Source organism: Paenibacillus nuruki (assembly GCF_001721045.1).
GTDB lineage: Bacteria > Bacillota > Bacilli > Paenibacillales > Paenibacillaceae > Saccharibacillus > Saccharibacillus nuruki.
Window position 1 is genome coordinate 57,672 of sequence record NZ_MDER01000028.1, and the last position, 48,182, is coordinate 105,853.

A 48,182-nucleotide genomic window follows, 5' to 3' on the forward strand; every position below is an offset into this window, starting at 1 on the left:
AATGTCTGCACCATTAGGTAAATTTGCAGTTCTCGGTAATCATGATTATTTAAACGATGTACTGCTTGTTTCGGAGATGATGGAACAAGGCGGATTCACCATGTTAACCAACGAAAATATACAGATTAAGCGGCCAGATGGAACGCTTGCTATTATTGGTCTGGATGATCAGTTATTAGGAAAGCCGAATGTGAACAAAGCAACATCAGATCTTGCTGAAGATGCTTGTCGCATTTTATTGATGCATGAACCGGATTATGCGGATAAGATTCCGATTAACTTTGGTTTTCATTTACAATTATCAGGTCATAGTCACGGCGGGCAGATTCGATTACCGTGGTTCGGCGCTGTGATTACTCCTCGTGGTTCACGTAAATATATTATGGGTTGGTATCAAGCAGGGCCACAGCGTCAGCTACCACTCTATGTTAATCGAGGCATCGGAACGTCTCAAGTCCCTATTCGATTGATGTGTCGACCGGAATTAACGATATTTACGCTTAGACGAGCAGATCAATAAAAAAATAAGCAGTTGCAGTTATATGCGAAGTGCTGAAAGAAAGATATTTTGCAAGCAAAAATCACGATAGATTGAACTACATGATGGATTGAAGTAGAAGAAGTCGCGCTTATCATGCCAAGCGCTAGGAGGAATGAAGGATGGAACGTATTGCTTTGGTGTCTGATATTCATGGTAATTATCCAGCATGGCAGGCGGTATTAGCGGATATTGATCAAAGAGGGATTAAGCGTATTTTTTGTCTTGGCGATCTAGTGGGTAAAGGACCTGATGCTGTCAAAATTACGGATGAAGTTGCGCAACGTTGTGAAGTGATTATTCGTGGCAATTGGGAAGAGCTTGTTGCTCGGATGAGCGGTGATGATGAATTATTTGGCTGGCAAGCTCAGCAATTGGGACCGGAGCGAGTCAAGTATTTGGAAGAATTACCATTTCGCCATGAATTTTTACTAAGTGGACGATGGGTATCGCTAGTCCATGCATCGCCTGAAAATGTATTTCATCGTGTACAACCATGGGATGATCTAGAACGCCGTTTAGGTATGTTTGCACCTGTGGTGAATCCAACGACGCAAGAATCCATTATTCCCGATATCGTAGGCTATGGAGATATCCATAATGCATATATGCAACATCTAGAAGGTCGACTATTATTTAATACAGGGAGTGTAGGGAATCCACTAGATATACCCGCAGCTTCTTATGCGATTCTAGAAGGGGAATATTTATCGGAAGAGATAGCTCCTTATTCGTTACAATTTGCTCGTGTGCCGTATGATATCGAACAAGCGGTACAAGATGCCCGTGATGCGAATATTCCAGCACTGGATTACTATATCAAAGAACTACGCACCGGCGTATACCGTGCGATGCAGCAAGACTAACTATAGGAGGAATGGCGATGTTGAGTAAACAGGATTTGAAAAAGGGCTTTCCTGATCTGTATACAGATCGACTCAAATTACGCCGTCTAACTGCACAGGATGTGGAGATCTGGTGGGAATGTGCCAGTGATCCACAAGTGATGAAATATTTGTACGGAGCGAAAGAGAGTAAGGAATATCAGTCATTACAGCCAGACCGTCTGGGGCGCAGAGTCGAAGAAGCTTTTCGCAGTCTCAGCTCGATGCATTTTGCAATCACATCCAAAGACGATGGTACTTTATACGGCGTGTGTTCTTTTCAACGATGGGATGAACGGGCAGCACGGGCAGAGATCGGCTTTGCTCTTTGTCGTAGTCATTGGGGAAGAGGATATGCTGCTGAAGCGTCCAGTCGCATGGTTGATTTTGGCTTTGAAGATATGGGTCTATCGCATATTGTGGGGCGTTGTCATGCAGATAATGCACTCTCTCAACGGGTGCTTGAGAAAAATGGAATGCGTCCGCAACAACCATCTTCTAATGCAGGGATTCAGAGCTACTGGGAAGAGATGGGCATTATGATTTATTCTATCGCTCATACGGAATACTTGTTACGCAAAGAACGTGCCGCTTCTCATACACACAGTCAGGAAAGAAGCGGAGGCGCTTCCTCTTCATGAACGGACAACAGTGGTTCACCCGTCCGCTTGGTATTTGGAGCAGTTCACTGATCGCTACCATTTTGTGGGGGAGTGCACTGCCTTTTATCAAGTTAAGCTATGCTCATCTGGGGATACAAAGTCATGATATTTTTGCGCAATGGTTATTTGCAGGATATCGCTTTACACTGGCAGGGCTATTGTTGATAGTATTAGCCAAAATCTTAAATCCCAAAGGGCAACCGATTCCTCATATTCCGGCTAAGCGATTAATCAGCCTGTCAATGTTTCAGACATTATTACAGTATATTTTTGTATATGCAGCACTTGGCTTGGGATCAGGCATGACGATGTCGATTATTGCTGGCTCTGTATCGCTATTTCAAATGTTATCGATTCGTTGGATTGATCAGACCGAACGATTATCGATGCGCAAATGGTTCGGGTTGTTGCTAGGATTTACAGGGATTGCGGTCATGGGCTTTGGGCAAAGTGGAGGCAATGTACATTTTGGTTTTGGACTGGGTGAACTGCTGATGCTATTGTCTGCTCTGACAGGAGGCTGGGGGAATGTGCTAGCACGCCGTGAAGCAGGGATTGAACCTGTACTGAGTCTTACCGGTCGTCAGATGTTCTGGGGCGGTCTAGGCTTGGTTGTCATCGGTTCCTTAACAGGACATCCTTTTCCTTTCCACTGGGATCTAGCGGCTGTAGGGATGCTTCTATACCTTGTCGTACTCTCTGCTGGAGCATTCGCTCTCTGGAATACAGTGATGAAATACAATAAAGTAGGCAAAGTATCGATGTATCTATTTTTAACGCCATTGTTTGGAGTAGTCTTATCGGCTCTCTGGTTAGATGAAAAGTTATCAATCTGGGCGGCGCTTGCTCTAATTTTAGTAGCAAGTGGTATTATATTGGTCAATCGAGAACGTATTGTACATAAAGAGTAAGATTTTGTTATACAACTGCAATCGTGTTGCAACTCAATCTCAATAGAGAAAAGGTAAGATTGTTCTCAAGACCCCCTTTTTGAATATATGATGGACCTGCGTGAGTGCAGGTCTCTTTTTTTGCGCTTTTATATTATTATCCCGCCGAATAAAAGCAAAAACTAAAGAAATACATAACAAAAACTCCAATCTTTATACTGGATATACTACTTGTACGGCTAAGCGGCATATAGCAAAAGATTGGAGTAAGTTGAAAATCTATCGGACATGTACAGTTATCATTTAATATCTATACATTCCCTGTTTAAAAAAAGATGATCAAAAATGGCTATAAAAATGAATTGAAAATATTTAAAGCGCTACAGCATGACGTTGCTTTTGCTTATAATAAACCCATTCAGTAAAGCCAATCTCACGCAATTTTTGAGCGACTTTATCAATATCATCACCGACACGCTGAGGGATATGCGAATCAGAGCCAAATGAAATATCGACGCCAAAATGATGAGCACGTTCTAGAATTTCATCAACAGGATGCCAGAGTCCACAGACTTTGATCTTCCCGGAGGTATTCACTTCAATCGCTACACCGCATTCGGCAATCACTTGTAATGTACGGTCGATCGCTTGTGGAGCTTCAATTTGAGTAAAGTCAGGATAATTGCTTTTCATTGCATCGATATGTCCAAGAATCTGGAACATGCCACTACGTGCAGATTCAGCAATCATACGGAAGTATTCTTCTTTGGTCGCAATCTGATCGGCGGAATTCATGCCTTTCCAACGAGAACGATCGAAAATGCTATAACCACTACTATAATGAACCGAACCGATAATATAATCAAAAGGATACTGAGACAAAATGTCTTGATATAATTTGGCGTAATCAGGGAAATAATCGGATTCGATTCCTAATAAAACATCAATTTTGCCTTCGTATTCTTTTTTGAGATCCAATACTTCTTGTACATAATGTTGAAGCTCGCTTTTGCCCATAGCAGTCTGCGGGAAAGCTTGTTCTTTGTCACTGCCGAAAAAAGGGGTATGATCTGAAATTCCGATCACCTGAATATCCGCAGCAATCGCAGCTTCAATATAATCACGGATATCGCCATCCGCATGTCCACAACGATAATGGTGGGTATGAAGATCAAATTTCATAAAAATCGCTCCTTATGCGCTTGGCAGTATAAGCGCAATTTCGTATAGTGAATCAAAAATGATATTTGCAAAGCAAAATATCTTACTCTGTACTGATAAATTGATCGGCTGGCATGCCTTTGAGATCATCTAGAAATTGACGCATGGCTGAGTTCAAATATCGACCTGATTTATAAATTAGACCTACAGGATGACTTACCTCGAATTCTGGCATTGGAATCATCACCAGTGTACCATGACGCAATTCACTGGTAATCGACTGTCTAGAGATAATCGCGACACCAAGATCAATCTCAACCATCCGTTTTACTTCTTCACTACTAGACAGCTCCATTACAATCTGAGGTTCAATCCCATGTTCTTTGAATACTTCATCTACAAATCGGCGACCTACCGTATCTGGAGATAACATAATAAGAGGTAACTGTTGTAGATCTTGAATATGTGCTTTTTTGGTACGAGCTAAAGGATGCTGTGGAGAAACGACTAACTCAAACATATCATAATACAAAATCGAAGTATTCAAATTCGGATTGCGTTCGATCAGGTAGCTGATACCTACATCAACCAGACCATTTTCCACACTATGATAGACCTGGGAAGAAGACATCGAATGAATCATCGTCTGAATCAGTGGAAATTGATCCTGGAAATATGAAAGCACTCTCGGTAAAATTTGAATTGCAATCGAAGTTGGAGTGCCAAGCGTAATCCGCCCTTGCGGAGTCTCATCCAAGTCGGATAACCGCTGTTTTAATTGTTCAACAATCGCTAACATCTGTTCAGCATGCTCTAAAAAAACAACACCCTGATCGGTTAATGTAACCGGTTGGTTACGATCGACCAGTACCGTTTTGAATTCATCTTCCAGACTTTTGATCTGAGCAGATACCGCAGGTTGAGTCAGATTAAGTAGTTCTCCTGCTTTACGGAAGCTCATTGTCCTCGAAATGGTCAATAAGGTTTCCAATTGACTGATATTCATGAGTTCCTCCTTATGTATGCCAAATTGTTAAATACTTGCCTAACTGATGAAGTATTCAACAATCGATACCTATTTTAAATTATAGGGGATTACACAAAAAGCATCAATGTACTAAGAAATGTTTAAAATCTATTCATATAAAATGTACATAAATCAGTGCTTGCGACCGATAATAGATAAAGACAGTTAAAAAGACCTAAGATCCATAAAAAAAGAGCAACAAATTTACTAGAAAATGTCGATTCATAAGATTATTAGTAGTGGATTTACAAAAAAACTTAAAAAATGGAATATACAGCAATGATTCTAGATGATTTGAACTAGGTTATAAGGTATAATATCCATTAACATCATAGGTCAAAAGTTGTATTTAAATATGAACCCAATTGTAAAGGGGAGTAAACGAATTATGAAAGCGGAAGTAATCAATCCATTTTTGGAAGCTGCTCGACTCGTCATTGGACAAGTAGTACAAGTGGCTCCTTCTACAGGAAGCCTTGGTATCAAGGATATGGAACTAGTAGACGGTTATATTTGGATTCAAATCGGAATGACCGGGCAAATGAGTGGTGATATTATGTTCGGAATTGAAGAAGCTGTAGCGTTACGTATGGTTTCAGCAATGATGGGCGGCTTTGTCATTACAGAAATGGATGAGATGAGCCAAAGTGCTATTTCAGAGTTAGGTAATATGATTAGTGGTAATGCAAGTACCATTTTGTCTAATCAAGGCGTTACAGTAGACATTACACCTCCAAAGGTAATGAAGACTAGTGCCATGACTGGATTTGTGTCCACCAAAGCATTAACAATTCCTTTGTTAATGGATGGAATCGGAGAACTCGATATTCAAGTAATGATCTCTTAATCGGGAAGCTATTCAAGTACGATCTCTTATCTTTACAAGAGAATCAAAAAACCTCTTTGACCATAGTCACTATGGTTAAAGAGGTTTTTTGGTATGGTAGTATAAAAAGGTGTAACAACGGATAACATAGGCTATATGGCGTTAAGAGCTCACTTTTTTACCTTCACCACTCAATATTTTCAAAATATCATTCTCATATGCCAAAATATAATGGAGCTTATAAGAACTGTAGACAGTACCAGAATCTTTGCGCTCTTCGGCGGTGATCTCTACAGTGACTTTCACCTGGTCTCCGTCTTTGGTGGCAATAATCGAATCAATAGAGACAGCCCCTGTATTGATATATCCTTGCCGAAAATCAGCATAAGATAGATTACTTTGCCAGCGACTGCCGAGTAAAGAGTAGGCAGTTACATAATCTTGCATACTTAGACTTTCATAAAAGTAACTGACTATATACTGCGCTTCATCTTGGACAGAAGGCATCTCATCATCGACATTTTCAGAAGATGCAGAAGTAGTTGGTACATCTTTCATTGGGGTTTTAGACCAGTTTTGTACAGTTTTTTGGATCTCGGCTACTGGAATACTAAATCCAATCGTATTGGATTCACTTGCCATCGCTGAGTTGATACCCAGCACTTCACCGGTGTCTGCATGAATCAGTGGACCTCCGCTATTACCGGGAGCGATAGGTGCAGAGATTTGATACAGATTGGTATACACATAAGGATCGATCGTAAAGTCACGTCCAACTCCGCTAATAATGCCTGTAGTAATCGTATTTTGTAAGCCAAGCGGGCTACCCAGTGCCAGTACATTATCGCCTACATCCGCCGAACCTTTTTGAGCTAACTTTAAAGGTTCAGTGCCTACCAGTTCTGGTACACGAACCACTGCAATATCCGTATCTGTTCCGATACCAATCACTTTGCCTGTTAGGGTGCGAGCATCTGCTGTTTTGACTTTAACATTCAGCGCCCCTGCCACGACATGCGCATTAGTAATAACATCTCCCTGATCGTTATACAGAAATCCTGATCCTAGTGATCCATCTTCCAATTCAATCATCACTACTTTTTTCTGAGTCTTAAAAATAACATCTTTCAGTGTCGAAGTGCCTGTGTTTGTTTGACTGGCTGTTTGGGCAGTCTTACTCGCTAACAAAGGCTTGTTCGGTAATTGAGTAGGCACTGTACGATTGATATACGAGAAGGAACCTATACCTGCTGCTATAATCACGACACTGGCAATACTGCTAAATATCCATCCTTTATTCATATAGGCTCCTCCTTATTCCAGATACCATGTTATATTATCAATCTGTACAGTTACTTCTTCATACCAATCATATTCATAAGCACTGTAAGATCCGGTTGCACCGGGTTCTAAATCGTAAGGTTCTACTGACGCTGAAGAAGAGAATAGATAATTGCCTGCCGCATCATAACCGGAATAATAGACAGTGATTGAATAGATCGGTTTGGTGGCTACATTTTTAACTTCGCCATAGATTTCAATATCACCGTATTCGTTCAGTTGTGTATCTACATTCAATAATTCTACGCCGGCTGTTCGGTTTTTTAAATCTTCTTCTTCGGCTTGTTGAATCGCTCGTTCAATACGCTGTTTTTCAGCCAGTTCAAAAGCTTCTTTTTCAGAAGTGATACGTTTTTGTAAAGATAACAATTTTTCGTCTTTGCTAGAATATTGTAGCCCTGCTTTGACGGCTGCTGTCGCTTGACTAAAATCATTCTGTTGGAGAAGTTTTTCAGCATTTTTCATGCTGATCGTGATGATTTTGTTAATAATCAGTTGATGTACTTCTTTGGCTTCTTGATTGTTCAGTCGATCCACTTCGTCTAGCTTGTATGCCAGCGCATCAATCGTATCTAATTGATCCAATTCTTTTTTCACTTTGAGGACAGCTAACAAATCTTGATTGCGATTAGCTAGTGTTTTTTCTTGCTCAAATATAGATTCTTTACGAGTATCTAAGGCTTTTTGCAAAGTGATTAATGATTTCTCAGCAGGTTGAAGTTGATTTTGCTTAAGGTTAGAAGAGACCGTTTCCAATTTAGTATGAATACGATTCGCTGTCTCAATCATAGTCTGATCTTTTGTTAATACAGCATAGGTGGGTCGTAATGTAGTCGCTTGCGTGATTTTGGCAAGAGCTGGTTCATATTGCCCTTTCAATGCAAGCTGACTGGCTTCTTGATGCAATTGAGTGACTTGTACATTGATATCTTGTTGATGTTGATACCACCAAAATAAAGTGCCTGCAATCCCCAGCAAAAGTACAGTCGGTATAATCCATGTAAGATGACGGGCTGGAGAAGTAGACCGATAGGGTGGTGATCCTGATGGTGGTACAGATACAGTCGATGATGCAGGTTCTGCGCGATGAATCGGTTTATTAGCAATAGGAAGAGTAGGTTCGGAATCGGTATGATTTGAAGATTGATCAGAACGAAGTTGATCTAAATAATCGACAGGAGTCTGCTCTTTATCTATCTCCTGCTCACTCGGTACTGTGGATTCGGATTGCGTCTGAAGCTTGGCTCCGCATTGACTGCAAAAAACAGCATGATCCGGCTGATTTGCCCCACAATGATTACAATACATATATAACCCCTCCTCAGCGCTTGGCAGTATAAGCGCGACTTCTTCTAGTACAGTCAAAAATGATTTTGCCAAGCAAAATATCTTACATTCAGCGCTTGGCAGTATAAGCGCGACTTCTTCTAGTACAGTCAAAAATGATTTTTGCCAAGCAAAATATCTTACCTTCCAGCGCTTGGCAGTATTATCACAACATCTTCCATCACTAAGATAATCGCCAAATAACTGACTAAAATATAACATGTTTTCTTGATGTTTAGGAAATAATTTCCTATAAGTAAATCAATAGATCTTTAGATGATTTGGCAGTTCAGACGGATCAAAGTATAATGAAAAAGAATTTTGTAAAGTCTTACCATCAAGACATGCAGGAGGAGGAACATGGCAAAGCAAGCGAACAATTCGATACCTGTACTGATCTACCGTTATCAAGGGCCCAAAAGAAATATAGGATTTCATTTATCCCCCTTTAACAAGGAAGAAAATCAAACAGAGATTTCATTCAAAGATATGTTGTTTATATATAATGAAGATTTTAATTATATTCGTCCGTTATTGGACAAACGATTTCCACTGATACATCCATACACGATGGAAACGATGAATCAATTCGATCCATGTTGGGATAATCCTATTGGTAAAGAAATATGGATGGATATCTTAGCAGAATTGCAACAACAGAATGTAGAAGAGGAAGAACTACAGCTTTTTTTGCAACAATTTCATACATGGATTAGTGAACGGTTACAGTCAGCAGAGGGTATAGAGGTTACTGGTAATTTATAGATTTCGGGTTGGTGATAAAAGGGAGGAATGCAGTATGTTTACTGCGACAATATGGTAAAACTTGCGAATAAAGTTGTTCTTATCACAGGTGCTTCTAGCGGGCTAGGTGCAGGAGTTGCTTCATTATTAGTCGAAAAAGGAGCGATTCCGATTCTGACAGCACGTTCTGAAGATAAGCTTCAGACGTTATCCAGACAATTGAAAGGTGAGCATCAGATTATTCGAATGGATGTTCAGCAAGATGAGGATGTGAAGCGTGTAGTCGCACAAGTCATTAAGCAATACGGTAAGATCGATATTTTGCTTAATAACGCTGGCTACGGACAATTCAAAACGATAGCTGAAATGCCGATCGAAGATTACCAAACGATGATCGATGTCAATTATCTAGGTATTGTACGTTGTACACAAGCGGTGCTTCCTCATATGTTAGCCGCAGGTACAGGACAGATTGTGAATATCGCTTCACTGGCGGGTAAATTCCCGACAGCCAAATCGACCTCGTATACAGCAACTAAGCATGCGGTGTTCGGATTTACCAATGCTTTGCGACAAGAATTAAGAGAAACAAAGATCAAAATTTCGTCTATTAATCCAGGGCCGATTGCGACAGCCTTTTTTGATCGTGCAGATCCTTCAGGGGATTATGTCAAAAATGTGAGCCAATTTATGATGACAACAGATAAAGTTTCTCGGGATATTGTGAAAGTGATGGAAAAGCGCAAAGAAGAACTGGATTTACCACGAATAGCGATTCCTGCTATGCGTATATACGGACTTTTCCCACGATTTATTGATCGGTTAACATATCGTTTGTTTGATCGAAAATAAAGGCATTCTACACTAAAAAGAGTGATCCAGCCGGTTCGCATAGAACCGGTTTTTGGTGCGTTATGATTATATTTGGTGTCCTCTCTGTTTTCGCATATAATAGTAGAGTGTTGTACTCTGTCTGTTTACAATGTTTTAGAATATAAACAAGTGTTGAATAGTTTGTACTTATGAAATGATTCAAGGGCTTGAAAGGATGAAATGTATGGAATCAAATGTGAATTTTCTCGGACTAGGCATCCATGAATGGTTGAACGATGTGCTGGAACGTTATGGAATTACGGAGCCGTCTCCAGTACAAGCAGAGGCTATTCCTCATTTGCTTGAAGGAAAAGATGCTATCGCTCAATCGCAAACAGGTAGTGGTAAAACACTGGCTTATTTGTTACCTGTGTTACAACAGGTCGATCCAGAGCGCAAGCAATTACAAGCGATGATCTTAGCGCCTACGCAAGAATTAGCAATGCAGATCGTACGTGAAAGTGAACGTTATGGAGCAGAACATGGCATTATGACACTGGGTCTGATCGGTGGAGCAGCAATGAAGCGCCAGATCGAGAAGCTCAAACGTCATCCGCAAATCGTTGTCGGTACACCTGGACGGATTAGTGAATTGATCAATCTACGTAAGTTGAAAATGCACCTTGTGAACACACTGATTGTCGATGAAGTCGATCAAGTGATTGGACTTGGTGGTGGCGGAGATGTGAAGAAAATTATCCGCAGTACACGCAAAGATCGTCAACTGGTGTTTTTATCCGCTACAGTGAACGAAGAGATTTTGACACTAGCGAATCGTGAAATGAATGACTTGCTCGAAATCGGTATTGAACCAGATACACGTACATCCGCAGGGATTGAACATGTGTATTTTGTAGCTGAAGAACGAGATAAGTTAGAAATTCTACGACGTGTATTACGCCATTACAATTCTCCACGTTCACTGGTATTCGTGAACGATACCAATGATATTGCAGAAGTGGAAGCGAAGCTGAACCATCTGGGTCTATCTGCGCGCGTATTGTATGGAGATGCGAACAAGGTAACTCGTAGTACGGTATTGTCTCAATTTAGAGAAGGCAAAATCAAAGTGCTTGTCGCTTCAGATGTAGCAGCGCGAGGATTGGATATTGAAGGCTTGAATCTGGTCGTTAGTCTTGATCCTGCGTTTGACACTGATCATTATGTACATCGTAGTGGACGTACAGGACGTATGGGTAAACAAGGGGTAGCGGCTTCGATTATTACCGAACGTGAACGGTTTATTATGCGTAAATTTGCCGATGCCCTTCATATTGATCTGCAAGAGCATGTATTAAAAGGTGGAGCTGTACTGACACTGGAGCAACAACAAGAACGTGAAGAATCGTATCGTGCTTCGCGTGCAGAAGCGGCGGCAGCTCGTTCTGTTCGCCCTACGTCTACACCAGCGGTCAAAAAAGAAACCAAATCTGCTGAACCTCGTTCATCGGTGGAATCTCCTGTGACGACAGAATCGAATATGAATAGCAGTACACCAACAGCTCGCCCGGCAGAGCGTTCACCTAAACCGAGAACAGCGCCACCTGCGGCTAAAGTGAATCCGAAAACAGATAAAAAGAAACGCAAACCAAAAGTAGATACCAAAAGTAAAGGTGCACCGAAATGGTTAAAAGAAAAACGGGCTGCATCCCAAGACGAAAAGTGAGGTAACAATAATGGAACAGGTAGCTATACTTAACGTGGATCACCTGAGTGGTGGATACAGTCGTGGTAAGCCTGTCCTGCATGATATCAGCTTTGAAGTCGGTCGCGGTGAGATGATTGGACTGATTGGTCTGAATGGTGCAGGAAAAAGCACAACCATGAAGCATATTTTGGGATTGATGACGCCGCAACAAGGTGAGATTCGGATTCAAGGATCTACACTGGCAAAAGAAACCGAGCAGTACCGTGCTTCTCTTGCTTTTGTACCAGAATCTCCGCAATTGTACGAAGAAATGACGGTGCGTGAACATCTTGAATTTACCGCTCGTGCGTATAATGTGAGCCAAGCGGATTATGAAGAACGTTCCGCTCATTTGATCAAGTTGTTTAATATGGGAGACAAAGAAGATAGTCTGTCGATGCATTTGTCTAAAGGGATGAAGCAGAAAGTCATGATTATGTGTGCTTTTGTAGCGGCTCCGCCATTGTATGTGATTGATGAACCTTTTCTAGGACTTGATCCGCTGGGGATTCGTTCATTGCTTGATTTTATGGTACAGACCAAAGAAAGTGGATCATCGATCTTGCTGAGTTCACATATTTTGTCCACTATCGAAAATTATTGTGATCGATTTATTGTGTTGCACAAAGGAAAAGTGATTATTCAAGGGACATTAGAGCAGATTCGTGAGCAGACGGGTCAGCAGAACGTACCACTCGAACAGATTTTCTATGATCTGGTTCAGGATGGACTGTAATTATGAATGATCTGCTCAAGTTACGTCAGCAGAGGCAACAAGCTTTTTGGGGAGAAGTGCTTCCTTATTTACGCTATGTGATGCAAAGCGGACTCGCAATCGTCACTTTTTTTCTGCTCATTGTATTTGCAGCATGGTATACCACGTTTTTGCAAAATGTACCTCAAGGTCTGCCTGTACACTGGATATTACTGATTTTATTTACACCATTAGCGATTTACGGTAGTGTGCGTACGTATATGCGGACAGCAGATATTGTCTTTATGTTGCCACTCGAAGTGCGAATGCGTGAATACTTTGCTCCAGCATGGCGTAGTAGTGTGATCGGGAAAATGATCTGGTTGTTGATTCTAGCACTGGTCGCGTTTCCGTTCTACGTCCGAGCAGACATGAATGCCAAGTCGTTAAGTTTACTTGTGATTGTGCTAATTATTGCCAAATTGCTCGGTAGTTATGGAAGCTGGCAAGAATTGCGTATGAATACAGCGGCTGCTCGTGTTGGTTATCGTCTATTACGTTATGTATTGATTATCGGATTATTGGCGGCATTTCTCTGGTTGCCACTAATGACTGCACTGATCGCAGTTGTCGTGATCGCTCTCGTCTATATCGCGCTATTGCGTATTCCTGGCAAAGCATCGGTACCCTGGGAACGATTGATTGCGACTGAAAAAAATCATGCCGCAGGTGTGATGCGTCTACTTGGTTGGTTTGTCGATGTACCGAACGGGGAGCGTAAAGTCAGCCATCGTCGCTGGTTATCTTTTGTCGGGAATCGAGTACCCTGGGTGCCAGCCAAATCATTCCGTTTTCTCGTTTCCAAAACATTAGTGCGCGGAGAATTATTACCGATCTTAATCCGCTTTGTGATTATCGGTGTGGTATTTGTTTTGATCACTCGTGAATCGTGGTTCGGGATTGTTGTCTATCTGCTATTTATTCTATTAGCAGGTATGCAGATGACCAGTTTGCGTAAGCAACATACCGATACACTCTGGTTGTCGATCTATCCGATTCCACCTGAATCGCAACGTCTGGAAACGGTGAAATTGATCACACAGACACAAGTATGGATCACGCTTCTACTCTGGTTACCACTTGCAAGTGCAGGTGATCCGATGCGTATGATTCTTACATTTATCGCAGGCTTAGTGGCTGTCTGGCTTTATCGCCGTTCACTAAATCGCAAATGGCTTAAAGATATCGAAGCTGAAGCCGAATTTGATTAACGTCGAGTGGTTCGCACCCTAAGCACAACTTCTTCTGACATAATCAAAAAGTGATTTTTGTCAGGAAAAATATCTTATGTCGAACTTTCTTCCACGATTATTAATAATCATCTAATGATATGATTTCTATCTAAAACCTGTTGTTCGATCTGCTACTCTTCATGTGGTGGATCAGGAGCAACAGGTTTTTTTGCAATGAATGTCAATTTAATTATCCAGAATTGTAAATTCCAGAAAAAAACAGTATATTCAATAAAGCCTATCATGTATCGAACGGGTAAAATTGCTGACTACAGGTGGTGTACTATGATCCCAAAAATCAACGAAGTGGATATTGATAATTTACAAACATTGGTCGAAAAAATAAGCGAAGTGATGGATACCCCTGTAACGATAGAAGATGCAGAACATCGCCTGCTGGCATATAGTTCTCATGATCCTAATTCTGATCCTGCACGCATCGCTACGATCGTGGGTCGCAAAGTGCCGGCAGATGTGGTGCAAGCCTTGTACGAATCAGGAGCTATGCAACAACTACTAGACACATGGGAACCGGTACATGTGCAGGGTATGAGTCAGGTGGGTCTCAATAATCGAATGGCAATCGCAATCCGACACTATGATGAAGTGATCGGTTATATCTGGTTGCTTGAAAATAACGGTTCGTTTACCCCCGAGCAAATCCATCAATTAAAATATAGTGCTAACCTCGCCGCATCCAAAATGATTCAAATGCAAAAGCGTAAACAAAGTATCGACTTTTTCAATCGTTTATTAAAAGGTCGGTTACTTCAGAACAAGAAGCTCTCATCCAAGCCCGTGAAGTCGGTATTCAAATGCCTGCGTATTCATACATTCTTATGATCGAACAAGAGGATGGCGCGCCAATAAACGATTGGTTAGAAAAAGCATCTCAAGCCGCTAACGAACATGCTGTACGCATTGTTCTTCACGTACGAGAACAACATCGATTGATTCTATTATGTAGTACAGCCAAAACAGCTCCTTCAGTTCTTGCTGTCGAAAAAACGATTATTCCGTTAGTAGATCGTCTCTATACCTTACTGCCACATTCTTCTATTGAGTATGGAGCAGGTAGTGTGGTGCAATCATTGCTAGAGATTAGTCGTAGTTATAACGAAGCACAGCATCTATTGATGTTACACCGCCGATTACCTGAGACATCTTCGATCTTATATTATCCGCAGGCAGGGTTTTACCGTTATCTGTATGCAATGAAGCAAGAAGCCGAGCAATTTCCAGCGTATACTTCGCCACTGGATACGCTAGCCGCTTATGATCAAGAGCATCATAGTCACTTACTGCATACATTAGCTGTATTTCTAGATCACAATAGTGATGCCAAATTAGCCGCACAACAATTGCATGTGCATACCAACACCTTGAATTATCGACTTAAACGAATCGCTGAAGTAGGCAAGATCGATCTGAACAGTATGGCGCAAAAAGTAACTTTATATTTGGAAATCAAGCTTTTGCTATTAGAAGAATCTCAATAAGGGTATATATGTAGTATAAAGATTGTCTTATCATGTAAAATTCCTGATCAATTTTTTAGTATTATTGCTTATTGAAAATGATCGGGTTAGATTATATAACATATAAGATAATCTTTTGTATTTTTACACAAACTAAAACCTTCAAATTTGGGGAATTAGACGATTACATGACATTTTATCTATCCTATAATGATGAGGTAGAGCAAGCACGTACCTTAAAGGAGGAACTGGCATGAGAATTGGAGTCCCGAAAGAAATTAAAAATAACGAGAATCGGGTAGCCATCACCCCTGCGGGTGTAGCGACATTGAGCGGAGCAGGGCACGAGGTCTATATTCAATCTGGAGCAGGCACAGGTAGTGGATTTACCGATAGTGTCTACGAACAAGCAGGAGCACAGATGCTGGACGAAGCTTCTCAAGTGTGGGCTACCGCAGATATGGTGTTAAAGGTGAAAGAACCGTTACCCTCCGAATATGGTTATTTTCGTGAAGGCTTAATTCTATTCACGTATCTCCATCTTGCCGCAGAACCGAAGCTGGCTGCTGCTCTAATTGAGCACAAAGTGATCGGGATTGCTTATGAGACGGTAGAAGTGAACCGGACCTTACCATTGCTCACGCCAATGAGTGAAGTAGCTGGACGTATGGCAAGTCAGATCGGTGCACAGTTCCTTGAAAGTCCTCATGGAGGAAAAGGTATCTTGCTCAGTGGTGTACCGGGTGTGAAAAAAGGAAAAGTGACGATTATCGGTGGTGGAGTGGTCGGAACCAATGCCGCCAAAATGGCTATTGGCTTGGGAGCCGATGTCACGATTATGGACTTGAACCCAGACCGATTGCGTCAACTGGAAGATATCTTTGGCTCGTCGATCCAGACGTTAATCTCCAACCCGTACAATATTGCAGAAGCGGTAGCCGCTTCGGATCTAGTGATCGGAGCCGTGCTGATCCCCGGAGCCAAAGCACCGAAATTAGTGACTGAAGCGATGGTACAATCCATGTCGCCTAGCTCTGTGATTGTTGACGTAGCGATCGATCAGGGGGGAATTGTTGAGACGATTGACCGGATTACGACGCATAACGAACCAACCTATATGAAGCATGGCGTGGTACACTATGCAGTAGCCAATATGCCGGGTGCTGTGCCTAGAACATCGACGATGGCACTAACGAATGCAACGTTACCTTATGTTGTACAGATTGCGAATCAAGGATTGAGAGTAGCCTTGGAAAGTAATCCTGCTTTGAAATTAGGAGTGAACACAGCAGCGGGACGTATGACGTATGCGGCGGTGGCGAGAGATCTGGGATATACGCATGTGGATGTGAATGAAGCGTTGGTAGAGACTTTTGCGGCGTTGAGTTGAGGGTTGGATAAATCAAAAAGAGTTACTGCGAGGGAGAGGCGGTAGCTCTTTTTTTGGTTAGCTAGCTACTTTAGTTTGTTTGTAGATACCTAACTTCTATACAACAATACATATTTATATGTTCCATTTGCGAAAAAGAAAAGAAGAGTATATTGAATTATACATTTGTAGAATCCTAAGTTAACACTCCAAGCAGATAAGACCAGTCTTTAGGCTCAGTCACAATTTCAAAAAGTAAACCAACTATTACTACGCCAATCCCCGCAAATACATTGACTTTTTTCTCACTGATTTTTGTTTTCTCAAATACAAATATTAGTGCTACCATAAATAACATATAAGATACATTTTTAGCACTATCATTCCAGACAAGACCTACATAATGGGACAAGAATAAGGCTATCCCCAAAGATAAAACGATTAATGGAATACGCATTTTCATTAATAAATACCTCCTTCAATTGGGATATATCTAGTTATAGTATTTAAAGTCATCTTAAACTAAATGTATGCGATTTTTGCATAAATAAATAGGCTTGCTCACTCTGTAGTATATGATGATTATAAGGTATTCAGCCAATCCTATTGAATATATCCTCAACTACAGAAAGGATACAAAATTATGAGCAGTCTGTTAGAAAGTATCTACTACGGCAACTTACGTCCCGGTGAAAAAGCTGTATCTCAGAGCGCAGAATATACACAGATCAGTGAGCAAATATCAGCAAAAATGGCAGAGTGGAAAGTGAAGCTTTCTCCAGAAGAATGGCTAGAACTGGAAACCATGTGGGAATTGTATTACCAGTTAAATAGTATGGATCGTGCAGGTTCATTTACATATGGATTTCGATTAGGTGGAGAATTGATGATAGAGGTGTTAAAAGGAGAACGTTAAGGTCAGTACAGATTAAATAATAGTAGAGGAGTATGTATATTCTTTATATAGAATTACATATTTTCTAAGCATCTGGTGCAAGTTGCTAGATGCCTTTTTTATTGTCCGAACACCATATATATAAAATTTAAAATAAAGATTGACAGTAATCGTTTTCAAAATCTATAGTTATCAAACAGTCGTTTAAAACGATTGTTTAAATGTACAAAATAAAGTGAACGGTAGACATAGCCGATACAGGGGGAAATATGAAATCTATTTTTGCAGCATTTATGAAATTACCTACAACCAAAGTAGGGATTGCCACAGCGATTTTGTTTCAGCTTATTTTTACAATTGTATGGATGACAGGCTATCACGGGATAACAGATCGGTTGGATCAATTGAAGGTAGCTGTTGTTAATGAAGATACAGTGTACGGGGAGCAGTTGATTACCAATCTACAATCTTCACTACCTGTTGGCGTGCAGACAGGAATGACGTTAGCTGAAGCTCAGCAACAATTGCAACAACGTGATGTACAGATGATTATTGAGATTCCAGCTGATTTTTCATCAACTGTACAATCTCAGACTCCTGCGCAATTGCATTATTTTATCAATGAATCCAATCCAATTATGATCAAAAATATGATGACTTCGATTGCGGACAAAGTGACAGCCACTGTTAATCGAGCGGCTGTTGAAAGTGGGCTTAAAGGTGTATTTGCTGGACAACTTGCCGATGATCAAGCACAAACAGTGGCAACGATGATGTCTCAGCGTGTTGTGTCGGATATTCAATCGGTTAATCCTGTACAAGGTATGAACAACCAGATGGTTCCAATGATGATGATCCTAGCTTCCTATGTAGGGGCAATGATTATGGGACAGAATTTTCAAATTTCATCCAAAGCACTGGCAAGTCGGTTTGGACGTTGGTCACGCATGTCGGTTCGTTTGTTAGTTACCGCAGGTGCTTCGATTGTGGTATCACTGGTAGGTACTTCTCTCGTCGCCTTGTTCGGTGGGCAATTGGGGCATGGATTTATGGCGTTATGGGGTTTCCAAGCGCTATTCTTATTAACATTTATGCTGGTTGCACAGATGTTTTTATTTGTATTTGATATGGCGGGTATGCTATTTAATATTTTGATTTTGTCCGTACAATTGGTGTCTTCGGGAGCGATGATGCCGCGCGAATTACTACCTGACTTTTACCAGTGGATCGGGTCTGCTTTTCCAGCGACCTATGCTGTACAAGGATTAATGAATCTATTATTCGGTGGCACCGGTGTAGGCAAAGATTGTCTGGCACTTATACTTATTATGGTCTTTGCTCTTATTGTGATTGCTATTGCAACGTCATTACGCAAAGATAAGATGCCTGTCTCACCATTGGTAGCGGTCGCCGAATCTTGATGGTATTATAGAGAGAATATGAGCTGGAAATCGTTAACATTGCAGAGTGTTATTGCAAATGGATTTATTTTCGGCTTTAAGGAATTAGAGGCAGGGAAGTGAACGTGGTGGATAAAGGTGAAGACCATGTTAAAATGCGAATTTTACAAGCAACCAAAAAATTAGCAGCAACTAAAGGATTTGAAGCGACTTCGGTACGAGAAATCTGCAAAGAAGCAAATGCGAATATCTCTCTAGTGTCCTACTATTATGGTGGGAAAGAGCCTTTATTCGAAGCGATGTTGCAGGAATTTATCCCGATTCCTGTATTTTCAGAACAGCTTCGCCATGAAGAAATGAATCCGATTCAAGGTATGAAGCGATTGATTGAACAGATGTATCGCTTTTGTAAATCTGATCCTGAGATTTCGGATATTGTACATCAGGAATTTACGTTACATTCGGAGCGGATCGATATCATTCAAAAGTATACTCTTCCGGTATGGTTGTTACTTCGCCATTACCTAGAAGCAGGTCGGGAACAAGGTGTATTCCATTTTCATTCGCTAGATCATACCTTTTTGCAGGTAATGGGCAGTATTTTATTTGGCAGTAATGAAGCCAAGTCATTAACGATAGTAACATTATTAGATATTCAGCTTGTAGAACAAGGCGATCCGCTAGAAGAACTGATTGTTTATATTCTGCGTGGATTAGGTTGTACGGTTGAACAGATCGATAATAAGTAAGTTGCCAAATGTGAAAAAACTCAAGTTGTTGTGTGACTGAGGCTGTTATTTTTAAAGTTATTCTATAGTGAAGCCAGAATTTATTTTATCTTTGGATACCACGAAGATAAGATCATATTCTGGCTTTTTCTTTCTGAACTAAATGTTACATAAAATAACATAAAGAGCTATTTAAGCTTTATTTATAAAGGTATTAAATGATTATGTACAATAAGCTCACATTGATAAAAGGGTAGCGAGGTCTTATAAAATAATAACTTTTTAATTCATAAATCAGTTAAAAAGAATAAAATAAGTATTGATAACCTAAAATTTCACAGTATAATAAGCATAAATCAGTTAATAATCAATATTAATTATATTATTTGGGATAAGAAGAAATAAATTCTAATTGAATAATATAATGGATATCGTTATACTGATGTAAGAAATAAGCAACATAGTTAATTTAATATGTTACTAAAGTTAACATTATTAAAGGGGGATTATGATGAGAAGCAAGTGGAGTGGGTTGATGGTCGCAGCATTGATTACAGGATTACTAGCAGGGTGTGGAAATGGAGCAACAAGTTCTTCGGGTTCAGCTGGTGATTCGACTGCAAGCACAGGTGATAAAGTGATCAAAATTGCTACGCAATCCCCATTGTCCGGTGGTAGCTCTATCCAAGGCGAAGCGATTAAGCTTGGCGCTCAGATGTCGATGGAAGATCACAAAGAAGAGTTTACCAAATTAGGATACTCACTTGAATTGGTTCCTTATGATGATCAAGGTGATCCTAAAAAAGGGGTAGCCAATGCTGAATTGATCGGTGCAGATCAACAAGTGCTAGGCGTTATTGGACATTTGAACTCCGGTGTATCTATCCCTTCTTCGGTTGTCTACGAAAAATACAACATTCCGATGATCTCCCCTGCAAGTACCGCTACAGAACTTACAGATCGCAAACTCAAAGTGGTGAACCGTGTTGTGGCACGTGATGATTTTCAAGGCCCTGCGGCAGCTGAGTATGCTGTCAAAACAGTAGGTGCCAAAAACATTTTTATTATACAGGACAAAACAGCTTACGGTCAGGGATTGGCGGAAGCTTTTCGTGATGCGGCTCAAGCGCAAGGAGCAACTATTTCTGGTTATGAAGGAATCACCGTCGGTGAAAAAGATTTCAATGGTGTACTTAATATTGCGGCTACCCAAAAGCCCGATTTTATATTTTTCGGTGGATTGTATGCAGAAGCAGGTCTATTGATTAAGCAAGCACGAGATAAAGGGATTATGGCTCCTATTATGGGCGGAGATGCGCTGGATTCTTCAGGATTAGTGGATATTGCTGGCACAGATGTTAAAGGGGCATTGTACAGTTCAGTAGCAGGAGATATTAGTAAATTGCCAGATGGACAAGAATGGACAGCACGTTATAAAGAAGCTTTTGGTAAAAATCCAGAAGGGTACTCTGTCTATGCTTATGATTCGATGACGGTCATGTTAGATGCAATCAAAACAGCGATGGGTTCAGGAACAGAAGCACCTGCTCGTGATGCGGTACGAGATGCTGTGCGTGCGACCAAAGATTTTGAAGGTGTCGCAACTAAAGTGAGCTTTGATGATATTGGGGACAATGCGTATGCGAAAGTCTTTATTTACAAATTCGCAGATGCCACGTATCCAGGGTCACTGGAAGCAGAGATTGCTCAACCTGCCAAATAAAAACTTTGATGTACACCAAAAGCCAAAAGGTATGTGCTGTGATATACACATCTTTTGGCTTTTGTTTTAGAGAATTTTTGCAAAATCATCCTATAGCTAAATGACGATGAACGTATGAAGGGAGTAACTGAATGTTCTCAAGTATTTTGCAAACTTTACCTCAAGTATTGATTGATGGTCTGGCGCTAGGCGCAATCTATGCGGTTGTAGCACTCGGTTATACGATGGTATACGGTATTCTCGAATTAATTAACTTTGCGCATGGTGAGATTTTTATGACCGGAGCATTTGTAGAGACAGCGGTGCTTTTTATTTTTCAAGGAGCAGGATGGTTAACCGACATGCCGGCATGGTTATCGTATGTACTGATTATTCTGATTGCTATGCTGGTCACCGGTGCGCTTGGTGTCGGGATCGAAAGGGTAGCTTATCGACCGTTACGCAAAGCGCCCAAGTTAATCTTATTGATCTCTGCATTTGGTGTCTCATTCGTTTTGCAAGATGTGATTCGATTTATTGCTGAACTCAAAACAGGTAACTATATTATCAGCACTCCGCAATTATTTGATCAACGTTATCAATTACCTCTTTCTTCGATATCCAGCTGGTTTACCGATGCTTCCGTCAAAGCGAATACTTTGTTTATTTTTGCTATTGCGATTGTATTAATGATTGGGCTTGATATTTTTGTAAATCGTACCAAATGGGGCGGAGCGATGCGTGCAGTTGCGCAAGATCGAGAAACAGCTTCGCTGATGTCTATCAATGTGAATAAAGTGATTGTATTAACCTTTTTTATCGGTTCTGCTCTGGGTGGATCAACAGGGGTATTATTTGCACAACAATATGGAACGATTGATCCGTATATCGGCTTTATTTTAGGGCTCAAAGCATTTACAGCCGCTGTGCTGGGAGGTATCGGAAATATTCGCGGTGCGATGTTCGGCGGGATTGTGCTGGGTGTACTTGAAATGTTTGCTTCATCGAATCTGGGCATTTTGACAGGTGGTAACTTTGGAGCAGAGTACAAAGATGTTTTTGCCTTTATGATTCTGATCATCGTATTGATTTTCAAACCGGAGGGTATATTCGGCAAAGCAATCAAAGAGAAAGTGTAGGTGACACCGATGGGAAAGATACAAACGATGTTGCAAGCGAATAAACTTGCACAAGGATTACTATTAGCCGCATTTATACTTGTAACCGCAGGCGCTGTCTATCTGATCGATCGTTCGGTCACTGCCTTTCTTTTGATGCTGGCTTCGCTGTTGCTGTTGTACTATACGTCTTTTAGTAACGGGATGAAATGGAGTATTGCTGTTTTTTTATTGGTTATTGTAATTCCATTTGCCACTTCAGGCGGCACCTCACGTGAATCGTATATGGAAGTGGCGACCCAGTGCGGTATCTATGTAGCGATGGCACTCGGGCTGAATATTGTAGTAGGATTTGCAGGATTGTTGGATATGGGATTTATTGCTTTTTTCGCTGTAGGGGCTTATACATACGGCATTTTTGCGACAGGGCAAGCCAATAATTTTATCTCGGGTGAACTCTTTCCGTTATCCGGTGGAAGCTTCTGGATTTTTATTCTTATTGGTGGCTTTATTGCAGGGATCTTCGGCATATTGCTCGGTCTGCCTGTGCTACGTGTCAAAGGTGATTATTTAGCGATTGTGACACTGGGCTTCGGGGAGATCATTCGTATTATTTTTAACAATTTAGAAAAGCCGGTCAATATTACAAATGGCGCCATGGGCTTGTCTTCGATTCAACCGCCTGATTTGTTTGGCTTTCAATTCACCTTTCCGCATCAATTTTATTTTATTGTGATCGGGATATTGTTGATTGTGATCTTTGCTGTAAGGCGATTAGAACATTCACGTCTTGGCCGTTCATGGAAAGCAGTACGTGAAAATGAAATTGCTGCTCAGTCGATGGGGATTCCGCTCATCCGTACCAAGTTGATGGCTTTTGCAATTGGAGCTTCTTTTTCAGGGATGATGGGTGTGGTATTCGCAGCGAAGCAGACCTTTATTGATCCGACCAGCTTTACATTAATTGAGTCGATTACGATTCTAGTGATGGTCGTATTGGGCGGAATGGGGAGTGTGCCCGGGGTGATCTTAGGAGCAAGTCTAGTGACGATTCTGAATTTGCAGGTATTGACTGAATTTACAAGCTGGCTTAATCAATTGTCTCAGCAAGGGATTTTTGAAGTGCCGAATGCGTTATCTCCTTCTAAAATGCAACGCTTTATTTTCGGTATGATCTTGATTCTGGTGGCTGTTTTCCGTCCTCATGGATTGATTGCTGCTAGAAATCGCAAACTTCCTCCAGAAGCGGTCAAAGATCCGTCACCACCGTTATCCAAGCCAGAGGTACAACCTGATTAAAGGCGATCGGACTAAGGGGAATAGCGAATCAATCGGGCAATATTCAATTAGAAAGGAGCATATGAATGAGTGATCACCAAGAACATAATGTGTTGAAAGTGACTAATCTGATGAAGCGCTTTGGTGGATTGACAGCTGTAAACGGAGTGAATTTTGATTTTCCTAAAGGGCAGATTTCAGCAGTAATCGGTCCCAATGGCGCAGGGAAAACCACTTTTTTCAATATGATTACAGGCATATATGTACCGGACAAAGGTAATATTGAACTGGATGGAGAATCGATTGTGAATATTAAGCCTGATCGGATTACCAGTCGTGGGATTGCACGCACTTTTCAAAATATTCGCTTGTTCGGGAGTATGACGGTTCTTGAAAATGTGCAGGTCGGTATGCATATTCATCTCAAAACAGGGATTGTCGGCACATTGTTAAATTTACCTCGTGTCCGTCATGAAGAACATGATGCTCAACGTGAAGCTTATCGATTATTAGAATACGTAGGTCTTGCTGAGTGGTATAACGAAGAAGCAAGCAGTCTATCGTATGGAGCACAGCGGCGCTTAGAAATTGCCCGCGCGCTTGCCGCTAAGCCCAAAGTATTACTGTTAGATGAACCCGCCGCAGGCATGAATCCTCGTGAGACATCTGAATTGACTGGATTGATTCGCCGAATACAGCAAGAACTCAATATTTCAATTATTTTGATTGAGCATGATATGAAATTAGTGATGGAATTATCTCATCATATTCTTGTACTGGATCATGGAGAAAAGATTGCTGAAGGTGGACCAGAAGATATTCGTTCTAATCCGAAAGTGATCGAAGCGTATCTCGGTAAAAGTGCGGTCGAGGAGGAGATACAGATATGAGTCTGGTGGAATTGAACAATGTACAAGCTTTTTACGGTGGAATCGAAGCACTCAAAGGAATCAATCTAGAAGTCAAAGCAGGCGAAATCGTAACATTGATCGGTTCTAATGGTGCAGGCAAATCTACGACACTCAAATCAATCTGCGGTCAAGTACAGACTAAAGGTGAAATCTGGTTCGATGGCCAAAAGATTACCTCGCTTGAACCGCATGTGATTGCACAAAGTGGGATTGCTCATGTACCGGAAGGACGACGTATTTTTCCACGTTTAACTGTGAAAGAGAATTTGGAAATGGGTGCTTTTTCAGTCAAAAGTAAAAAGCTAATCAAAGAGCGAATTGAAAAGTCATTTGTTTATTTTCCGAGGCTCAAAGAGCGTTATCATCAGACTGGCGGAACAATGAGTGGTGGAGAACAGCAGATGCTTGCGATTGCTAGAGGACTAATGATGAATCCCAAAATTCTACTCTTGGATGAACCTTCGATGGGACTGGCTCCCGTATTGGTAGATCAGATTTTTGAGATTATTCAGGAGTTGAATAGTACAGGAATGACGATTCTACTGGTAGAGCAAAATGCGTATCAAGCGCTACAGATTGCGCATCGGGGATATGTGATTCAGACAGGGGAGATTATTTTGCAGGATGATGCGAAGGTACTTCTGACGAATAATCAGGTGAGGGAAGCTTATTTGGCATAAGTTCATTGGTTTTGAACATAGTTGAATATAACCGCTACAGAAAATACGTTGTTCTTATTGTCACTGATGGTAGTCTTTATGGATACAAAGTAAAAAAAGCTCTTGTCGTGTAGTGATCTCGACAGGAGCTTTTTGCTTATAAATAAGAAAAGTTAAATATAAATCAATCAGCCTTTTTTCACATCTTGAACCGCTTGATAGATCAAGTTGAACAGATCTTCCAAATATTCTTCTGCAATACAAGAGAAAGCGATACGTAGATCATGTGCACCTAGTGCGATTGTACCGACTTCATATTCACGTAATAAGCGTAGACGTACATCTTCAGCAGAGACATCTTTTAATTTCAAACACATAAAGTAACCGGAGTTAAAAGGATAGTATTCCCATGTGTCTGCGTATTGATCAGTGTTGAGCAGTTCTTTAACTTTGTTCGCTCTGCCCTTCATCACTTGGAACTTTTCTTCTTTTTGTGCTTTGAAATTAGGGTCTTGTAATGCTTTCAAAATAAATGTCTGGGATGGGTGTGGTCCGCTGGAAATAGTTGCACGGATAATACCCAATGTTTTTTGTTCCAACGCGACAATCGCTTCAAGATCTTGTGCGCCATACGTGATAAAACCGACACGGAATCCCCATACATATTCTTCTTTTGTCGCACCATCGACTTTGATCGGTAAAATACGAGGATGCAAGTCAAGCAATGATCCGAACAACGATTCATGTAGAGAATCTTCGAAAAACAATCCGAAATAAGCATCATCGGTAACCACAACAACATTGATTCCAGCTTCAGCGGCTTCGTTAATGGCAGCTACAATTTTTTTACCGTCTGCTACACTTGGTGTATAACCTGTTGGGTTATTTGGGAAGTTCAAGACAACAATCGCTTTACCTTTTTCTTTTTGCGCGAGTAGAGCATCTCGTAATCCATCACTATTGAATGTCATTTCTTCTGTAAATAATGGATAAGTGATGATCTCAGCTCCGCGACGAACTGCGAAAGTAAGTTCATAGTTTTCCCAGTTTTTATCTGGATATATAACAGCATCGCCTACATCTGCGAACAGATCTGCTACAATACTTAGACCATGAGTCAACGCATTGGTTACGATAGGATTGCTGAATTTTTTATCTTGTAGTGAAGGATTATCTTTGATCATTTTCTCACGCCATACATTGCGCAATTCTGGTTTGCCAGCAGGAGGAGCATAAGGATACAGATCTTTAGGTGCAAAAGCAGACAACGAATCTTGTAGAACCTTCAAATGCATGGGCCCGCCATTTTCGGTTGCAATTCCAATCGTTGCATTATATTTTTTAGCCTGGCTTGATGCTTCTGCCGATTGGCTTAATATACCTTCTTTAGGGAAATAAATCTCTTTACCAAGAGTGGATAGCATCTCATAAATGTGAGGGCTATCTGTTTTCAATTTCGCGTTCAATTGTCCAGCCAGTGGGTTCATCGTTTTCATCCTTCCAGGTCTGTTAAATAATGAATCAGCCGCACCTGATGATAATGGAACAGTAGAAGTTCGCCTGATTTCTGCTGCCCTAGTATATCATTTTTCGCGCGGAAGTGTCACCGTGTAGGAAGTGAAATTTGATGGGTTAGTTGTGAATATGATGTGAATATTAAATGATTTAAGACGATATGTCTCAACTTTGGTGATGCGGGCAATATTTTTTCATCATTTCGATCGTTGTGAGATCATCATCCAGACCTCGTTTTTGTAGTCCATCCATAATATGTTGACGTTCTTCTTCTTTAGCATTTTGACCAAATTTGAACTTGGCTGTCCACTCCTGCGGGACAATTTTGATCAAAGCGACCCCGTTTAGCCGCGGAATATAACGAGGATCTTTGGCATCAATCGTATCATAGCCACCTTCAGGTTGAAGCTTGTGCATAAAGATCGAAAAGGCATCTGCTTTTTCTTCCAGATCGGTAATCAATTCTGCATGACCACGTACCGTAACACTTTTGAAAAAGGCAGAAGCCGGACATGCCATTTCAGCATCGGTAAAGTAAGAAGGGATTAACGCATACTCTTTCGCCACTGAAAACGTCACACGTGTATCATTTTTAAGCAATTTCATTTTTTCGCCTGCACGACTACCATGAATATAAAATACACCATTACCATAAGCAAAATTAAGTGGAGTCACACGTGGAAACCCATCTTCATGACTCATTCCCAGAAATCCAAAACTCATTTCCTCCAAAAATAACGCCAATTCTTCTTCTTCCTCTATCGTAAATTCTTTTCTTCTCATCGGTATCTCTCCTTCTCTCTGTTGACCAAATCTTATTTTCAGCATATGCTACAATTGGATTAGTCAAAAGAGCCAATTTGAATGAAAATAAGTAGTCCAATAAAGGAGAACGTTATGGATATTACTATTGCTTATCAGCGTGCTATTCAGACGTATCAGCACAAATATCTAGCGTTATACCATGCCTTACGGGAAGGAATTCTAGGTGGTTCGCTTGCCAGTGGAACACGTTTACCTTCTACTCGTGATCTAGCTGCGATGTACGGATTATCGCGTGGAAGTGTATCGGAAGCGTATGATATGTTACTGGCTGAAGGGTATGTTCAATCTGCTGTCGGTAAAGGAACATTTGTAATTGAACAGCCTACTGTATCTGGCAAAGAAGTACATATTGAAGCATCATCCTACATAAATGAAAAAGCACCTTTGTCTTCTTTATCTGTATGGGGACAGCGTATTATCCAAATGGAACAAGAAATTATACAGTTTCGAAAAGATCATTCTGATCAGAGAGATGACCAGACTCCTTCTGCTATAAGTAACACTCGTCCGCCACTAGAGCAGATTTCTTTTCAATCAGGAGACATTATGTTAGAAGGAAGTTCGCAGACTTCTTGGAAAAGTGCCATGTCTGCTGCTAGCAAAGATTTGCAAAAATCTACTACTGATTCAGCACTTACGACTGTGCAAGGAGATATCGGGTTACGTGAAGCGATCTGCAATCATGTAGGAAGAACAAGAGGAATTACAGCGACTGCTGAACAAGTTGTATTATGTAGCGGTTCGATGGAAGTGATTACATTGTTGTGCCAGTTGTTGATCAATGAAGATGATCAAGTGATTCTGGAAGATCCTTGTTATTCGGGTATGCGGCGTGCGATTATAGCTTGCGGAGGAGTGATCCAGCCGGCTCCACTAGATGAGCATGGTGTTATTCCACAAGATTGGAAGGCTAGATTGTTATTTGTAACGCCGGGTCGCCAATTTCCTACAGGTGCTGTTTTACCATTGGCTCGTCGTCAACAGCTACTAGAGTGGGCGAATACCCATAGTGCATGGATTATCGAAGATGATTATGATAGCGAATTTCGCTGGTCAGGTCGTCCTATCGAACCGCTTAAAGCATTGGATCAAACAGATAGCGTTATCTATGTCGGTTCCTTTTCCAAAAGCATGTTCAGCAGTCTTCGTCTTGGTTATGCGATCTTGCCAACTGTGCTTGCTGAAGCTTTAACGGCTGCCAAGCGATTATATGATCCATTACCACCTGCTCGATTAGAACAAAGAGCGCTGGCACGATTTATGATCCGTGGTGATTATGTACGTCATTTGCGCCGTATGACGCGATTATATCGTTCCCGTTACGATGTTTTTCAACAATCTATTCAAGAAGAGCGATTGGATGAACTATTTGATTGGCAACAAACCGATTGTGGTCTACATGCCTATGCCACATGGAAGCACGATGCTACCCGGTACAATCAATGGATGACAATTGCTCGCACATACGGTGTGATCTGGCGCGATGCTGCTGATTATCAGTTAACGCCTAGCGCTCCATCGGCGTGCTTTATTTTCGCTCATTTATCAGAGCCTCAGATCATGGAAGGTGTTAAGCGTCTTCAGCAATCATGGGAAAGTCTACAATAGAAGGATTGACGATTACAGACTTTTTGGTCAATATAAAGTAAAGTTATCTAAAACATAGCTATACAAACTATTTCATCATCAACTTATATTCAAATTGAAAATAAATCTAAAACCAAGGAGGGTTGAGTGATGCTGAATTTGTCACCTTCTTCATTTATACTAAAACCAGCGTTTGCCAAAATCTTTTGCGAACCGGAATGGCGCTGGCCCAAAAGAGAAAAACCGATGCCGAACTATGACTTGTTCTATGTATGGAGTGGCGAAGGAGAATTAATGTTGAACGGCGAGGCTTATCCAATCAGTCAAGGAAGTTGCTTTTTGTTTTATCCCGGGGATGAGACAACAGCAACACACAATCCGCAAAAGCCGCTAGTCCTTACCTATATTCACTTCGATATTGCTGAACCTGCACAAATGATTCCTGTACGTTATCGCAAATTAGACGAACGGATTGATTTTGAATATATGCTTGTACGGTATGTGAGACTATTTCTTGAACAAGCTTTTGCCGCAGAAGAAGAAGCGAAGTTGATTCTGAAGCAATTAATGATTCATTTACTGCGTGAAGATCAGCGTCAACCCGTTGAACGTAAAGTCAGTAACCAACTGAGTGAAGTAGTGCAAGAGATCGCTAATTATATTCGTCAGCATCCAAGTCTAGCTCACCGGGTAGAAGATTTGGCTTCTCGGGCTGGTTTGTCGCCACGCTATTTTTCGATCAAATTCAAAGAGTTAATAGGTGTATCTGTGCAATCGTATATCATTAAGATGCGGATTGAGCGGGCAGAGCATTTACTGGTCTATACTGGAATGAATGTGACTGAGGTCGCCGATGCACTGGGGTATCGTGATATTTTCTTTTTCAGCCGTCAATTCAAGCAATACACAGGCAAAAGCCCCTCAGAAATTAGATAAAGTTATCGATTTACTGCGTATCAGGATATTCTGCGAACTTTGCATTTTACATGATGCTTGATTTAATATGAGTATACTCGTGATTACAGTTTGTTTCACAATAATTGTCAACGGGTAATACTTGTCATGTTAACGTAATGTAAATGGAAGGAGGAATATACCTAATGCGTTTTAGACAGCGGATTCGTAACAGAGGCGGTTCATCTACAGCAGGCAAAAACATTTTTCGCAATCGGCTGCGTCGATTTAAAGGATCGACGACTGTAACTGAATCATGGTTTTAAGCAAACCATATACTTAAGCCGTTCATTTAACTCATAAGAAGCTTGTTGAATGCCTATTCAGCAAGCTACTATATATAGCATAACTCAATCATTATTGGTTGACGCATAACAGAAAGACAGCCCTATTTGAAAGTATTCTTTCAAGCAGGGCTGTCTTTCTATTCCTATTCTTTGATAGATCCTATACTTTCAGGTGCAACACGGCGATACGGTCGAGTTGCTTGTAGATCCACTAATGTACCTAGACTCTCACCCATTTTGACTTTGCTGCCAATCTGTAACTGCTCATTAGCTACAAATGTTCCTTGTTGTACCAGAAGCACAACGGTAGAACCAAATTCAAAATAAGCAAGTTCATCACCTTTTTGCCATGAGGTGCGTTCAGGATCAGCATATTGAATACTACTTACATTTAATGCCCCTACTTTGACGACAGCTACTTCGCCACAATCATGAGACATATACGTAATTAATCGTTCATTACGACTAAGTACAGAACGCATAAAGGTCATGCCTTTATCATTAACAGGATAGACTTTACCCGGAATATGCTCTGATTCAGTTTGTCTACCGGTAACCGGTGAATGAATACGATGGTAATCGGTTGGGCTTAAATACAACACAAACATATATCCGTCTTTGTATGACTCCATACGTGGAGAATAATTAAGTAGTTCTTCCAGTAAGTAATCTTGGCCTTTCACTTGTGGAATAACATTATGCTGAAGTGGACCCATTGCTGTAATCACAGCATCCACCGGACTCACAAGCGACATCGGATCGGCATCAATCGGACGCATACCCGGACGAAGTCGACGTGTGAAAAATTCATTAAGGCTATTATAATCTTGTATATTTTTTTCTGCTTCTTCCGCTGGAATATGATATGCCCGAATAAATTTCGGGATAAATTTCCGGCTGGCCCGTGATTTAGCGAAGCTTCCTGTAAGCCGCGAAACCCACTTGCGTGAAGATAACTCGGTCATCAGGCGAAACACTGTATTGGCCATAATCAAGTTGAACCCCTTTCTACATTCGGGAAAACGATAAAGATGCAAAGCAAAATATCTTACAATAAAGCTCTTTAGTGCGCTACGTTATATTGCCATATATAACACATGAAATCAATGCTTTGAATCAAATGTGACAGTATCGTATCTAAAATCAGCCTACGAATCGTCACCTAACAATGATAAAATAGATAGAACACGTACGTGAATGGAGGAATAAGAATGACTACATTTGGATTAATAAGACACGGAAGTACCATTTGGAATAAAGAAGGTAGAGCACAGGGAAGTTCAGATATTCCTCTGGATGAAGGTGGTTGGGAACAAGCACGTCAACTGGGCAAACGTATCAAAACTGAATCTTGGGATCGGATTTATGTAAGTGATCTGATTCGTGCACAGCAGACGGCTCAAGCGATTGCAGAAGGTGGAGATTTGCAGATTAGCTCGGATCCTCGTCTACGTGAATTAGATGGAGGATTGATCGAAGGTACAACTCAAGCTGATCGGATCGCACGCTGGGGAGAAGATTGGAAAAGTCAGGATCTTGGACTGGAAACACCAGAATCAGGAGCGGCACGTGGAGTGAGCTGTCTGGAAGAACTGGTAAGCTTATATCCCAATGAACGTATTCTAATTGTAAGTCATGGTGTGCTACTTAATCATGTGCTGAATCAGATTCTATCTGACGAACCGAAATGGCATGGACTGGAAAATATGTCGATGACTGTTGTACACTGTAATGAAGATCATGTATGGAGCTGTGAATTATACAATTGTACTCAGCATTTGTTGCCGTCTGAAGCTGAAGCATTAGACTAAAAGGGACAGAGTGTGGCTGATCAAAGGAGAGCATAATCATGCAATTAAAGTGGCTAGAGTGGGCCAAACAAATTCAAGCAATCAGTCAAGCAGGGTTAGAATATTCTAAAGACATGTATGATATTGAACGGTTTGAACAGTTACGCGCACTTAGTGTAGAGATTATGCATCAGTACACCGATGTAGAAGTAGAAAAAGTACAAGAACTTTTTGCAAGTGAAACTGGTTATGCTACACCGAAAGTGGATATACGTGCAGTAGTTTTTCAAAAGGATAAAATACTAATGGTACGTGAAAAGCAGGACGGTGCATGGGCATTACCCGGTGGATGGGGAGATATCGGATTGTCGCCCAAGCAGATCGCTGTGAAAGAAACCAGAGAAGAGTCTGGCTTTGAAGTAGAAGCGGTACGTCTGCTTGGTGTGGCTGACAAAAATTTTCATAATCATCCACCTTCTCCGTGGCATGTGTATAAGTTTTTTATTTTGTGCCGTATTGTCGGTGGAGAAGCAACTGTAGGTGACGAGACATCCGATGTAGGCTTTTTTGCTGCGCATGAATTGCCACCTTTATCGGTTGAACGTAATACAGAAGAGCAAATGTTGAAAATGTTTGATTGTATGAAGAGTCCGCACAAAACCGTATTTTGCGATTGATACTCATAAAATCTATCCATCATCAGGATCAGCTTAGGACTGTAACCAGACAATCAATACAGGCATTAGAATAAATGAAGCCAGTGTAGTCCAGAGAATACAACGTGAGACAAGCTTAGGTGCGGCATTGAATTGCCCTGCAAGAATAACAGCATTAACGGCTGTTGGCATTGAGGTCAAGATTAATAAGACGCTAAATAATATCCCTTCTACTTGTAACCATGTTAACAATAGCCATGACAGCAACGGAGCGACCAGCAGACGGATACTTAGACCTGCCCAGAACGCTCTGTTGCTAGACTGTGTTGTCTGGTTAGCAGTAACTGTAGCCCTTGTAGAGCCTACACTGATCATTTGTGTACCTAGCACGACAAGAGCGACGGGTGAATAGGCAGCAGCTAACATCGCAAATCCTGAATCGAGTGCAGTAGGGAGCGCAATATCAGTGACTCTCAAGATCACAGCAATCAGTGTGGCATAGATGGCAGGCAGACGAAATATAGCCAACCCTGCTTGCTTAACGGAAAATTGAGAACGAGCTGCAAAAAACACACCTACCGTATTTACAATAATCATTTGCCCGATAACATAGACAGAAGCTTTATCTAATCCCAATTGTCCAAAAGCAAGCAAAACCAACGGTAATCCATAATTCACACAATTCGTAAATGTAGAAATAAGGGTTAGACCTGCTTGTTCTTCTTTATTTAATTGCAGGATACGGCTCATACCGATTGCAATTGCCCATAACAATACAAGGCTTAATAAAGAGAAACTAATCGTGGTGCCGATATCATTTAAAGAAATATCTGCATGTAGCAACGTATTAAAAACAATCGCTGGCGTCAATACATAAAGTGACATCGTAGCAATCGGTTTGCTATCTAGATTGCGGAAGCGCTTGAGTAGAATACCACCAATCACAGGTAGCGAAATCGGTAAAAAAACTTGGTATAACGTGTGTAACAGATTCATGATCAAATGATATTCATCCTTTCCAGTACGATGTTATCAATTTACGTCTGAATCTATAGTTCGTCAAATACCTATATCCTATTCGTTTATAGGCTGTAACTATTAATGATAATTTACTTATTGGTTATAGTGATGTGAGGATAAATATACTGATATGTATACACGCAAAAGCCACTTCGCTATTCTACATCACATAGAATACGTTGAAGTGGCTTTTGCGTGTTCCTAGCTTTTTAACCTAATGATTTAAAACATTGTGTTTTTATTTGCTGATTTCTCAGGGACGGCTTGAACAGTGTCCCAGTGTTCTACAATTTTACCATTAGCTACACGGAAAATATCGACAACCGCAGACCCACGATCATTTTTATCCATACGACTCCAGCTATGCAGAACAACGATATCGCCTTCAGCAATCACGCGAATAATTTTGTTGCTGCTGCTTTTATTCGATTGCAAGAAAGAAGCGAATTGATTCAAAGGTTCTCTGCCTGTAGGTACACTTGGATTATGTTGAATATAATCTTCAGCAACATATTTATTGATTACAGAGACATCATGTTTGTTGAATAGATCATCGTAAAAAGTTCGCACCATTTTGGCATTGGCTTGGACTTCACTTGGACTGAGAGGAGTCACTTCTACCGGTGTGCCTTTAGCAGGGAACATGGTATTCGTATTTGCTGATTTCTCAGGAACCGGTTGGAAAACATCCCAGTGTTCGACGATTTTATTGTTTTTGATACGGAAAATATCGACTACGGAACTTCCACGATCTTTTGCACCTGTTGTTACATGATTATGCACAACCACTAGATCATTTTGAGCGATAATACGTTTGACTTCGGATTTATAATTTGGATTCTGCTTCAAATAAGATCCAAAAAATTTCACAAAAGCTTGGCGACCGTCACCAGCTAACGGATTATGTTGCTTATAATTAGAAGCAATATACAAGCTAGTTTTGTTCAATTCATGATCATTGAAAACATCTTTGTACATGTTGAGTACCAGCTTTTTGTTTTTGGCCAGTTGAGCTTCAGTGGACTTGGCTGTTGTCGCACTAGCTACTGTAACACTGGTGGAAGACATTGGGGTAGGAGAAGAAGTGCATGTATTATCTTTTGATCCTGTAAGCGGACTTGCATGTACTCCTGTCACTGCTAGTGCAGATACCAACGTAAAGCTGATCGCTAACGTACTTGTTTTCTTCATCATGAATAACACTCCTTTGTATAAAAACATTGTCTATCCTGTATGGATGAAATGATTGTAACTTATATAGTTACAAGTGTGCAAGTTTTACTTTAAACCGTTTACATACTTGTAGAAACAACAAAAAGAGCCACTTCGTGTCAGGTAGACGTTGAAGTGGCTCTTCGTATATAATGACTTCTATTCGTTAACGTGTAGAGGTGTGAATGTGACAGGATACTCTTTGACTCCAAATACAAAAGCACTTTGAATCGGTTGTAGTGGTGTATTAGGAACCAATTGAATCTGATCCATATGACTTAATAAGGTCTGAAGTACAACTCTGCCTTCTAAGCGAGCAAGCGGAGCACCGAGACAGAAGTGGATTCCGAATCCGAATCCCATATGTTGATTTGGTTTGCGATCAGGAATAAATGAATCTGCGTTCGCAAATTTCTGTTCATCTCGATTGGCTGAGCCGACCCATGAGATGACTTGATCACCGGCTTGAATTGTTTGTCCACCTAATTCAACGGTTTCTTTGGCAACACGTCCAATAGCGACAATTGGTGGATAATAACGTAGAGTTTCTTCTACAGCGGTCTGAATCATTTCAGGATGTTCACGCAATTGCTGTTGCAACTGAGGTTGTTCTGCTAGAATACGGACAGCATTGGTAATCAGATTAGTGGTAGTTTCATTACCTGCTGCTAATAATAAAATACAGAAACCGACGATTTCTTTATCGGTTAATTTCTGTCCATCAATTTCAGCGGCTAATAATAACGATATCAAATCGTCTTCTGGTAGAACACGGCGTTGCTCCATAATATTCATAAAGTACGAAGACAATTCTTCATGATTTTTAGCCTTTTCAACCATTAACTCTTGAAAAGCTTCATCACTATCATTTTTAGCACCTTTAACCTGAATATCAGACCACTCTTTAAATCGTTCGCGATCCGATGAAGGCACACCGATCAATTCAGCGATCACAATCACAGGTAGGGGTGTAGCTAGATCATGTACCATCTGAATCTGTCCTGTAGCTAAATGAGGGGCTAACAGATCATCAGCAATCTCTTGAATCCGTGGTGCCAGTGCTTCGATCGCCCGTGGAGTAAATGCTTGATTGACTAGATCACGTAATTGTTTGTGTTTGGGTGGATCCGTAGTTAACATACTTTCATTGGCACGGTTACGTTGGGACGAGAATAATTTCGGATTTTTAAGTACATATTGTACATCTTCATAGCGAAAAATATCCCAACATTTGCGATTTTCATCATAACGAACAGGAGTCTGTTCTCTCATTTCATCATAAACGTTAAAGGGAGAAAGCTGGCTTTCTATCGCCGCTAGTTCTCGAATAGGAATGTAGTTGGCATATTTCTTGGTAGCTTGATTCATCATATTCCTCCACCTTTATATATTTATTTACATATTAATTTCTTTCTTTATTATAAACGTACTTGTACTAAGATACAAATTTTGTAATTTTTTATGTTGAATATACAGATCTAAAGGAAGTGTCAATCATGCATTCATTATGGAAAAAGATCGAACAAAGTTCTTTAGAGACTTGGCCTGCACTGCATAGTAAAAAAGTAGGCGGATGGAATGTGCGCTTGTCAGATGGATATAGTAAACGTTCCAATTCAGTCAGCACTTTAGAAGATATTGATCCCGATGTAACACTAGAAGATCAGATTGTGAGTTGTGAAGCGGATTATCACAAGGCAGGATTACCTGTGGTCTTCAAAATGACTCCTTTTACCCAACCATCAGAGTTAGATCAACAGTTGCACCTACACAATTATCAGATTCAAGATGAGACCCGTGTGCAGTACAGATCATTAGCAGGAATAGAGGAAGAATATAAGTAGTACCAGGAGTCCAGATCAGATAAATTATCGCAACTGACCTATACAATTCAAGAGCAGTGGAGTGAAGAATGGATTAAGCAAGCAAGTGCACTTGGAGAATGGCCTGACAGTGTGGGACATTCTATCGCCAAGTTGATGAGTGTAAATACATTGCCCAAAGCATACATGACCGTATATCAAGCAAATCAACCTGTAGCTTGTGTTATCGGTGTGCTAGATCATGATTATATGGGTATCTATGATGTGATTACAGGCGCTGCGTATCGTCGTCAAGGTATCGCCAAAATGATGTTATATCATTTAATGAAATGGGCTCAATCCCAAGGCGCAAGTTATACGTATCTACAAGTGGGCGAAAATAATCAAGCGGCTATTCAGTTATATGCAGGTTTAGGATTTGAGGAAGTCTATCGTTATTGGTATCGTGTACTGTTGGAGAAATAAACAAGAGCGCCTATTTTCTAAGGCGCTCTTTGTTTATTTATAATATTTGAATATAAAAATTTGAACCAACATGATCTAAGATAAAGTAGATCGTGTAGCAGTTAAGATTTATTGAGCCGCTTTCGGCAATACAGATGGGGTGTCTTTGTAATATACTCTGGTCTCATATGGACGTAATGGCAACGAATGAAGATGATGATGTTCATGCTCATCATAATTAGACAACACCAATTCCCAACCTTCATCACTAATACGTTCAGACAATTCGAATGTCGGTTCATCGTCAAAGAAGTTCATGATGACCATTAATTCTGTACCTTCATAACTGCGTATAAATGAATACACTTGATGATGAAGTGCGCATAGTAGACGATAATCACCATAGATCACGACCGGATATTTTTTGCGTAAAGCAATCAGGTTTTTGTAATAGTAAAAGATCGAATCTGGATCATTCAATGCTTGTTCAACATTGATATCGGTATAGTTCGAATTCACTTGAATCCACGGATTACCGTCTGTAAAACCCGCATGGGTCGTGTTGTCCCACTGCATAGGCGTACGAGCATTATCACGACTACGTCTAGCTAGATTTTGAAGAATTTCTTTTTCGGTTTTGCCTTCTTTTAACGAAATATTGTAGTAATTGATCGTCTCTACATCACGATAATCTTCGATATGTTCAAAGCTAGCATTCGTCATCCCAATCTCTTCACCTTGATAAATATAAGGCGTTCCTTGCAGTAAATGGATAAGAGTGGCTAGCATTTTGGCAGATTGTTTACGATATTCGCCTGTATTTCCGAATCGGGATAGATGTCTGGGTTGATCATGATTAGAGAAATAGTTGGCATTCCAGCCTTTGCCATGAAGAACGGTCTGCCAGTGACTCATAATCTTTTTGATATCGAGTAAGTTCCAGCTTCGTCCAACCCATTTGGAACTTCCTGTACCCACACAATCCAGATGCATATGCTCAAATTGGAATACCATATCCAGTTCATGACGTTCATTACCTACATATTCTAATGCTTGTTCAGGGCCAAGACCGGATGTTTCGCCGACAGTCATTAGATCACGAGTTGCAAATACCTGTTGATTAAGGTCTTTGAGTAGGGTGTGTACTTTTTCGAGATTAGAGAAAAATTGAAAAGCTTGTACTACTGGTAAGTTTTGCGGATTATCTGCGTCAGGGAGACCGACAGCTTTGACAATATGAGCAATCGCATCCAAGCGGAATCCATCGACCCCTTTGTCCATCCACCAGCGGATCATATCATGAAGTTCGTTGACGACTTCTTTATTTTCCCAATTAAGATCGGGTTGTTGACGAGCATAGAGATGCATATAATATTCTTCAGTTTCCTGATCATATTCCCAGACCGATCCACTAAAGTAAGATTCCCAGTTATTCGGATAACCGCCATTTTTCCCTTTGCGCCAGATATAATAATCGCGCTTCGGATTATCGATAGAAGAACGTGATTCTACAAACCAATCATGCTTATCGGATGTATGATTCAGCACCATATCCAGCACGACTTTGATTCCACGTTCATGAGCTTCTCGCATAAATTCGTCGAAATCTTGCATCGTTCCAAAATCTTTCATAATCGCTTGAAAATCGCTGATATCGTATCCGTTATCAAAATTAGGAGATTCATAGATCGGGCATAACCAGATCGCACCGATCCCTAACTCTTGCAGATAATCTAGCTTGGAAATAATTCCTTGAAAATCACCGATACCATCACCGTTAGAATCTTTGAAACTTCTTGGATAAATCTGATAAATAGCATTTTCTTTCCACCATTTGCGTATCATCGTTGTTCCTCCATCTGCAAGCTGATTATATGTTCGTTGTTAAAAGTGTTTTCCACCATTTTGTGTAGTTGTAGGTATAAAATAGGGGCTTAACGTTCTAAGCGCTACGATGTACGCTATATCTCTACTTTACTTTTATCCAATTTACCTACTTACGAAAACGAAAATAAGTATTCTTATCGCATTCTTACCTGAAATGTGTATTTATTGTGGTCATTCATCGTATCTGCTAAACTGCTAACAAATACATATTTATCTAAAGGAGTTTGTCATAATGAATAATCATACGGTTGTTATTCGTGAAGCACATCAGCAAGATATCACGCCATTAGTAGGATTGATGGAGCAATTAGGTTATCCGACGACAGAAGAAGTTTTTAAAATAAGAATGGATGCTTTAGAGCAACATGAAGATTATCAAATCTTTGTTGCTGAAGTGGATGAGCAAGTGGTTGGGATGATTGGATTAATCCGTGAACTTCGATTTGAACGAGATGGTGTACATGTACGTATCGGTTCATTAGTCGTGAATGAGCAATACCGCGGAGCAGGAATTGGACATTCTTTAGTACAAGCGGCAGAAGGTTGGGCAGGCAGTGTCGGTGCTCAAGCGATAGCTCTAAATAGTGGTAATCGTGATGAACGTACAGGAGCACATGAATTTTATCGTAAATTGGGCTTTGCAGGGTTATCCACAGGGTTTGTCAAAAAACTATAAGTCAGTAGAGTATAATATGTCTATATCAGAATAATCACATCTATGTATAGAGAGGATGTTCATGATGGCTAAAGCATTTGATTCGATCTCTCCCGAGCATGCGAATTTTATTCAAGCACAGAAGATGTTTTTTGTAGGTAGTGCTGGAGTAGATGGTCATGTCAATATTTCGCCTAAAGGTTACGATTCATTTCGCATGTTATCTCCTAATCAGGTCGCTTATCTTGATCTAACAGGTAGTGGTAATGAGACCAGTGCACATTTGCAAGATAACAATCGAATGACGTATATGTTTATCGCTTTAGAAGGTAAGCCCCAGATTTTGCGCTTGTATGGAGATGGACAAGTTATTTTACCTGATGATCCTGCATGGGAGCAATATGCCTCACTATTTGATCTACATCCCGGATATCGACAGATTATTGTATCGAATATTCACCGGGTGCAGACTTCTTGCGGGTATAGTATTCCTTTCTATACGTATGAAGGTGAACGAAATACATTAATAGATTGGGCAGGCAATAAAGGCGAAGAACAATTGGAACAATATCGCAAGCAGAAAAACTCAACCACAATCGATGGCATCACAACCCCGATCGGTAAAAAGTTTGCTGATATGCGGTAAATTGTTGTATTTCACCTGTATTATTGATAGCATTCAAATGATGGATTATATATGCAGATGAAGAGGGATGAGCATGAAATTGATCAATACGATCAAAAATAATTTTAGAATATCTGATTTTATTACATGGTATGTGATTATGGCGATTTTGTTGACTGTATTAGAAGTGAAAAATAATCCAGATGGTGTTACTTTTCTAGGTGTATTGATTACACTTGTAACTGCACTGATTCCAGCGGCTATTTTTAGTTTCTTTTTCCGCTTGATTACAGGATGGATTGTAAAGCTTAACGAATAAATGAAAGTTTAGACCTACAAAGGAGTCATTATGATGAAAAATCATGCGATTGCGAGACGAGTCCGTGAATTGGAACAATATGCCCCGATGCACACAGCACAATCTGATTTAGCTGATTTTTGGCTATACACATTACAGCAATTTAAAGATAAACCTTTACATGCACAGCAAACGAAGCAAGTGACACCGATGAAAGCTATTGAATCGTATCAAGTGATCTATGAAGGGTTTGACGATACGCCTTTACATGGCATTTATGTACGTCCTGCCGATCAAAAAGGGCAACCGATACCTTGTATCGTTATGTTCCACGGGTATACGATGAACAAAGGGTATCCTGAAGATTATGCACACTGGACAGCGATGGGTTATGCGGTATTCGCGATTGATATTCGCGGTCAGGGTGGAGATACAGGCAATCATTTGAATTCTGATTTTGGGATGAGTAGTGGTTGGTTGTCTCAAGGATTGTTGGACAAAGATCACTTCTATTATCGAGCGATTACGGTGGATGCACTTAAAGCGATAGAATGGGTGTCTCAGCAAGCCGATGTAGATCATACCAAGATTGCTGTGTATGGAAGTAGTCAAGGTGGCGGACTGGCACTGATCACGTCTGCACTTAGTGATATTCCAGTGATTGCTGTCGCTAATATTCCGAATATGAGTCATATGGACTTTGGGATCTTAAATTCAGAAAGTTCACTACGTGAAGCTGCTCAATTGGTAAGTCGTTATCCTGAGTATTTGGATCAAGTGTTAGAGACGTTGAGTTATTTTGATATGATTAATCTAGCTGATCGTATTCAGGTGCCTATCTTGATCTCATGTGGTCTTAAAGATACGGTCTGTATGCCTGAAACGGTCTATGCTGTCTATAACCGGATTCATTCGGAAAAAGAAATGTGCTTGTATCCGTTTGATGGGCATATGGTAAGTCCATATCATCAACGTAAAACGATGGAATTTGTGCAGAAACATTTCGGATAAAGTATAGATATATTGCTAAAAGACTGTTTCGAGATAGATAAGAAACAGTCTTTTTTTGCTGAAAATTATTTCTTTTTAAATAAAAGGTCAAAATAGGTCAAAATCGCTAAAAGAAGTTGAAAACAAGAATTTTAATATAAAAAAGACCTGAAAATCGATCTAAATGAACTTATTTTGTCTATAATCAATTTTGATCAAATCCAAGGTCATAACTATAATAAAGACATAAGGTCAAATAAAGTCAAACACATCAAAAGCAGTTAAAAATCATTTAAGGAGGAGATTGTATATGTTTGATTTAGTTCCTTTTGGTAAACGTCGTGAGGATATGTTGAGTCAATGGATGAAATCTTTTCAAGATGTATTTGAAGATGATTTGTTAACTCCGTTTAAAGGATCGACCTTGTCCTTCCGTACGGATATTCGAGAAAATGAAAAAGCGTATCTAGTTGAAGCCGAATTGCCTGGTTTGCAAAAAGAGAATATCGACATTGATTATGCAGCTCCTTATCTGACGATCAAAGCTGTTCAGCAACAAGAACGCCAAGAAGAAAATACAGATCAACGTATGGTGCGTAAAGAACGTCGTTATGGAGAATATGTCCGGAGATTTTATGTACAAGATATTGAAGAAGATCAGATCCAAGCCACTCTGAAAGATGGGATATTGTTACTAACTATTCCGAAAAAACAGCGCTCTGAAGGACGACGAATTCAGATTGATGATGGAAGTTCCTCTACAGCTCGACTTGAAGACGGACAGCAAACGTCTTCTGAATAAAGGTCGCATCATTCGCAGGTTAGCTGTAAAATAATTGTATATCCAGAGGTGCATTGTAGATTAAACAGCTATGATGCACCTTTTTTAAGTAAAAAGAAGCCATTCCGCTTATTTTCCTGTAAAGTACGTTAATAAATAGAAAGATTAGAGCTACAGGAAAGGGGGAGAACCTATGGTCAAAGATTACTATAAGATTCTAGGGGTTAATCGCGAAGCTTCATCCAAAGAGGTTAAAAAAGCATATCAACAATTGGCTAAGAAATGGCATCCTGATGTTAATAAAGCAACAGAAGCGGAAAGTAAATTTAAAGAAATTGCAGAAGCTTATGAAACGTTAAGTCATACTTCTAAAAAAGAACAATATGATCAACAACTATATGCTCAAGAAAATCCTGCTCGTCGTACAAGAGCGAATACCGCATATTCAACCCGTGAAAATAACGCAGGTCGAGCTTACAATTTTGATAGTTTTGATAATGCAGGTTTTCCTGATGAAGACCTATTCGATATGTTTTTCAATAGTCGTACCGGTGGTCAAGGGATGGGTATGGGAAATATCACTCAAACGTTGCGTGCCAATCTAGATATTACATTAGAACAAGCCTACCGGGGAGATCGTATCTCTGTACGGGTTAGTGGGAAGTCGATTCAACTTAAACTGCCTGTCCGTATCAAAAATAATAGTACTTTAAAAATCCGTGGCAATGGTAGCAATGGACTTGATCCGAACGAAGAATTATTGATTAGTTTCCATATTGTACATCATTCCATGTATACGATAGAAAAAAGTAACCTTGTTGCAGTGGCTCAAATAGCACCATGGCAAGCGATTTTCGGTGGAGATATACCTGTACGTTTACCTGATCAATCGACAGTTCGCCTTAAAATACCTGCTGGCACACAGACTGGTCACACCTTGCGACTATCAGGCAAAGGATTAAGCAAAGATAAACATAACTATGGTGATGTACTCATCCGTATTGAAATGATTATTCCTGAAATTAATGATATCGACGAGCAAGAACGTAAGCTTTATCGTCAATTAGCAGAATTTAACCCGTTCCAACCTCAAATCAAAAATAACTAAGGAGGAGTTAACAATGGATTATAATAAGCTGACTCAAAAGCTTCAAGAAGCTGTCGCTTCTTCACAATCCATTGCTTCAACGATGGGGCATCAAGAGATTGATACGACTCATCTGTTAAAAGCATTACTAGAACAATCAGAAGGTTTATTACCTCGATTATTGCAAAAAATGAATATTTCATTGTCAGAAGTAACCAGACTGAATAACGAATTATTGCGTCGCAAACCAACCATCAGCGGGTCTTCTGGGGCAGTACGTCGTTTTGCATCACCTGCTTTATTATCTGTGTTAGATCAAGCCGAGCACGAAGCCAATAAGATGCAAGATGAATTTGTAGCGGTAGAACATGCTGTACTGGCTATCGTATCGGGACATGATCGTGAGAATCAAGATATACGCAAAATGCTAGAACAACAAGGATTAACACGTGATCCTTTATTAGCGGCATTGGCTGAGATACGAGGTCATCAACGGGTAACCAGTCGTGAACCGGAAGCCACTTATGAAGTATTGCAAAAATACGGTCGTGATCTTGTGGCAGAAGTGCGTAGTGGCAAAGTCGATCCAGTGATCGGACGAGATGCAGAGATTCGCCGTGTGATTCGTATTTTATCGCGTAAAACCAAAAATAATCCGGTATTAATCGGTGAACCAGGTGTCGGTAAAACAGCCATCGTAGAAGGTCTAGCTCACCGAATTGTTCGTAAAGATGTACCGGAAGGGCTGAAAGACAAAACGATCTTTTCATTAGATATGAGCGCACTCGTTGCTGGTGCAAAGTATCGGGGTGAATTTGAAGAACGTCTACAAGCAGTACTCAAAGAAATTCGTGAAAGTGATGGACGGATTATCTTATTTATTGATGAATTGCATACGATTGTTGGAGCAGGGAAAACAGAAGGCTCCATGGATGCAGGTAATATGCTCAAACCGATGTTGGCACGTGGAGAACTTCATTGTATTGGTGCAACCACACTGGATGAATATCGCAATTATATCGAGAAAGATCCAGCTTTGGAGCGTCGTTTCCAACAGGTACTTGTACATGAGCCCAATGTTGAAGATACGATCTCTATTTTACGTGGCTTAAAAGAACGATTTGAAGTACATCATGGTGTTAAAATTCATGATAGTGCGATTGTAGCGGCGGGTGTGTTATCAGATCGTTATATTTCAGATCGTTTTTTACCAGATAAAGCGATTGATCTGATTGATGAAGCGTGTGCGATGATTCGTACAGAGATCGATTCGATGCCAAGTGAAATGGATGAAGTGACACGTCGTATTATGCAGATTGAGATCGAAGAAGCAGCACTGACTAAAGAAACCGATGATGCCAGTCAACGTCGATTAGAACATTTACAACGTGAACTTGCAGATCTTAAAGAAAAACAATTAGAAATGACAGCACGTTGGGAAAAAGAAAAGTCAGCGATTCAAATCGTACGGGATCTCAAAAAGAATTTAGAGCAAGCACGCAATGATCTATTAGAAGCACAAGAAGAATATGATTTGAACAAATCAGCTGAACTCAGTTATGGAATTATTCCAGATCTGGAACGTCAATTGAAACAAGCCGAAGAAGAAGCTTATCAAGATCAAGACAATCGTTTATTACGTGAAGCTGTTACTGAAGAAGAAATTTCAGATATCGTTTCTCGCTGGACGGGTATTCCAGTGAGTCGTCTGGTTGAAGGAGAGCGAGATAAGTTACTGCGGTTAGAAGATAGTCTGCATGAGCGTGTAGTCGGTCAAGATGAAGCTGTACAATTGGTTGCTGATGCTGTTATTCGTTCGCGCGCAGGGATTAAAGATCCTAATCGTCCAATAGGTTCTTTTTTATTCCTTGGACCGACAGGAGTAGGGAAAACTGAACTTGCTAAATCGATCGCTGCTTCTTTATTTGATCGTGAAGACGGTATGATTCGAATTGACATGTCAGAATATATGGAGAAACACAGTGTTTCTCGTCTGGTCGGCGCACCACCAGGATATGTCGGTTATGAAGAAGGTGGTCAGTTAACAGAAGCTGTACGCCGTCAACCGTACTCAGTATTGCTGTTGGATGAAGTGGAGAAAGCTCATCCAGATGTATTCAATATTTTATTGCAATTACTAGACGATGGACGATTAACGGATTCGCAAGGACGAGTGGTGGATTTTAAAAATACGATCGTTATTATGACTTCTAATATTGGTTCTGCTCATCTGGTTAGTGGATTAGATACAAATGGAGAGTGGAGCGAGACGGTACGTGGACATGTGATGCGTGAACTCGGTCATCATTTCCGCCCTGAATTTCTAAATCGTGTCGATGATATTGTGTTGTTCAAACCATTAAGCTTAAATGAAATTGGACAGATTGTTCGTAAATTAGTCGAGCATTTGCAAGCACGCCTGAATGATCGTCAGATTACACTGCAATTGACCGATGAAGCCGTGAATCTAATCGCTGAACAAGGTTTTGATCCTGCATATGGTGCAAGACCCCTCAAACGATTTATTCAGCGAGCGTTAGAAACCAAAGTTGCTCGTGCAATGATTGCTGGTGAAGCGTCAGAAGGATCGACTGTTGTAGTGAGTGTGGTGGATAACGAATTGCAGATTGTAATTCAGCCAGCATCTGGATCACCTGAAGACCAACCGATAGAAGGCGATTCTGCTGCGGTATCAATCGGATAATCATAAAGTTATTTACAGGTGAGAATAGATATGATATTCTTGCCAAAAGAAAACTATGTCTTAATACCTATAATATCGCGAAGCACGCGGATTATTCCTTATTCAAGGGAGTAGTCCGCTTTTTTGTGTTTAATTCTTGGTATAGCTGATTATTTGCTAACTAAATAAGTACTTGGAAGAATCCTATTTATCCCATATAATGATGCTTGTGGTACATAAATTAGGTTTAAATACCTAAAAATTGATGAATAGAGGAATAACTTATATGAAAAAATTAATAGTATCTGTTTTGGCAACATCTATCGTTTGTGCAGGCATCACTTATTCAGAGCCGCTGTTACATTCGTCTACAGCATCCCAACCCCATTCTGTGGCTTATGCAGCCAGCTCCTCAGGGAATTTTAAAGATGTCAAAGGACACTGGGCAGAAGCTACAATTGCCAAAGCGTATGCTATGGGACTTGTTCAAGGTTATCAAGATGGTACTTTTCGTCCTAATGCCAAAGTAACACGGGCTGAATATGCTTCACTGTTAACAAGAGCAACCAAGCTTGGAAGCGGAACGGGTGGTTCATCCTTCAAAGACATGAAAGGACACTGGGCAGAAAATGCAGTCACTAGATTATCAGCACTTGGTTTTATTAATAACAGTGATTATTCGAATGGATTCAAGCCTAATACAGAGTTAACGCGCTTAGAAATGATGAAATGGATGAGTAATGGATTGGTGCAGTCCAATATCAGCTTTAAGCAAGCCTTTGAAGATACTCAAAATACATTATTGCCTACACCAGAAGCGACAAAAGGTAAAATTGCTAAAGCTCAAATTCCTTATCTTGCTCTTGTTAGAGGTACAGGGATTGTAGGCGGATTTGCAGACGGTTCATTACGACCCGAAGAACCGACAACCCGTGCAGAAGTTGCTGCTATTTTATTAAGATATATCGATGTTGAAGGTCAAGAAGCCAGTAAGTATGCTGATCTGAATGAAATGAGAGAAGTAGGAACAACAGGGACTAATTTGTTGACGATCTCGAATTATAAATATGTAAATGGCAATATATCTAATATTATGAATACTGATATCACTCTTACTAATAAATCTGGATTAGTACAGTTACATCATTTTATAGTAATTGATGCAAGAGAGAATAAATTAAAAAGTGTATATTCTAATTTATTTATTGATTCTGAAAAACAAAGAACTGATTTTGAAAAGGATGTATTCTTAACATTTACTGAATTATCTTTTACTTCAAATTTGAATCCTGCAATAAGTAATCTTCAAATGTATAACAATGGTTGGGACAACGCATTTTTAAGATTTCATCGTATTAATAATCTTGAGTATGCTTCTAAAAATGGAATTTCTACAATACCTACAGATTCTTCCAAGTTAATTAAAAAAGGTGTTAAAGTTAAATTTTGGAATCAATCTTTTTTAGAATCAACAAATAGTAATCAATATGCTAGCGCAGACAAGAAAAAATATGTCACATTTACTAATAAAAATTAAGTGATGGTGAAAATAACTGTATCAAGAAACAAAAAAAATTATT

General features: G+C 40.3%; 46 protein-coding genes and 1 pseudogene (1 of these 47 only partly in view). 35 read left to right on the plus strand and 12 right to left on the minus strand.

Annotated elements, in window-relative coordinates; translation table 11 throughout:
• The 4 genes from PTI45_RS03970 to PTI45_RS03985 all read left to right on the plus strand — a co-directional run.
• A protein-coding gene (locus PTI45_RS03970) for a metallophosphoesterase (protein WP_281181683.1) crosses the window boundary here: on the plus strand, window positions 1-520 show its 3' portion. Its footprint begins 326 nt before the window's first position; only the last 520 of its 846 coding nucleotides appear in the window; its start codon lies off the left edge, out of view; it ends in the stop codon at window positions 518-520.
• Between the two features lie 140 nt (window positions 521-660).
• Window positions 661-1,404, plus strand: coding sequence for a metallophosphoesterase family protein (locus tag PTI45_RS03975; protein WP_069326248.1), 744 nt, complete (start codon window positions 661-663; stop codon window positions 1,402-1,404).
• A gap of 17 nt (window positions 1,405-1,421) precedes the next feature.
• Entirely contained in the window at window positions 1,422-2,063 is a 642-nt protein-coding gene (locus PTI45_RS03980) for a GNAT family N-acetyltransferase (RefSeq protein ID WP_069326249.1), read from the plus strand.
• Window positions 2,060-2,995, plus strand: coding sequence for a DMT family transporter (locus PTI45_RS03985; protein WP_069326250.1), 936 nt, complete (start codon window positions 2,060-2,062; stop codon window positions 2,993-2,995). The genes PTI45_RS03980 and PTI45_RS03985 overlap by 4 nt, the downstream gene beginning before the upstream one ends.
• Before the next feature lie 351 nt (window positions 2,996-3,346).
• Here PTI45_RS03985 and PTI45_RS03990 read toward each other — a convergent pair whose 3' ends face one another.
• Window positions 3,347-4,156 (minus strand): histidinol-phosphatase, encoded by an 810-nt coding sequence (locus PTI45_RS03990; protein WP_069326251.1) that lies wholly within the window; start codon window positions 4,154-4,156, stop codon window positions 3,347-3,349.
• A gap of 82 nt (window positions 4,157-4,238) precedes the next feature.
• Complete coding sequence (locus PTI45_RS03995; RefSeq protein WP_069326252.1) at window positions 4,239-5,141, minus strand: LysR family transcriptional regulator; 903 nt, start codon at window positions 5,139-5,141, stop codon at window positions 4,239-4,241.
• 409 nt (window positions 5,142-5,550) lie between these two features.
• On the opposite strand from PTI45_RS03995, the gene PTI45_RS04000 reads away from it, so the two are divergent.
• Window positions 5,551-6,009 carry a chemotaxis protein CheX gene (locus PTI45_RS04000; protein WP_069326253.1) on the plus strand — a complete coding sequence of 153 codons (459 nt, stop codon included), beginning with the start codon at window positions 5,551-5,553 and terminating at the stop codon, window positions 6,007-6,009.
• Between the two features lie 141 nt (window positions 6,010-6,150).
• Here the strand turns inward: PTI45_RS04000 and PTI45_RS04005 are convergent, their stop codons facing one another.
• Window positions 6,151-7,290, minus strand: coding sequence for a S1C family serine protease (locus tag PTI45_RS04005; RefSeq protein WP_069326254.1), 1,140 nt, complete (start codon window positions 7,288-7,290; stop codon window positions 6,151-6,153).
• Window positions 7,291-7,302: 12 nt separating this feature from the next.
• The gene (locus PTI45_RS04010) at window positions 7,303-8,637 is read right to left on the minus strand and encodes an FxLYD domain-containing protein (protein WP_069326255.1); all 1,335 of its coding nucleotides are present in this window, start codon (window positions 8,635-8,637) and stop codon (window positions 7,303-7,305) included.
• A 378-nt stretch (window positions 8,638-9,015) separates the two neighbouring features.
• Between PTI45_RS04010 and PTI45_RS04015 the strand changes: the two genes are divergently transcribed.
• The 8 genes from PTI45_RS04015 to ald all read left to right on the plus strand — a co-directional run bounded on the left by PTI45_RS04015 (window position 9,016) and on the right by ald (window position 16,813).
• On the plus strand, window positions 9,016-9,420 hold the full coding sequence (locus PTI45_RS04015) for a hypothetical protein (protein ID WP_069326256.1): 405 nt from the start codon (window positions 9,016-9,018) through the stop codon (window positions 9,418-9,420).
• A 51-nt stretch (window positions 9,421-9,471) separates the two neighbouring features.
• Window positions 9,472-10,251 carry an SDR family NAD(P)-dependent oxidoreductase gene (locus PTI45_RS04020; protein WP_069326257.1) on the plus strand — a complete coding sequence of 260 codons (780 nt, stop codon included), beginning with the start codon at window positions 9,472-9,474 and terminating at the stop codon, window positions 10,249-10,251.
• 205 nt (window positions 10,252-10,456) lie between these two features.
• Entirely contained in the window at window positions 10,457-11,938 is a 1,482-nt protein-coding gene (locus PTI45_RS04025; protein WP_069326258.1) for a DEAD/DEAH box helicase, read from the plus strand.
• Window positions 11,939-11,948: 10 nt separating this feature from the next.
• Window positions 11,949-12,695 carry an ABC transporter ATP-binding protein gene (locus PTI45_RS04030; protein ID WP_069326259.1) on the plus strand — a complete coding sequence of 249 codons (747 nt, stop codon included), beginning with the start codon at window positions 11,949-11,951 and terminating at the stop codon, window positions 12,693-12,695.
• A 2-nt stretch (window positions 12,696-12,697) separates the two neighbouring features.
• Window positions 12,698-13,924 (plus strand): ABC transporter permease, encoded by a 1,227-nt coding sequence (locus PTI45_RS04035; RefSeq protein WP_069326260.1) that lies wholly within the window; start codon window positions 12,698-12,700, stop codon window positions 13,922-13,924.
• A gap of 306 nt (window positions 13,925-14,230) precedes the next feature.
• Window positions 14,231-14,788, plus strand: a complete 558-nt coding sequence (locus PTI45_RS04040) for a hypothetical protein (RefSeq protein WP_069326261.1) — start codon at window positions 14,231-14,233, stop codon at window positions 14,786-14,788.
• Window positions 14,761-15,444: a PucR family transcriptional regulator gene (locus tag PTI45_RS04045; protein WP_069326262.1), complete on the plus strand. Its 684-nt coding sequence runs from the start codon at window positions 14,761-14,763 to the stop codon at window positions 15,442-15,444. Before PTI45_RS04040 ends, PTI45_RS04045 begins: the two co-directional genes overlap by 28 nt.
• A gap of 232 nt (window positions 15,445-15,676) precedes the next feature.
• Window positions 15,677-16,813: an alanine dehydrogenase gene (gene ald / locus PTI45_RS04050; RefSeq protein ID WP_069326263.1), complete on the plus strand. Its 1,137-nt coding sequence runs from the start codon at window positions 15,677-15,679 to the stop codon at window positions 16,811-16,813.
• A 175-nt stretch (window positions 16,814-16,988) separates the two neighbouring features.
• Here ald and PTI45_RS04055 read toward each other — a convergent pair whose 3' ends face one another.
• Window positions 16,989-17,255, minus strand: coding sequence for a hypothetical protein (locus PTI45_RS04055; RefSeq protein WP_069326264.1), 267 nt, complete (start codon window positions 17,253-17,255; stop codon window positions 16,989-16,991).
• Between the two features lie 180 nt (window positions 17,256-17,435).
• Here PTI45_RS04055 and PTI45_RS04060 point away from each other — a divergent pair, with 180 nt between their 5' ends.
• The 8 genes from PTI45_RS04060 (at window position 17,436) to PTI45_RS04095 (ending at window position 25,504) form a co-directional block, all read left to right on the plus strand.
• Window positions 17,436-17,708, plus strand: a complete 273-nt coding sequence (locus PTI45_RS04060) for a DUF6809 family protein (RefSeq protein WP_069326265.1) — start codon at window positions 17,436-17,438, stop codon at window positions 17,706-17,708.
• Window positions 17,709-17,956: 248 nt separating this feature from the next.
• Window positions 17,957-19,108: a YhgE/Pip domain-containing protein gene (locus tag PTI45_RS04065; protein ID WP_069326266.1), complete on the plus strand. Its 1,152-nt coding sequence runs from the start codon at window positions 17,957-17,959 to the stop codon at window positions 19,106-19,108.
• 107 nt (window positions 19,109-19,215) lie between these two features.
• A complete protein-coding gene (locus PTI45_RS04070) occupies window positions 19,216-19,836 on the plus strand; it encodes a TetR/AcrR family transcriptional regulator (protein ID WP_069326267.1) in 621 nt (206 codons plus the stop codon).
• Between the two features lie 490 nt (window positions 19,837-20,326).
• On the plus strand, window positions 20,327-21,538 hold the full coding sequence (locus tag PTI45_RS04075; protein ID WP_069326268.1) for a branched-chain amino acid ABC transporter substrate-binding protein: 1,212 nt from the start codon (window positions 20,327-20,329) through the stop codon (window positions 21,536-21,538).
• A 131-nt stretch (window positions 21,539-21,669) separates the two neighbouring features.
• The gene (locus tag PTI45_RS04080; protein WP_069326269.1) at window positions 21,670-22,656 is read left to right on the plus strand and encodes a branched-chain amino acid ABC transporter permease; all 987 of its coding nucleotides are present in this window, start codon (window positions 21,670-21,672) and stop codon (window positions 22,654-22,656) included.
• A 9-nt stretch (window positions 22,657-22,665) separates the two neighbouring features.
• Window positions 22,666-23,934, plus strand: a complete 1,269-nt coding sequence (locus tag PTI45_RS04085) for a branched-chain amino acid ABC transporter permease (RefSeq protein ID WP_069326297.1) — start codon at window positions 22,666-22,668, stop codon at window positions 23,932-23,934.
• Window positions 23,935-23,999: 65 nt separating this feature from the next.
• Window positions 24,000-24,803 carry an ABC transporter ATP-binding protein gene (locus PTI45_RS04090; RefSeq protein WP_069326270.1) on the plus strand — a complete coding sequence of 268 codons (804 nt, stop codon included), beginning with the start codon at window positions 24,000-24,002 and terminating at the stop codon, window positions 24,801-24,803.
• Window positions 24,800-25,504, plus strand: coding sequence for an ABC transporter ATP-binding protein (locus tag PTI45_RS04095; protein ID WP_069326271.1), 705 nt, complete (start codon window positions 24,800-24,802; stop codon window positions 25,502-25,504). The genes PTI45_RS04090 and PTI45_RS04095 overlap by 4 nt, the downstream gene beginning before the upstream one ends.
• A 167-nt stretch (window positions 25,505-25,671) precedes the next feature.
• Here PTI45_RS04095 and PTI45_RS04100 read toward each other — a convergent pair whose 3' ends face one another.
• Both PTI45_RS04100 and PTI45_RS04105 read right to left on the minus strand, forming a co-directional pair.
• Window positions 25,672-26,970, minus strand: a complete 1,299-nt coding sequence (locus PTI45_RS04100; protein WP_069326272.1) for an aminotransferase class I/II-fold pyridoxal phosphate-dependent enzyme — start codon at window positions 26,968-26,970, stop codon at window positions 25,672-25,674.
• 193 nt (window positions 26,971-27,163) lie between these two features.
• Window positions 27,164-27,781 carry a pyridoxamine 5'-phosphate oxidase family protein gene (locus PTI45_RS04105; RefSeq protein WP_069326273.1) on the minus strand — a complete coding sequence of 206 codons (618 nt, stop codon included), beginning with the start codon at window positions 27,779-27,781 and terminating at the stop codon, window positions 27,164-27,166.
• A 114-nt stretch (window positions 27,782-27,895) separates the two neighbouring features.
• On the opposite strand from PTI45_RS04105, the gene pdxR reads away from it, so the two are divergent.
• The gene (gene pdxR / locus PTI45_RS04110) at window positions 27,896-29,431 is read left to right on the plus strand and encodes a MocR-like pyridoxine biosynthesis transcription factor PdxR (RefSeq protein WP_069326274.1); all 1,536 of its coding nucleotides are present in this window, start codon (window positions 27,896-27,898) and stop codon (window positions 29,429-29,431) included.
• Window positions 29,432-29,560: 129 nt separating this feature from the next.
• Entirely contained in the window at window positions 29,561-30,346 is a 786-nt protein-coding gene (locus tag PTI45_RS04115) for a helix-turn-helix domain-containing protein (protein ID WP_069326275.1), read from the plus strand.
• A gap of 448 nt (window positions 30,347-30,794) precedes the next feature.
• Here the strand turns inward: PTI45_RS04115 and asd are convergent, their stop codons facing one another.
• Window positions 30,795-31,640, minus strand: a complete 846-nt coding sequence (asd, locus tag PTI45_RS04120) for an archaetidylserine decarboxylase (protein WP_069326276.1) — start codon at window positions 31,638-31,640, stop codon at window positions 30,795-30,797.
• Between the two features lie 222 nt (window positions 31,641-31,862).
• On the opposite strand from asd, the gene PTI45_RS04125 reads away from it, so the two are divergent.
• A complete protein-coding gene (locus PTI45_RS04125; protein ID WP_069326277.1) occupies window positions 31,863-32,462 on the plus strand; it encodes a histidine phosphatase family protein in 600 nt (199 codons plus the stop codon).
• 38 nt (window positions 32,463-32,500) lie between these two features.
• The gene (locus PTI45_RS04130) at window positions 32,501-33,118 is read left to right on the plus strand and encodes an NUDIX hydrolase (RefSeq protein WP_069326278.1); all 618 of its coding nucleotides are present in this window, start codon (window positions 32,501-32,503) and stop codon (window positions 33,116-33,118) included.
• A 33-nt stretch (window positions 33,119-33,151) separates the two neighbouring features.
• On the opposite strand, the gene PTI45_RS04135 is transcribed toward PTI45_RS04130, so the two are convergent.
• The 3 genes from PTI45_RS04135 to PTI45_RS04145 all read right to left on the minus strand — a co-directional run bounded on the left by PTI45_RS04135 (window position 33,152) and on the right by PTI45_RS04145 (window position 36,697).
• Window positions 33,152-34,099, minus strand: a complete 948-nt coding sequence (locus tag PTI45_RS04135) for an AEC family transporter (protein WP_069326279.1) — start codon at window positions 34,097-34,099, stop codon at window positions 33,152-33,154.
• A 240-nt stretch (window positions 34,100-34,339) separates the two neighbouring features.
• Window positions 34,340-35,311 (minus strand): nuclear transport factor 2 family protein, encoded by a 972-nt coding sequence (locus PTI45_RS04140; RefSeq protein WP_069326280.1) that lies wholly within the window; start codon window positions 35,309-35,311, stop codon window positions 34,340-34,342.
• Window positions 35,312-35,488: 177 nt separating this feature from the next.
• Entirely contained in the window at window positions 35,489-36,697 is a 1,209-nt protein-coding gene (locus tag PTI45_RS04145; RefSeq protein WP_139129210.1) for a cytochrome P450, read from the minus strand.
• Between the two features lie 128 nt (window positions 36,698-36,825).
• On the opposite strand from PTI45_RS04145, the gene PTI45_RS04150 reads away from it, so the two are divergent.
• Window positions 36,826-37,173: a hypothetical protein gene (locus tag PTI45_RS04150; protein ID WP_069326282.1), complete on the plus strand. Its 348-nt coding sequence runs from the start codon at window positions 36,826-36,828 to the stop codon at window positions 37,171-37,173.
• A 30-nt stretch (window positions 37,174-37,203) separates the two neighbouring features.
• Window positions 37,204-37,617 (plus strand): annotated as a pseudogene (locus PTI45_RS04155) (GNAT family N-acetyltransferase); the annotation flags it as partial.
• A gap of 108 nt (window positions 37,618-37,725) precedes the next feature.
• Here PTI45_RS04155 and PTI45_RS04160 read toward each other — a convergent pair.
• On the minus strand, window positions 37,726-39,441 hold the full coding sequence (locus PTI45_RS04160; RefSeq protein WP_069326284.1) for a glycoside hydrolase family 13 protein: 1,716 nt from the start codon (window positions 39,439-39,441) through the stop codon (window positions 37,726-37,728).
• Window positions 39,442-39,715: 274 nt separating this feature from the next.
• On the opposite strand from PTI45_RS04160, the gene PTI45_RS04165 reads away from it, so the two are divergent.
• From PTI45_RS04165 to PTI45_RS04200, 8 genes are all read left to right on the plus strand, one after another.
• Window positions 39,716-40,159, plus strand: a complete 444-nt coding sequence (locus PTI45_RS04165) for a GNAT family N-acetyltransferase (RefSeq protein WP_069326285.1) — start codon at window positions 39,716-39,718, stop codon at window positions 40,157-40,159.
• Window positions 40,160-40,223: 64 nt separating this feature from the next.
• A complete protein-coding gene (locus PTI45_RS04170; RefSeq protein WP_069326286.1) occupies window positions 40,224-40,784 on the plus strand; it encodes a pyridoxamine 5'-phosphate oxidase family protein in 561 nt (186 codons plus the stop codon).
• Window positions 40,785-40,857: 73 nt separating this feature from the next.
• Window positions 40,858-41,082: a hypothetical protein gene (locus PTI45_RS04175; RefSeq protein ID WP_069326287.1), complete on the plus strand. Its 225-nt coding sequence runs from the start codon at window positions 40,858-40,860 to the stop codon at window positions 41,080-41,082.
• A 33-nt stretch (window positions 41,083-41,115) separates the two neighbouring features.
• Window positions 41,116-42,072 (plus strand): acetylxylan esterase, encoded by a 957-nt coding sequence (locus PTI45_RS04180; RefSeq protein ID WP_069326288.1) that lies wholly within the window; start codon window positions 41,116-41,118, stop codon window positions 42,070-42,072.
• 289 nt (window positions 42,073-42,361) lie between these two features.
• A complete protein-coding gene (locus PTI45_RS04185) occupies window positions 42,362-42,853 on the plus strand; it encodes an Hsp20/alpha crystallin family protein (protein WP_069326289.1) in 492 nt (163 codons plus the stop codon).
• Between the two features lie 172 nt (window positions 42,854-43,025).
• Window positions 43,026-43,940: a DnaJ C-terminal domain-containing protein gene (locus PTI45_RS04190; protein WP_069326290.1), complete on the plus strand. Its 915-nt coding sequence runs from the start codon at window positions 43,026-43,028 to the stop codon at window positions 43,938-43,940.
• Window positions 43,941-43,953: 13 nt separating this feature from the next.
• On the plus strand, window positions 43,954-46,623 hold the full coding sequence (gene clpB, locus PTI45_RS04195; protein ID WP_069326291.1) for an ATP-dependent chaperone ClpB: 2,670 nt from the start codon (window positions 43,954-43,956) through the stop codon (window positions 46,621-46,623).
• Window positions 46,624-46,888: 265 nt separating this feature from the next.
• Complete coding sequence (locus PTI45_RS04200; RefSeq protein WP_175425116.1) at window positions 46,889-48,139, plus strand: S-layer homology domain-containing protein; 1,251 nt, start codon at window positions 46,889-46,891, stop codon at window positions 48,137-48,139.
• Window positions 48,140-48,182 lie beyond the last annotated feature (43 nt).

What these genes read in the sequence shown, in the direction of transcription:
- PTI45_RS03975 (WP_069326248.1), top strand. Translation starts at nt 661, where the DNA reads ATGGAACGTATTGCTTTGGTGTCTGATATTCATGGTAATTATCCAGCA.
- PTI45_RS03980 (WP_069326249.1), top strand. Translation starts at nt 1,422, where the DNA reads ATGTTGAGTAAACAGGATTTGAAAAAGGGCTTTCCTGATCTGTATACA.
- PTI45_RS03985 (WP_069326250.1), top strand. Translation starts at nt 2,060, where the DNA reads ATGAACGGACAACAGTGGTTCACCCGTCCGCTTGGTATTTGGAGCAGT.
- PTI45_RS03990 (WP_069326251.1), bottom strand. Translation starts at nt 4,156, where the DNA reads ATGAAATTTGATCTTCATACCCACCATTATCGTTGTGGACATGCGGAT.
- PTI45_RS03995 (WP_069326252.1), bottom strand. Translation starts at nt 5,141, where the DNA reads ATGAATATCAGTCAATTGGAAACCTTATTGACCATTTCGAGGACAATG.
- PTI45_RS04000 (WP_069326253.1), top strand. Translation starts at nt 5,551, where the DNA reads ATGAAAGCGGAAGTAATCAATCCATTTTTGGAAGCTGCTCGACTCGTC.
- PTI45_RS04005 (WP_069326254.1), bottom strand. Translation starts at nt 7,290, where the DNA reads ATGAATAAAGGATGGATATTTAGCAGTATTGCCAGTGTCGTGATTATA.
- PTI45_RS04010 (WP_069326255.1), bottom strand. Translation starts at nt 8,637, where the DNA reads ATGTATTGTAATCATTGTGGGGCAAATCAGCCGGATCATGCTGTTTTT.
- PTI45_RS04015 (WP_069326256.1), top strand. Translation starts at nt 9,016, where the DNA reads ATGGCAAAGCAAGCGAACAATTCGATACCTGTACTGATCTACCGTTAT.
- PTI45_RS04020 (WP_069326257.1), top strand. Translation starts at nt 9,472, where the DNA reads ATGGTAAAACTTGCGAATAAAGTTGTTCTTATCACAGGTGCTTCTAGC.
- PTI45_RS04025 (WP_069326258.1), top strand. Translation starts at nt 10,457, where the DNA reads ATGGAATCAAATGTGAATTTTCTCGGACTAGGCATCCATGAATGGTTG.
- PTI45_RS04030 (WP_069326259.1), top strand. Translation starts at nt 11,949, where the DNA reads ATGGAACAGGTAGCTATACTTAACGTGGATCACCTGAGTGGTGGATAC.
- PTI45_RS04035 (WP_069326260.1), top strand. Translation starts at nt 12,698, where the DNA reads ATGAATGATCTGCTCAAGTTACGTCAGCAGAGGCAACAAGCTTTTTGG.
- PTI45_RS04040 (WP_069326261.1), top strand. Translation starts at nt 14,231, where the DNA reads ATGATCCCAAAAATCAACGAAGTGGATATTGATAATTTACAAACATTG.
- PTI45_RS04045 (WP_069326262.1), top strand. Translation starts at nt 14,761, where the DNA reads ATGCCTGCGTATTCATACATTCTTATGATCGAACAAGAGGATGGCGCG.
- ald (WP_069326263.1), top strand. Translation starts at nt 15,677, where the DNA reads ATGAGAATTGGAGTCCCGAAAGAAATTAAAAATAACGAGAATCGGGTA.
- PTI45_RS04055 (WP_069326264.1), bottom strand. Translation starts at nt 17,255, where the DNA reads ATGAAAATGCGTATTCCATTAATCGTTTTATCTTTGGGGATAGCCTTA.
- PTI45_RS04060 (WP_069326265.1), top strand. Translation starts at nt 17,436, where the DNA reads ATGAGCAGTCTGTTAGAAAGTATCTACTACGGCAACTTACGTCCCGGT.
- PTI45_RS04065 (WP_069326266.1), top strand. Translation starts at nt 17,957, where the DNA reads ATGAAATCTATTTTTGCAGCATTTATGAAATTACCTACAACCAAAGTA.
- PTI45_RS04075 (WP_069326268.1), top strand. Translation starts at nt 20,327, where the DNA reads ATGAGAAGCAAGTGGAGTGGGTTGATGGTCGCAGCATTGATTACAGGA.
- PTI45_RS04080 (WP_069326269.1), top strand. Translation starts at nt 21,670, where the DNA reads ATGTTCTCAAGTATTTTGCAAACTTTACCTCAAGTATTGATTGATGGT.
- PTI45_RS04085 (WP_069326297.1), top strand. Translation starts at nt 22,666, where the DNA reads ATGGGAAAGATACAAACGATGTTGCAAGCGAATAAACTTGCACAAGGA.
- PTI45_RS04090 (WP_069326270.1), top strand. Translation starts at nt 24,000, where the DNA reads ATGAGTGATCACCAAGAACATAATGTGTTGAAAGTGACTAATCTGATG.
- PTI45_RS04095 (WP_069326271.1), top strand. Translation starts at nt 24,800, where the DNA reads ATGAGTCTGGTGGAATTGAACAATGTACAAGCTTTTTACGGTGGAATC.
- PTI45_RS04100 (WP_069326272.1), bottom strand. Translation starts at nt 26,970, where the DNA reads ATGAACCCACTGGCTGGACAATTGAACGCGAAATTGAAAACAGATAGC.
- PTI45_RS04105 (WP_069326273.1), bottom strand. Translation starts at nt 27,781, where the DNA reads ATGAGAAGAAAAGAATTTACGATAGAGGAAGAAGAAGAATTGGCGTTA.
- pdxR (WP_069326274.1), top strand. Translation starts at nt 27,896, where the DNA reads ATGGATATTACTATTGCTTATCAGCGTGCTATTCAGACGTATCAGCAC.
- PTI45_RS04115 (WP_069326275.1), top strand. Translation starts at nt 29,561, where the DNA reads ATGCTGAATTTGTCACCTTCTTCATTTATACTAAAACCAGCGTTTGCC.
- asd (WP_069326276.1), bottom strand. Translation starts at nt 31,640, where the DNA reads ATGGCCAATACAGTGTTTCGCCTGATGACCGAGTTATCTTCACGCAAG.
- PTI45_RS04125 (WP_069326277.1), top strand. Translation starts at nt 31,863, where the DNA reads ATGACTACATTTGGATTAATAAGACACGGAAGTACCATTTGGAATAAA.
- PTI45_RS04130 (WP_069326278.1), top strand. Translation starts at nt 32,501, where the DNA reads ATGCAATTAAAGTGGCTAGAGTGGGCCAAACAAATTCAAGCAATCAGT.
- PTI45_RS04140 (WP_069326280.1), bottom strand. Translation starts at nt 35,311, where the DNA reads ATGATGAAGAAAACAAGTACGTTAGCGATCAGCTTTACGTTGGTATCT.
- PTI45_RS04145 (WP_139129210.1), bottom strand. Translation starts at nt 36,697, where the DNA reads ATGAATCAAGCTACCAAGAAATATGCCAACTACATTCCTATTCGAGAA.
- PTI45_RS04150 (WP_069326282.1), top strand. Translation starts at nt 36,826, where the DNA reads ATGCATTCATTATGGAAAAAGATCGAACAAAGTTCTTTAGAGACTTGG.
- PTI45_RS04160 (WP_069326284.1), bottom strand. Translation starts at nt 39,441, where the DNA reads ATGATACGCAAATGGTGGAAAGAAAATGCTATTTATCAGATTTATCCA.
- PTI45_RS04165 (WP_069326285.1), top strand. Translation starts at nt 39,716, where the DNA reads ATGAATAATCATACGGTTGTTATTCGTGAAGCACATCAGCAAGATATC.
- PTI45_RS04170 (WP_069326286.1), top strand. Translation starts at nt 40,224, where the DNA reads ATGGCTAAAGCATTTGATTCGATCTCTCCCGAGCATGCGAATTTTATT.
- PTI45_RS04175 (WP_069326287.1), top strand. Translation starts at nt 40,858, where the DNA reads ATGAAATTGATCAATACGATCAAAAATAATTTTAGAATATCTGATTTT.
- PTI45_RS04180 (WP_069326288.1), top strand. Translation starts at nt 41,116, where the DNA reads ATGAAAAATCATGCGATTGCGAGACGAGTCCGTGAATTGGAACAATAT.
- PTI45_RS04185 (WP_069326289.1), top strand. Translation starts at nt 42,362, where the DNA reads ATGTTTGATTTAGTTCCTTTTGGTAAACGTCGTGAGGATATGTTGAGT.
- PTI45_RS04190 (WP_069326290.1), top strand. Translation starts at nt 43,026, where the DNA reads ATGGTCAAAGATTACTATAAGATTCTAGGGGTTAATCGCGAAGCTTCA.
- clpB (WP_069326291.1), top strand. Translation starts at nt 43,954, where the DNA reads ATGGATTATAATAAGCTGACTCAAAAGCTTCAAGAAGCTGTCGCTTCT.
- PTI45_RS04200 (WP_175425116.1), top strand. Translation starts at nt 46,889, where the DNA reads ATGAAAAAATTAATAGTATCTGTTTTGGCAACATCTATCGTTTGTGCA.